Below are 53810 nucleotides of genomic sequence, written 5' to 3'. Positions count from 1 at the left end.
GGTGCAGCACGGTGTCGATCGTGCTGACCGTCTGCGGGCCGATGTCGAGGATCATCTGGTCGGGCGGACAATCGTGCGCCGCATGGATCTGCTCGGGCTCGCCAGGGCGCAGGGCGCGCGCGGTCACCACGTCGCGGGGCAGAACGATCTCGCATCCCGCCTCCTCGGCGCGGCGCAGGATGGCCCGCGCGGTGTCGGCGAGATCCGGCTCGTGGAGCGACCGGCCCACCTGCGCCCCCTGGGCGTGCAGGAACGTGTTGGCCATGCCGCCGCCGATGACGAGATGCTGGACCCGGCCCACCAGGTTCATGAGCAGGTCGATCTTGGTGGACACCTTAGAGCCGCCGACGATCGCGACCACGGGCCGCTCGGGGTTGCCCAGCGCGCGGTCGAGCGCGGAGAGCTCCTCGGCCATCAGCAGGCCCGCGCAGGCGGGCAGGCGGTGCGCCAGCCCCTCGGTCGAGGCATGGGCGCGGTGCGCGGCCGAGAAGGCGTCGTTGCAATAGACATCCCCCAGCCGTGCCAGAGCGTCCGCGAAGGCCGGGTCGTTCGCCTCCTCGCCGGCATGGAAGCGGGTGTTCTCGAGGAGCAGCACGTCACCGGGCTGCATGGCGGCGACCGCGGCTTCGGCTTCGGGGCCGACGCAGTCGGGGGCGAAGGCGACGGGCCGGCCCAGCGCCTCCTCCAGCGCCGGGACCACCTGGCGCAGCGACTGCGCCTCGTCCCGGCGGCCCTTGGGGCGGCCGAAATGCGCGAGCAGGACGGGCTTGCCCCCGGCCTCGAGGATGGCGCGGATGGTCGGCACGACGCGCTCGATCCGGGTGGTGTCGGTGACGCGACCCCCCTCCACCGGCACGTTGAGGTCCACCCGCGTGAGCACGCGGCGGCCGTCAAGGTCCATGTCGCTCAGCGTTCGCGGGGCCATCGGCGCCTCCCTGTCCATGCCGCGGCAAGAGGTGGCCTGTCCGGGCCGTCCGGTCAACGGCGGGATTGGCTTCGCCGTCACGCGTGCCTAGATCGGGGCGCACGCCTGATTGCGAGGGAAGGACAGCCGATGGCCGCGATGCGGGACCCCGAGAACACGATCCTCATGGAGCTCAAGGACGGCACCGTGACGATCGAGCTGCTGCCCGACGTGGCCCCCCGGCACGTCGCCCGGATGAAGGAGCTGGCGCGTGCCGGCGCCTACGACAACGTGGCCTTTCACCGGGTCATCGACGGCTTCATGGCCCAGACCGGCGACGTGGAGCACGCCAACCTCGAGAAGGGATGGAACCCGCGCCGGGCAGGCACGGGCGGCAGCCACCTGCCCGACCTGCCGGCCGAGTTCTCGGACGAGCCGCACGACCGCGGCACTCTGGGTGCGGCGCGGTCCCAGAACCCCGACAGCGCCAACAGCCAGTTCTTCATCAACTTCAAGGACAACCACTTCCTGAACCGGCAATACACGGTCTACGGCCGCGTCGTGTCGGGGATGGAGCATGTGGACCGCATCGCCCGCGGCGAGCCGCCCGCCCAGCCCGACCGGATGATCCGGGTGCGGGTTGCGGCCGACCTCGCCCACGGCGCCACCGACGGCAACGAAGGAGAGTGACACCATGAGAACGCTTGCGATCGTCGCGGCGCTGGCCGCGGCCGGACCGGCCCTGGCGACCGGCCTCGAGATCGACGTGACGGGCGAGGCGAACGGCACCATCGTGATCGACCTGTTCAAGGACGTGGCGCCGCAGCACGTGGCCCGCATCACCGAACTGGCGGCCGAGGGCGCCTATGACGGCGTGGCCTTCCACCGCGTGATCGACGGCTTCATGGCCCAGACGGGCGACGTCCAGTACGGCCGCATCGGCGGAGACCGCTCGCGCGTGGGGATGGGCGGCTCGGACCGGCCCGACCTGCCGGCCGAGTTCTCGGATCTGCCCTTCACCCGCGGCGTGGTGGGGATGGCGCGCAGCCAGTCCCCCGACAGCGCCAACAGCCAGTTCTTCATCATGTTCGCCGATGCTCCGCATCTGAACGGCCAGTACACGGTGGTGGGCGAGGTCGTCTCGGGCCTCGAGGTGCTGGACGCGATCAAGCGGGGCACCGGCAACAACGGCGAAGTCGCGGGCGAACCCGACCGCATGGCGGCCGTCCGCGTCACCGAATAGGGGCGCGCCGTCGCCTCCGTGCCGGGAGCGTCAGCGACGCTCCCGGCTGGCCAACCCCGTTTCGACCAGAAGGCCGCGGTTGCGGGCCTCGTAGTAGTAGCCGCGCCGGTACCAGCCGATGGCCCGGTCCATGTCTCCGTTCGCGACGATCCATGCGCCGCGCAGGTAGCGGCCCCCGTAGGTCAGGTTGGTCACCGGATCGAGAAGTTCCTCGGGCCGGCCGCGGAAGCCCATCGTCCGCGCGGTCTGCGGATGGATCTGCATCAGGCCCAGATAGGGACCGTTGCGCGCCGCCGGATTGTAGCTCGATTCGCTGCGCACCACCCGGTGCATGAGTTCGCGCGGGATTCCCAGCGCGGCGGCCTGCTGGTCCACCAGGGCATGGATGCCGGACCCGCCCGAGGGCGGCTGGCTGCGCGCGAGGACGGGCTCGGGCGCTCGGCCGGCGGCGGCACATCCTGCCAGGGCCCCGGCCATCATCAGGAGGGCGGCGCGCCGCCCCATCATCTTCGCCCCCATCCCGCGCTCCCGCCCTTTCACGTTTGCGTGGGAGTAAGCCCCAAGGCGGTCCCCGGCCGGAAGGGGGGTCGCGTGCCGGGGCAGACCGGATCGGCCAAACTCCGCCGGTCGGGCCCCGGCGCCGGGCCGGGAACCGGCCGCTTTCCTGCGGACAGGGAAGCGTCCGCAGAAATCGGATGCGCGCGGGCGCGGCGCCGGACGATCGAAGAGGAAAGTGAGGCCAGGGGGCGCGTCGCCGGGGAGGACGGGTCGGCGCCCGCCTGGCCTCCAGTCGGCCCGGGAAGGCCCGAGGGAGAACGGGCCGTGCTGGGGTCCGGGCCGTGTCCGGTTCAGATGCTCGCGCAGTCGCGGAACATCATGGCGGCGCCGGACCCGTCGCCGAAGGCCGGGATTCCCGGCGCCCGGGGCATGCGCTGGGTCTGCGCCTGCATCTGCTGGGGAGCGGCGACCGCAGAGGGTTCCTGCCGCTCATCGCGCCCGGCCATGGGGGCGGGCGCAGCGAAGTGCTGCTCCGACATCGCTCTGTCCCTTTGCTGATCCGGCCGGGCTTGCCTGATCCCCGGTCCGGCGTCGTGCTCGTGACTTGTCGCGGCCTCGGAGCGAGAATGCCATAGGGTCGGTCTTCGCGCAGGCCCACGTTCGCGTGAGGTGCGCCGGTGTGGCGTGCCGGGCACATCCGCGCCGGCCGTTGCGCCCCTCCCGAAAGGCTGCAACACAGTCGGCGGGGCTTGCGGCGGAGGGGGCATGACCGGGCGTCTGGCGGGAAAGCGCGTGTTCGTCACGGCGGCCGGGCAGGGGATCGGCCGGGCCTCGGTCCTGGCCATGCTGCGCGAGGGGGCGGCAGTGGTCGCCACCGACATCGATCCCGCCGCGCTGGACTCGCTGCGTGCGGAAGCCGGGTCGGGGGCGGCGCTGGAGACGGCGCGGCTCGATGTCACCGACGGGGCGGCGGTCGCTCGGGCCGCGGCGGGAGATGCGCCGGACGTTCTCGTGAGCTGCGCGGGCTGGGTGGCGCACGGCACGATCCTCGATTGCGACGAGGCGCAATGGGCGCGTTCGGTCGAGATCAACCTGACGGCGACCTTTCGGGTCTGCCGCGCCTTCCTGCCGGGGATGATCGCCCGCGGGGGCGGGTCGATCGTGACGATCGCCTCCGTCGCCTCCTCGGTCATCGCGGCGCCCAACCGCTTTGCCTACGGGGCGACCAAGGCGGGGGTCATCGGGCTCACGCGCTCGATCGCCTGCGACTTCGTGGGGCAGGGCATCCGGGCCAACGCGATCTGCCCCGGCACGGTGGACAGCCCCTCGCTTCAGGAGCGCCTCCGGGCCACGGGGGATTACGAGGCGGCGCGCGCGGCCTTTGTCGCGCGCCAGCCGATCGGGCGGATCGGCCGGGCCGAGGAGGTGGCCGCGCTGGTCGTGCACCTGGCCTCGGACGAATCGGCCTACACGACGGGGGCCGTCCACATCATCGACGGCGGCTGGACCAACATCTGAGGAGGGGCGGGATGAAGCTCGTGCGCTGGGGCGAGAGGGGGGCGGAGCGGCCGGGGCTGGTGGCGCCGGACGGCGGCTTGCGGGATCTGACGGGTCATGTGCCCGACATCGCGGGCGAGGTCCTGTCGGATGCGGGGCTGGAGCGGCTGCGGGCCATCGACCCTTCGACCCTGCCCCCGGTGCCCGAGGGGGCGCGGCTCGGTCCTTGCGTCGGCGGCATCGGCAAGTTCGTGTGCATCGGCCTCAACTATGCCGACCATGCCGCCGAATCGGGCCTGTCGGTCCCGCCCGAGCCGGTGATCTTCATGAAGGCGACCTCGGCCGTCTGCGGGCCGGACGATCCGATCATCATCCCGCGCGGGTCTGAGAAGACCGACTGGGAGGTGGAGCTGGCCGTGGTGATCGGGACGCGCGGCAAGTACATCCCCGAGGCCGAGGCCCTGGCCCATGTCGCAGGCTATGCCGTCTGCAACGATGTCTCCGAGCGCGCCTTCCAGGCCGAGCGGCAGGGCCAGTGGACCAAGGGCAAGAGCTGCGACAATTTCGGTCCCCTCGGGCCCTGGCTCGTCACGCGCGACGAGGTGCCGGACCCGCAGGACCTGGCCATGTGGTGCGAGGTGAACGGGCAGCGGATGCAGGACGGCTCGACCCGGACGATGGTCTACGGGGTGGCCTATCTGGTGAGCTATCTCAGCCAGTTCTTCACGCTCCATCCCGGCGATGTGATCTCGACCGGGACGCCGCCCGGCGTGGGGCTGGGGATGAAGCCGCCGCGGTTCCTCAGGCCCGGAGAGGTGGTCACGCTGGGGATCGAGGGGCTGGGCCGGCAGCGGCAGGTCTGCGTCGCGGACGGATAGGGCCATGCGGCTGATCGACACGCATCTGCACCTGATCGACCGCTCGGTGACGGGCCATGCCTGGACGCACCGGGTGCCCGCGCTGCAGCGGGACTTCCCGCTGGAGGAGGCGCTGGCGCTCTACGGGGGGCGCGTGGCGGGGGCGATCTTCATGGAGGTCGCCGCCACCGACTGGGTGGCCGAGTCGCGCTGGGTCGCCGGGCTGATCCGCGAGGGGCGGCTGCTCGGGCAGATCGCGAACTGCCGGCCCGAGACGGACGAGGGCTTCGCGGCCTGGCTGGAGGAGGGGCCGTCGCTGGGCGTCGTGGGCTACCGGCGCATCCTGCACGAGGACGTGGCCGAGGACGTGTCGCTGTCCGACACCTTCCGCGAGAATGTCCGCCGGATCGGGCGGGCCGGCTTTCCCTTCGACGTCAACGTGCTGGGGCGCACGCTGTGGCTCGCGCGCGATCTGGCGCGGGCCTGCCCGGACGTGCGCTTCGTGCTGGACCATTGCGGGACGCCCGACATTGCGGGGGGCGGCCGGGAGGAGTGGGAGCGGGGGCTGCGCGAGGTGGCGGCCTGTCCGAACGTCTGCGTCAAGATCTCGGGGATCTCGGCCTATGCGGGGCCCGAGGAGCGCACGGAGGCGGCGTTGCGGCCCTGGATCGAGACGGTGCTGGAGGCGTTCGGCGCCGACCGGGCAGTGTGGGGGTCGGACTGGCCTGTGGTCAACCTGGGCGCCGGGCTGCCCGGCTGGCTCGACATCACCGAGGCCGTGCTGGGGCGGCTGTCGCCGGACGAGGCGGCCGCGATCGGCTGGCGCAATGCCGAGCGCATCTACGGCGTGCGCCTGCCGGCGGAGTCCTAGCCGCCCCGCTGGCGCGGGGGCGGGCGCGTTGCGACGCGCGGCGGCCGGGGATCTCCGCCTCCGCGCCGTGGACGAGCACCTGCGCAGCCAAGCGGCCCGGTGGGATGCGGCGGAACCTCGGGCGCGTCCGTGGCGCCCCACCCCTGCAAAGAGCACGGGCGGCCGCCTGATCGTTGCAGGTCCCGCCCCGGTCGTCCGCGCCGCCCCCCGGTCCGCCGGGACGGAAGGATCGGGCGCGTGGGGGCACCCTGCCACGGAGAGGTTAACGAAGCGTTACACCACCGCGCGGTGGTGTTGCGCCGCGCTGCGGCGCGGGGGCGGCGGGGGGGCCGCCGCGGGAGCGTCAGGCGCCGCAGCGAGCAGGGGGGGCGCGTCCGGGAGGCCATGGGCAGGGCCGCGGGGCCCGCACCGGGGCTGCGCAGCCCCCGGCCGGAGGGGACGGGGCGCGTCAGGCGGCGCGGCCGAACAGGACCTCGTCGATCTCCTTGGCGGCGGACACCTCGTCGCGGCCCGCGACGGCGGCGATCTCGCGCGTCAGGCGTTCGCGCGCGGCCTCGTAGAGCTGGCGCTCGGAATAGGACTGTTCGCGCTGGTCGTCGGCGCGGTGGAGGTCGCGCACCACCTCGGCGATGGCGACGAGATCGCCCGAATTGATCTTCTGCTCGTATTCCTGGGCGCGACGGGACCACATGGCCTTCTTGATCTTGGCCTTGCCGCGCAGGGTCTTCATCGCCTGGGCGACGACGTCGGGGGTGGCGAGGGCGCGCAGGCCCGCCTCGGTCGCCTTGTTGGTGGGCACGCGCAGCGTCATCTTGTCCTTCTCGAACGAGATGACGAACAGTTCGAGCTTGAAGCCCGCAACCTCCTGCTCCTCGATGGAGACGATCCTGCCGACGCCATGGGCGGGATAGACGACGTAATCGTTGGGGCGGAAATCGCTCTTGCGGCTCTTGCTCATGGGGTTCCTTCCAGGGACGCGGCTGCGGGGCCGGGATCGGTGGAATGCCGACACGAAAGCGCCCGACGGATGCGCACAGCCTCCGTCAGGTGGGGATTCGGACCGGCGGGTTCAAGTCGGGCGAGGCGGCATTTGCGCACGATCCTACCACATCGGACCGGCCGAAGAAAGGGCGGCAAGGGGCCGCTGCGCCGTGGTCCGTCAGGTTCCGGGACCGGGATTTTCAGAGAACAGGGCCATCTTGCCCGGCTTGCCGTCCATCTCCTCGGCGCCGGGCAGGGGGTCCTTCTTGCGGGTGATGACGGGCCAGCGTTCGGCATACTTGCGGTTGAACTCGACCCATTTCTGCATGTCGGGCTCGGTGTCGGGGCGGATCGCGTCGGCGGGGCATTCGGGCTCGCAGACGCCGCAATCGATGCATTCGTCGGGATGGATGACGAGCATGTTCTCGCCCTCGTAGAAGCAGTCCACGGGGCAGACCTCGACACAGTCGGTGTACTTGCAGGCGATGCAGTTGTCGTTGACGATATAGGTCATGGCCGGTCCCGCTGAGGTCGCCCCGGACCTAAGCCGGTCGCCCGGATCATTCAAGCGGCCGGGGCTCGGAGCGGGGGGGCAGCTCCTCGTACAGGCTCTGCGCCTCGGGGGCGGGGCCGCGGCGCTCGCCGAGGGCGAGGACGCGAACGACGCGCACCTGTCCGGCAAGCGCGAAGGTCAGCACGTCGCCCGGTCCCACCGCGCGGGCAGGCTTGTCCACGGGCTGGCCGTTGACGCGCAGGCGGCCGGCCGCGACGAACTCGGTCGCGAGGCTGCGCGAGCGCAGGAAGCGCGCCTGCCAGAGCCACTTGTCCAGCCGGATGGTCGCGCGCGGACCGGGAGGGGACGGGGATGCCGCCGTCACTTGACCTTGAAGCCGGCGAGAGCCGCGGCGAAGGGGTTGTCGGGATCGACGCGGCCGCGCGCGGCCGGGACGGAGTCGCGCGCGGGACGCGGCTCGGGCTGGCGGGGGGGACGGGGGGTGCCCTGGCCCTGGCCGCTGCGCTCGGGCCGGGACGGGTGCCGGTCGCCTCGCTCGGCCGCGACCCGGTCGCGTCCGGCCCCGCCCCCCTGGCGGGGGGATCGGGCGGGCCGGCCCTCGCGCGGCCGGTCCTCGCGCGGGCGGGGGGCGGGCGCGGCGGCGCGGTCCCCGCTGCGGCGGGCGGGGCGTCCGCTCCAGGTGAAGGTGTAGAACACCTCCGTCTCGGCGGCCGGTCCGTCCGATCCGGGCGCGGCAGCCATGGTGGGCAGGTCGGACGGCCCCGGCGGCTCGGGCATCTCCGGGGCGGACGGCGGATCGGGCAGGTCGGCCGGCGCGTCGGGGGGCGTCTCCGAGGGGATGTCGCCGGGCAGCTCGGCCGGGGGGCGGTCCGGCGCCTCGCCCGGCGTCTCCGAGGGAAGTTCGGCGGGCGGCGTGTCGGGCCGGGCCGGCCCGTCCGGCGGCAGGTCGGGTTCGGGCAGATCGGGGCCCGGCGGCTCGACCGGGGGGGAATCCGGCGGGGCGTCGGGGGCGGGCGGCTCCTCGACCGGGGCGGGGGCGCCGGGGGCAGGCGGCTCGGCCGCGGCCGGGCCGGACGCGGACGGGTCGGGGGCGGGCGGCCGGGCGGCCCGCGCGGGCCTCTGGCGAGGCCGCTCGCCGCGCTCGGCCCGGTAGCCCAGGCCCTCCATCAGACGGGCGAAGGCGTCGAGCGACAGGCCGGTGATCGACAGCATCTCGGGCGCGGCCTCGAAGCCCTGGCGGCTGTCGCGGTCGCGCAGCAGGTCGGCGAGGCGTTCGAGCATGTCGATGCGGATCGCCCGCTCGCCCGCGGCGCGGAAGCCGGCCATGGGCCAGAAGCCCGGCGGATGCTCCCCGTCGGCCGGAACGGTGACATGGCCGGGCGGCGGCGCGGCGGGAAAGTCCTCGAGCCCCTTCCAGAGCGACCACAGGACCAGACGCAGGCGCGTCGGGGCGGGCTTGAGCAGGGCCGGCAGGAAGACGGTGAACTGCCCGATCCGCACGCCGTGACGGCGCAGGGCGGCGCGGGCCTCCGGGTCGAGCGCGCGCACCTCGGCCGCCACCTCGCCGCGCGGCAGGATGCCGAGATTCTCCCCCAGCCGGTAGGCGAAGCCGCGCGCGAGCGGGGGCAGCGCCTCGTCGCGGGAGAGCGCCAGAAGCGGCTCCATGGCGGCGGCGATGCGCCGGTCCATGAAGTGCTGAAGGCGGCGCTGCACCTTCTGGACCAGATCGGGCCCGGCCTCCTCGTCCACGAAGGGGACGATCTCGGGCCTGAGCGGTTCGGGCCCGCGCGCCAGCCGGCCCACGGCGTGCTCGCCCCACATCAGGCCGCCCTGTTCGGTGAAGTCGATCTCGGTGTCGGGGGCGTTGTAGAAGCGGTCGGCGCGCAGGTGGAACTGCGGCGCGAGCGCCTGGGCGGCGGCCTGGCGCAGCGTGCGCGCCTCCTCGGGGCTCGACGCGCGTTCGGCGCGGAAGCGGAACCCCTCGATGCGGCCGACGGGATGGCCCTCGACCGTCACCTCGCCCTTCTCGCTCACCTCGGCCACCAGGACCTCCTTCTGCCTCAGCCGGCGGGCGAGGGTGCTCGTCCGCTTGTCCACGAACCGCTCGGTCAGGGCGCGGTGGAGCGCGTCCGACAGGCGGTCTTCTACCGCGCGGGTTTCCTCGCGCCAATGGCCCTCGTCGGCAACCCAGCCCTTGCGCTGGGCGACGTAGGTCCAGGTGCGGATGAAGGCGAGCCGGCGCGAGAGCGCGTCGATGTCGCCGTCCGTCCGGTCGAGCCGGCGCACGGCCTCGGCCAGGAACGGCTCGGGCAGGCGGCCGCGCTGGTGGAGGTGGTTGAACACGGTGGCAAGCAGCGCCGCATGCTCCCCGCGCGAGATGCCGCGGAAGTCCGGGATGCGGCAGACGTCCCAGAGCAGGCGGACGGAGGGGCCGTCGCTGGCCCGCGCCGCGACCTCGGCATCGGCGGCGAGGGCGCGCAGCGCGGCGAGGTCGTCGGCCTCGCGCACGCGGCCGAGCCAAGGGTTGTCCGTGCGCTCCTCGAGCGAGGCGATCAGCCGGGAGACGGAGCCGAACTGAAGGCGGCTGTTGCGCCACTGGAGGCGGGTGACGGGGCGGAAGCTGTGGGTCTCGATCGCCTCGGCAAGGGCGGGATCGAGGTCGGGGGCCTCGCCGGTGGTGCCGAAGGTGCCGGGGGCCGTGTGCCGGCCCGCGCGGCCGGCGATCTGCGCAAGCTCGTCGGCCGTCAGCTCGCGCAGGCGGCGGCCGTCGAACTTGGTCGTGCCGGCAAAGGCCACATGGGCGATGTCGAGGTTGAGCCCCATGCCGATCGCATCCGTCGCCACGAGGAAGTCCACCTCGCCCGACTGGTAGAGGGCGACCTGGGCATTGCGGGTGCGCGGCGAGAGCGCCCCCATGACCACGGCCGCGCCCCCGCGCGTGCGGCGCAGGTATTCGGCGATGGCATAGACGCTCTCGACCGAGAAGGCGACGATGGCCGAACGCTCGGGCATGCGCGCGATCTTGCGCGGGCCCGTATGGGTGAGGGTCGAGAACCGCTCGCGCGACAGGAACGTGACGCCGGGGACGAGGGCGGCGATGGCGCCGCGCATGGTGGCCGAGCCGAGAAACAGCGTCTCGTGCAGGCCGCGGGCATGGAGCAGGCGGTCGGTGAAGACGTGCCCGCGCTCGGGGTCGGCGCAGAGCTGGATCTCGTCCACGGCGAGAAAGTCCGCGCCCATCCCCTGCGGCATCGCCTCGACGGTGCAGACCCAGTAGGCGGCGCGGTCGGGGACGATGCGCTCCTCGCCGGTGACGAGGGCGACGACCGAGGGGCCGCGCAGGCGCACGACGCGGTCATAGACCTCGCGCGCGAGAAGGCGCAGCGGCAGGCCGATGATGCCCGTGCGGTGGGCGAGCATCCGCTCGATGGCGTAGTGGGTCTTGCCGGTGTTGGTCGGGCCCAGCACGGCGGCGACGCGGGGGGTCATGGCGGGCGCCCCTCCGGGCGGACAGGGTCAGATGGCGCGCCCTTCGAGCGAGAGGGCGAGACGGTCGGCCGAGGAGCGGGCGATGGCGTCCTGCGGGTTGATCTCGGTCACGCGGCGCCAGACTTCAAGGGCGGCCTCGGGGCGGCCGATCTCCTCGAGCAGGAGCGCGAAGCCCTTCATCGCCTCCCAATGGTGGGGGTTGAGGACCAGCGCCTCGCGCAGGTCGTCGAGGGCGGGGCCGGGCTGGTTGAGCAGGTAGAAGCCCGCGGCGCGGGCCACATAGGCCTCGGCGAAGGTGGGGTCGTGGTCGATGGCGGCGGTCAGGTGCTCGACCGCGGCGGCGGCCTCGCCCGCCTTCAGCGCGTCCTGTCCGCGCCGCAGGAGCAGGTCGAGCGCGGGCGAGCCCGAGCGCGACCAGAGCGCGGCCAGTTCCGATTCGATGCGGCGCGCGGCGTCGGGGTCGGGGGCCGCGGCGAGGCGGGCCAGAAGCTCGGCCTCGCGGTCGGGTGCGGCGGCGCCGGCCGGGGCGGCAGGCAGGCCGGGCGGAGGCTCGGGCTCCTGCGCGTGGAGAAGGGCGGGCGGGAGGGCCGCCAGCAGCGATGCCGTGACGGCACATTTGAACGGACGGAGGCACGGACCCATAGTCGCCATGGTAGACTCTCCGCCCGACGATGCCAGAGGGCGGGCTTCACATGATGGAAAGGACCGGGGCATGAGCGCGGTGATCGACAAGGCTGTGGAGGAACTCAACGGCCGCCTGGCGGGCAAGGGGTTCGACGGAACGGCGCTGTTCGTCTTTTCGGGCGAAGGGTCCGTGGTCGTGGACGGGGCGGGGGCGCGCGCGGGCGAGGCGCCGGCGGACGTGACCCTGACCGCCTCGCCCGAGACCTTCGGCGACATCCTGTCGGGCGAGACCTCGGCCACGGCGGCCTTCATGACGGGCAAGCTGTCGGTGGACGGCGACATGGGCGCGGCGATGCGGCTCGCCTCGCTTCTGGGCTGACGGACCGTGGGGGGGCTGGCGGCGCCGGACGCGTCCCCGGCCGCCCCGTTCCGCGCGGACCTGGCCGAGGGGCCTCCCGGCGCCTGTCCGGCGCTGATCGCCGCCGACGACGGCGTGCGGCTGCGTGCCGTGCACTGGAGCCCGCCCGCGCCGCGCGGGACGGTGCTGCTGTTCTCGGGCCGGACGGAGTATTGCGAGAAGTACGGCCGGGTCGCCGCCGATCTGTGGCGCGCGGGCTGGGCCGTGCTGACGATCGACTGGCGGGGGCAGGGATTGTCGGCGCGGCTGCGGCCCGGCCGGGCGCTGGGCCATGTGGGGCGCTTTGCGGACTACCAGCGGGACGTGGCGGCGCTGACGGGCCATGCGCGGCGTCTCGGCCTGCCGGAGCCGTGGGTGCTGCTCGCCCATTCGATGGGGGGCGCGATCGGGCTGCGCGCGCTGATGGAGGGGCTGCCGGTGCGGGCCGCGGCCTTTTCCGCGCCGATGTGGGGCATCCGGATGCGGGGCGCGGTGCGGCCCTTCGCCTGGAGCCTGAGCGCGACCGCGCGCCGCGTGGGCCTGGGGCACGTCCTGGCACCCGGTCAGGCGGCGGCGAGCTATGTCCTCGTCGCGCCGTTCGAGGGCAACGCCCTGACGGGCGACCGCGACCACTGGGACTACATGCGCCGGCAGGTGGAGGCGGAGCCCGACCTGGCGCTGGGCGGGCCGTCGCTCCACTGGCTCAACGAGGCGCTGCTGGAGATGCGCGCGCTTGCGCGGTGTCCCTCGCCCGCGGTGCCGGCGCTGGGGCTGGTCGGGTCGGAGGAAGCCGTGGTCGAGCCCCGGCGCATCCGCGCGCGCTTTGCCCGCTGGGAGGGCGGGCGGCTGATCGAGATGGAGGGGGCGCGCCACGAGATCCTGATGGAGCGCCCGGCGATCCGCGAACCCGCCCTGGCGGCCATCCTGGGGCTGTTCGCCTCCGTGCGCTGACGGGCGCCGACGGCGCGCGAACGCCGTCGCGCCGGACCCGCCCGCGGCTGTAAGAAGACGGCGACCCAACCGAGGAGACCCTCATGGCCCGCCGTCGCGTCCTGTCCTTCGTCTCGTCGCTGGCGGCGCTGGCCGCCGCGCTGCCCGTGCTGGCGCAGGAGGCGCCCGTGCGGGAGGTGGTGCTCTTCGAGGCGGGTCTCGCCGAGATCGTGCGGGAGGGGGAGGGCGGGCGCGTCGTCCTCTCCGTGCCGCTGCGGGACGTGGACGACGTGCTCAAGTCGCTCCTCCTGCGGGGCGAGGGGATTACGGGCGCGCGGATGAGCCTGGATGGCGAATCGCCGGTGGAGGACGCCTTTGCCGCGCTGCCCTTCCCACCCGAGGCGGCGACCGATCTCGGCGCGCTGGTCCGCGCGGTGCCGGGGCTGCGGGTGCGCGTGACCGAGCCCGGCCATGCGGGCGGGCGCGAGGGCACGCTGATGGGGGCGGCCGAGGAATGCTCGGAGGCGCGCGGCTGCCAGACGGTGCTCACGGTGCTGGGCGACGGGGGCGGCGTCCGGCGCCACATCCTGCGCGAGGGGACGGAGCTCGTGATCCTGGACGAGGCGGTGCGGGAGGCGCTGGCGCGGGGCCTGGGCGCGCTGCGGGCGGCGGCCGGGGGGCAGCTGCGCGAGGTGGCGGTGGCGGTGGAGGGGGAGGGGCCCTTCGCGCTGTCCTACGTGATCGCGGCGCCGGCCTGGAAGACGGCCTATCGGGCGGTGCTGCGCGGCGAGGGCGCGGTGGACCTGCAGGCCTGGGCCGTGGTGGAGAACGCCACGGGCGAGGACTGGGAGGACGTGGCGCTGACGCTGAGTTCGGGCAGCCCGCGGACGATCGACGCGGAGCTGCACCGCCGCGACTGGCGCGGGCGCGAGCCGATGGAATGGGCCGCCCCAGCCATGGCGGCGGCGGCCGCGCCGATGGCCGCGCGCGGTGCGGACGCGATGGAGGCCGCGCCCATGCCCGCGCCGGTCGCGGCGGCGGCCGAGGCGGCGGAGGGGGTGATCGACTCGCGCTTTGCCCTCGGGGTGCCGGTGGACCTGCCCGCCGGGGCGATGCTGTCGCTGCCCTTTCTCTCCGAGCCGCTCGGGGCGCGCCACCTGGCGCTGTGGCGGGGCGAGGCGCGGACGCGCACCGGCAACCCCGAGCGCGTGCTGGAGGTGCGCAACACCCTCTCCGTCCGGCTGCCCGCGGGGGTGATGACCGTCTCGGACGAGGCGGGCGGCTATGTGGGGGACGCGGCCTTCCCGCTGCTGGCGCCCGGCGAGGAGCGGGCGGTGGCCTATGGAACCGACCGGCAGCTGCGCGTGGAGGAGACCGCCTCGGAGACGGTGCGGCAGGTCTCGGTCCGCGCGGCGGCGGGGGTCCTGCGCATCGGTCAGGAACGGGTGCGCGAGGTGGCCTATCGCATCCTCGCCCCCGCGGGCGGGGATGGCGAGGTGATCGTCGAGCATCCCCTGGCGCAGGGCTGGGAGGCGGAGGTGCTCGACGGGCCCGGCGGTGCGGTCCGGCAGGACGAGGGCGGCCTGCGCTGGCTGCGCGTGGCGGTGCCCGTGGCGGAGGGCGAGGGCGTGCTGCGCGTGCGCGACCGCTATCCCTTCGAGCAGACGGTCGAGATCGCGACCCTGGGCGAGGAGGCCCTGCTCGGCTGGCAGGGCCGGGCGGCCGACGAGGAGACGCGCCGCTACCTGGAGGAGGCCGCGGCGCTCGCCCGCGCGCTGCGGGAGGCGGAAACGGGGCTCGCCCGGGCGCAGGCCGAGCGGGACGACAGCCTCGCCCGGCACGAGCGCGCCCGTGCGATGCTGGCCGTCGTGCCGGAGGGGTCGGAGCTGCAGGCCCGTTTCCTGGAGGACCTTCTGGCGGCGGAGCAGGCGGTCACGGAGGCCGAGGCGGCGGTCCGGGCCGGACGCGAGCGCGTCGAGGCCGCGCGGGAGGCGCTCGAGGCGCATCTGTCGGGCTGAGCGCGGCCCTCAGCAGTTCGGCACGTTGACAGCGAGCCCGCCGAGCGAGGTTTCCTTGTACTTGCTGTGCATGTCCTCGCCGGTCTGGCGCATCGTCTCGATGGCCGCGTCGAGGGGGACGAGGTGGGTGCCGTCGCCCCGGAGCGCGAGCGAGGCGGCCGAGACCGCCTTGATCGCGCCGAGGCCGTTCCTCTCGATGCAGGGGACCTGGACGAGGCCCCGGACCGGGTCGCAGGTCATGCCGAGATGGTGCTCGAGCGCGATCTCGGCGGCGTTCTCCACCTGCATGGGCGTGCCACCCATCGCGGCGCAGAGCCCGGCGGCGGCCATGGCGGAGGCCGAGCCCACCTCGGCCTGGCAGCCGCATTCGGCGCCCGAGATGGAGGCGTTCCACTTGACGAGCCCGCCGATGGCGGCGGCGGTGAGCAGGAAGTCCCCGACGCGGGCGCGGCTCGCGCCGGGGACGTGGTCGAGCCAGTAGCGGATGACGGCCGGAACGACGCCCGCCGCGCCGTTGGTGGGCGCGGTGACGACCTGCCCGCCGGCGGCGTTCTCCTCGTTGACGGCCATGGCATAGGCCGACATCCAGTCGTTGATCGTGTGGGGCGGGGTGAGGTTGAGCCCGCGCTCGGCCATGAGCGCGCGGTAAATCCCGGCGGCGCGGCGGCGCACCTTGAGGCCGCCGGGCAGCACCCCCTCGGTCGAGAGGCCGCGGTCGATGCAGGCCTCCATCACCTCCCAGATGCGGGCGAGGCCGCGGTCGAGCGAGGCGGGATCGGTGCGGGTCAGCTCGTTGGCGCGCTTCATGGCGGCGATCGAGAGGCCCGAGTCGCGCGCCATGCGCAGCATCGCCTCGGCGGTGTCGAAGGGAAAGGGCACGGGGGGGCCCTCCTCGGCCTTGCGGCCCCGGGCGAGTTCGTCAGCGGTCAGCACGAAGCCGCCGCCGATGGAATAGTAGGTCTCCTCCACAAGAACGTCGCCCTGCGCGTCGGTGGCCCGCAGGATCAGGCCGTTGGCATGGCCGGGCAGCGGGGGGCCGTAGTCGAAGCGCAGGTCGGCCTCGGGGTCGAAGCGGAGCGGCGGCAGGCCGGGGGGTTCGACGAGCCGTTCGGCGCGGATGCGGGCGAGCGCGGCCTCGGCGCGGTCGGCGTCGTAGCTCTCGGGCAGGAAGCCCGCGAAGCCGAGGATCACCGCGCGGTCGGTGGCATGGCCCGCGCCGGTGAAGGCGAGCGAGCCGTGGAGCGAGGCGCGCAGCCCCGCGGGGCGGAAGGGCTGGGCGCGCAGGTGGTCGAGAAAGCGCGCGGCGGCGACCATGGGCCCCATCGTGTGCGAGGACGAGGGGCCGATCCCGACCTTGAACATGTCGAACACGGAGAGGAACATCAGGTGGCACTCCCTTCGGGAGGGTCGGGGAGGGCGGGGGCGGAGAAGGGCCGCGGCCCGAGGCCCTCGGCCCGCGCGGCGGCGGCCGTCTCGGGGCGGTCGTCCATCCGGCGCGCGACATCGAGAAGGCGGGGCCAGCGGGCGAGGTCGAACCAGCCGCGCGCGTCCACCGGGTAGAGCGCGAGCCATCGCAGCATCGGGCAGAGATAGCAGTCGAGGACGGAAGGCCCCTCCGGCGCGCCGAGCCAGGCGGTCAGGTCGGGCGCGCGGTCCTCGAGCGTGTGGAGCATCGCGCCCACCCTCTCGCGCGTGCGCAGGACGAGGCGGGCGGTGTCGCCCGCGACGTGACGATCGGGATAGAACAGGATGCGGAGCGCCGGATGCAGGCTGTTGGAGAGCCAGAACAGCCAGGACAGCACGAGGCCGCGGTCCGCCTCGCCGGGGGCCGGGGCGAGGCCCGCGCCGTGACGGTCGGCGATCCAGAGCAGGATGGCGCCGGTCTCGAACAGAGGGCCCTGGGGCGTTTCGAGCGCGGGGATGAGGCCGTGGGGGTTGATCGCGCGGAAGGCCGGGCTGTCCTGCCCGCGGGCTCGACGGTCCACGAGGACGGTGGCGAAGGGCACGCCCGCGCGCAGCAGCGCGAGGCGCACGCAGAGCGAAGCGTTGTCGGGCGCGTAGTGGAGGCGGAGGGGCGGCGGCATGGCGCGACGATGACCGCGAGGGCGGCAGGCGCGCGCGGAAAAGCGACGCTTGGGGGAGGAAACGGCCGGGGACTCGCCCCCGCCGGGACGCTGGCCTATAGCTTCGCCGTCCCGACCGGAGTGCCCGCCCATGTCCCCGACGCTTTCGCCCCTCGACCGCGCGAAGTTCGCTGCCGCCCGACGCGCGGCCGCCCTGGTGGAGGACGGCATGAAGCTCGGGCTGGGGACGGGCTCGACCGCGGCGTGGCTGGTGCGCTGCCTGGGCGAGCGCGTGCGGCAGGAGGGGCTGCGCCTGCGGGGCGTGCCGACCTCGGCGCGCACGGCGGAGCTGGCGCGGCGCGAGGGAATCCCGCTGGCCTCGCTCGAGGAGGTCCGGTGGCTGGACCTGACCATCGACGGGGCGGACGAGGTGGACGGGTCGCTCAACCTCATCAAGGGCGGCGGCGGCGCGCTCCTGCAGGAGAAGATCGTCGCCACCGCCTCGGACCGGATGGTGGTGATCGCCGATGCCGCCAAGCGGGTGGTCGCGCTGGGGGCCTTCCCGCTGCCGGTGGAGGTGATCCCCTTCGGCTGGCCGGCCACCCGTGCGCTCATCGAGGAGGTGCTGGTGGGCATGGACGTGCTGGGGCGCACGACCAGCCTGCGGATGAACGGCGACATGCCCTTTGTCACCGACGAGGGACATCACATCATCGACTGCCACCTCAACCGGATCGGCAATCCGCGCCAGCTCAGCCTGGTGCTCAACCAGATTCCCGGAGTGGTGGAGAACGGGCTCTTTCTCGACATCTGCGACATGCTGGTGATCGGCCATGGCGACGGACGGGTGGAGGTGCAGGAGGCGGGGGGCGAGCTGCGCGACGACGGGCGCATCGCCTTCGACGAGACCGACAACATCTTCACCGATGTGGCGGAGTGAGCGCCATGGCCTTTGACGTCGATCTGTTCGTGATCGGAGGCGGCTCGGGGGGTGTGCGCGCGGCGCGCATGGCCGCGGCCCGGGGCGCGCGCGTCGCGCTGGCCGAGCAGAGCCGGCTGGGCGGCACCTGCGTCATCCGGGGCTGCGTGCCCAAGAAGATCATGGTCTTTGCCTCCCAGTTCCGCGAGACGCTGGACCTGGCGCCGGGCTATGGCTGGACGCTTGGGGACGGCGCCTTCTCGTGGGAGACGTTCCGCGCGCGGCTCGATGCCGAGCTCGACCGGCTGGAGGGGGTCTACCGGCGCCTCCTCGAGGGGTCCGGGGTGACGATCCACCCCACCCGCGCCGTGCTGGAGGACCCCCATACCGTCCGGCTCGAGGACGGCGGCCGCGTCAGCGCGGCGCATGTCCTGGTGGCGACGGGGGGGCATCCGGTCCGGCCCGACATTCCGGGCGCGGCGCTGGGCCTCGTCTCGGACGACATGTTCACGCTCGACCGGCTGCCGCGATCGCTGCTCATCGTCGGCGGGGGCTACATCGCCTGCGAGATGGCGGGCATCTTTGCCGGTCTGGGCGTGCAGGTGACGCAGTTCTATCGCGGCGCGCAGATCCTGCGCGGCTTCGACGACGAGGCGCGCGGCCTGGTGGCCGAGGCGCTGCAGGAGCGCGGCGTGTCGCTCCATGTGGGCACGGACCTGCTGTGCCTGGGCGGACCGGACGCCGTGTTCGACCTGCCCGCGGGCGAGCGGCCGCCGGAGCCGGAGGGGCCCTCGGACGGTCCCGTGAAGGTCAAGCCCACGCATGGCGCTGAGCAGGTCTTCGACGCCGTGCTGTTCGCCACCGGCCGCGCGCCCAGCACGAAAGGGCTCGGTCTCGAGGAGATCGGGGTCCGGCTGGGGCGACGGGGCCATGTGGAGGTCGATCGCTATTCCCAGACGGCGGTGCCCTCGGTCTATGCCATCGGTGACGCGACCGACCGGCCGGCCCTGACGCCGGTGGCCATCCGCGACGCCATGGCCTTTGCCGAGACGGTGTTCGGCGGCAAGCCCACGCCGGTGGACCACGAGGCGCTCGCCTCGGCGGTGTTCACGCAGCCCGAACTGGGCACGGTGGGCCTGACGGAGGAGGAGGCGCGCGAGCGCGAGCCGGTGGAGATCTATGCCACCTCGTTCCGCCCGCTGCGCACCGCCTTTGCCGAGCGGCCCGACAGGGTGCTGATGAAGCTGGTCGTCAGCCGCGAGACGCGCCGCGTCCTGGGCGTGCACATCGTCGCACCCGACGCGGGCGAGATGATCCAGCTCGCGGCGATCGCGGTGCGGATGGGAGCCACCAAGGAGGATTTCGACCGGACGATCGCGGTCCATCCGACGATGGCGGAGGAGATGGTCACCCTGCGCGAGCCGGTGCGGCGCGCCTGAGGCGTCGGCATGACGCTGCCCCCTGCGCGAAAGGGGGCTGACGCGGCCGTGCGCGGCCCGCCCGCCCCGCGCGCAGGGCCGTGAAGCGGGGCGATCCGGGGTTGCCTTTTGCCCCGGGGATGACCAGCTAGGAGCAGGCAAGGAGGGGGAACGCATGGCCAATGGCGGACCTTGGGGCGGCGGTGGCGGCCGCGGGCCTTTCGGCGGGGGCGGAGGCGGAGGCGATGACGACCGCTTTCCGGAGGACCGGCGCCCGCCGCGCAGGCCGGGGGAACCGCCCGCGATCCCCGAAATCGACAAGCTGGTGAACCGCGGCCGCGAGCAGCTTCGCGTGCTGATGGGCGGCCGCGGAACCGGGGGTCCCGGCACCCCGCCGCCCCAGCAGGGCGGTCCGCTCGTGACGCGCGGGACGGTCCTTCTGGGCGTGCTCGGCCTCGTGGTGCTCTGGGCCTTCATGTCGTTCTACACGGTCCGTCCCGAGGAGCGCTCGGTCGAGCTGTTCCTGGGACAGGCCTACAATGTCGGCGAACCGGGGCTGAACTTCGCCCCCTGGCCGCTCGTCACCTACACCGTCATCAACGTCACGTCCGAACGCACGGAGGCGCTGGGGGCCAATGCCGCGCCCACGACCGCCGCGGCACGGGCCGAGGAATCGGGCCTGATGCTGACCACGGACGCCAACATCGTGGACATCGGCTTTCAGGTGGTCTGGAACGTCGCCGATCCCGAGCAGCTGCTGTTCAACATCCGCGACCCGGAACTGACCGTGCGCGCCGTGTCCGAGTCGGTCATGCGCGAGATCATGGCGGCGTCCAACCTCGCCCCCATCCTCAACCGCGACCGGGGCATCATCGCCGACACGGCGCGCGAGCGCATCCAGGCCACGCTGGACGCCTACCGGTCGGGCATCCGCATCCTGCGGGTCAACCTGGACCGCGCGGACCCGCCGGCCGAGGTGATCGACGCCTTCCGCGCCGTTCAGGCCGCCGAGCAGGAGCGCGACCGCCTCCAGCGGCAGGCCGACGCCTACGCCAACCGCGTGCTCGCCGAAAGCCGCGGTCAGGCCGCGCAGATCATCGAGGAGGCCGAGGCCTACCGCGCGCGCACGATCAACGACGCGCTGGGGCAGGCGAGCCGGTTCTCGGCCGTCCTGGCCGAATACCGCAATGCCCAGGAGGTCACGCGCGAGCGTCTCTACATCGAGACCATGGAGCGCGTGCTGGGCGACGTGGGCAAGATCATCCTCGATCCGGCGGTGGCCGGCGGCGGCAACGGGAACGGTGGAACCGGCGTCGTCCCCTTCCTGCCGCTGAACGACATGGTCCGCATGCCCTCGGGCGGAACGGCCGGGCAGGCGGGCGCCGCCGCCCAGCCCCAGCCCGCACCGCCCGCCGCGGCGCCGGGCCTCCAGCCCCAGCAGGGCACCGGCGCCTCGGCCGCTGCCGCCACGCCCGCCTCGACCGGAGGGAACTGAGATGCGCCGATCCCTCACCGCCCTCGTGGCCCTCGCCGTGGTGGCCTTCGTGATCCTGATGTCCTCCATCTTCGTGGTGGACGAGCGGCAGAAGGCCCTGGTCCTCCAGTTCGGCCAGATCCGGCAGGTCCGCGAGGATCCCGGCCTCTACTTCAAGCTGCCCCTCATCCAGGAGGTGGTCTATTACGACGGCCGCATCCTGGGGCTCGACACGGAGACGATCGAGGTCACGCCCGCCGACGACCGGCGCCTGATCGTGGACGCCTTCGCGCGCTACCGCATCGCGGACGTGGTGCGGTTCCGCCAGGCCGTCGGCGTGGGCGGCGTCGCCATCGCGCAGGACCGCCTGAGCGCCATCCTGAACGCCCAGATCCGCGAGGTCCTGGGGGCCGACCAGGTCACCTCGGACGTCATCCTGTCCGAGCAGCGCGCCGAGCTGAGCCGCCGCATCCGCGACGGTGCCCAGCGCGAGGCGGCGAACCTCGGCATCGCCATCGTGGACGTGCGCCTCAAGCAGACCAACCTGCCGGCGCAGAACCTGGAGGCGACGTTCGCCCGGATGCGGGCGGAGCGCGAGCGCGAGGCCGCCGACGAGATCGCGCGCGGCAACGAGGCCGCACAGCGGGTGCGCGCGCTGGCCGACCGGACGGTGATCGAGACCGTCTCGGAGGCCGAGCGCGAGGCCAACATCACCCGAGGCGAGGCCGATGCCGAGGCCAACCGCATCTTCGCCGAGGCCTATGGAGCCGATCCCGCCTTCTTCCAGTTCTACCGGTCCCTTCAGGCCTACGAGCAGGCGCTGCGCGGCACCAACTCCACCATGGTGATGACGCCCGACAACGCCTTCTTCGAATATCTCTACGGCGGTGCGACGGGCTTTGCCGCCGCGGCGCCGGGGGCGATCGCGCCGGCCGCGCCGCCGGCGGGTCCGGCGGCTGAGCCCGCCCTCGAACCCGCACCGGCCGCCGCGCCCGCTGCGGGTCCGGCTGCGGGGGACAACGTGGTGACCGACGCCTTCGAGCCTGCCCCCGCCGAGGTCGCGCCCTCCGCGCCTGCGGACGAACAGGCCGGCGTGGCGGCGGAACCGGCGGCGGTGGCGGTGGCGCCCTGACGGTCGGGCGCCGCGGTCGTGGCCTGGGCGCTTCTGGCGATCGGCCTCGTTCTCCTGGTCGAGGGCCTGCTCTGGGCCCTCGCTCCGCGTCTGGTGGAGGAGATGCTGGCCGCGCTGCGGACCCTCCCGCCCGAGACGCGGCGTCTCGTGGGCCTCGGGGCCGCCGCGCTGGGGCTGGCGCTGGTCTGGGCGGCCTGGGGGCTCGGTGCTCTCACGCTGTCTTGACGCTGCGCGACTGGGCTTTGCGTTGCGAGTGCGGGCCGTTCTGCCGATCTTCGCCCGCGACGGGAACGATCCGTTCCCGCGATCCCCGTGGCGGTCAGACCGCCGATGAAGGAGCTGTCCGTGAACCTTGATTCTCTCCGTTCCCGCCCTGCCGGCCGTGCCGCGGGCCTGCTGCTCGGCACCGCGCTGGCCGTGGGTCTGGCCCTGCCGCTCGTGGCGCAGGATGCCGAGCTGGGCGCGCCCTCCGAGACGGCCGTGACCCCGGCCGAACCCCTCGCGGTGCCGGACGCGACCCGTCCGCCGAGCTTTGCCGAGCTGGCCCGCCAGGTCAGCCCGGCCGTGGTGAACATCACGACGACCACGCTGGTGGCCGGCCGCACCGGTCCCATGCCCCGCCTGCCGGAAGGTTTCGAGGAGTTCTTCCGCGACTTCGGCCTGCCCGAGGGGGACGGCGCCCCCAACCGCACGCCGCGGCGGTCCTCGGCGCTCGGGTCGGGCTTTGTCATCTCGCCCGACGGCTACATCGTGACCAACAACCACGTCATCGAGGGCGCCGACGAGATCCAGATCGAGTTCTACTCGGGCGAGCGGATGGATGCGGAGATCGTGGGCACCGACCCCAACACCGACATCGCGCTCCTCAAGGTCGAGGGCACCGACCTGCCGCATGTGGAGTTCGGCGACAGCAACGGGCCGGGTGCCGAGGTCGGCGACTGGGTGATCGCGATGGGCAACCCGCTGGGACAGGGCTTCTCCGTGTCGGCCGGGATCATCTCGGCGCGCGGGCGGGCGCTGGCGGGCACCTATGACGACTACATCCAGACCGACGCGGCCATCAACCGCGGCAATTCGGGCGGGCCGCTGTTCAACATGAACGGCGAGGTGATCGGCGTGAACACCGCCATCCTGTCGCCCACCGGCGGCTCCATCGGCATCGGCTTCGCCATGTCCTCGGCCGTGGTCGAGAACGTGGTGGCGCAGCTCAAGGAGTTCGGCGAGACGCGGCGCGGCTGGCTGGGCGTGCGCATCCAGGACGTCACGCCCGACATGGTCGATGCCATCGAGGGACTCGTCTCGGCCGATGGCGCGCTGGTCACCGACGTTCCCGAAGGGCCGGCGGCCGAGGCGGGGATCGAGTCCGGCGACGTCATCCTGACCTTCGAGGGCGAGGCGGTGTCCGACACCCGCGAGCTGGTCCGCCTGGTCGCCTCCGCGCCCGTCGGCGGGACCGTCACGCTCGAGGTGCTGCGGGGCGGGGAGATCCTGCCCATCGAGGTGACGCTGGGCCGCCGCGAGGAGGCCGAGGCCGCATCGCTGCCCGCCTCGATGCAGAACCCCGAGGAGGCCGGCAGCGCCGACCTTCTGGGCATGTCGCTCTCGGAGCTGACGCCCGAGCTGATGGCGGAACACGGCCTGCCGGACGACGCCCAGGGCCTGCTCGTCACCGCGGTCGATCCGATCTCGGATGCGGCCGACAAGGGGCTCCAGCCCGGCGACCTCATCACCGAGGCGGGGCAGCAGCCGGTCGCCTCCATCGCCGAGTTCGAGGCGGCGGTCGAGGCCGCGCGCGAGGCGGGGCGTCGGTCGCTCCTCGTGCTGATCCGCCGGGCCGGCGAGCCGCGCTTCGTCGCGCTGAGCCTGACGGAGTAGCCCATCGCGCGGGGCGCCTTCGGGCGCCCCGCGGCGGCACGGGCGCTCAGAGCCGCTCGATCTCCTCGCGCGAGAGGGCGACAAGGCCGAGCCGCCGGGCCGAGTCGAGCGACAGGAGCGGACTGTCCGGCCCGTCCCGCCGCTGGAAGTCCTGCACCGCGCGTCGGAGCGCCGCGCTCATCCTTCCGTCCACCTCGCCGCGGTAGTAGCCGCGCGCAGCCAGCGCACGCTGGAGCGATTCGACGAACTCGGTCGTGTAGCTGGGCGGGCACAGCGTCTCGAAGGCGACTTCCCGGCGCTCCCGCGCGATCTGCTGGCGGATGACGCTGCGATAGGTGGCGGGGGCGATCACCGTCCCGTCGGGCCCGAACACGGGCGGACTGGCCTGTTCCTGGACGGTGACGGTCTCGATGACGGCGGGGGCAACGTCCCGTCCCCAGCACCGGCCCTCCGGATCGGGCCGGATCTCGGCCTCCGCGAAGGCCGGGACGGGCGGCCCCCCGGCCGGCGTGGTGGCGCAGCCGGCGGTCGCGCAGAGCAGCGAAAGGACGACCGCGCCCCTCATGTGCCGGACGCTAGCGGGAGGGACAGCCCGCCCGCAACGGGCGGCGCGGACGGACGGGCGCCGCTGTCGCCTCTGTCCCACACCCCGTCGCCGCGGCTCTGGAACCCTTCGGATCGGCGGGCTAGAGAGAGCGCCGAGGCGCAGCACGGAAGGCAGAGGCATGGCCCGCATCACCTATGTCGAGCATGGCGGCCGCGAACATGTTGTGGACGTGCCCAACGGGCTGACCGTCATGGAAGGCGCCCGGGACAACGGCATCCCCGGCATCGAGGCCGATTGCGGGGGCGCCTGTGCCTGTTCGACCTGCCATGTCTATGTGGACCCCGAATGGGTGGACCGGCTGCCGCCCAAGGAGGCGATGGAGCAGGACATGCTGGACTTCGCCTGGGAGCCCGACCCGGTGCGGTCGCGCCTGACCTGCCAGATCCGCGTGACGGATGCGCTCGACGGGCTGCGGGTCCAGATGCCCGAGCGGCAGATCTGAAGGCGCGCCCCTAGACCCGCGCGGCCAGTACGAGAAGAACGGCGATCTCGGCGCCCTGCTGGGCGGCGCCGCAGGCGTCCCCGGTCTGTCCCCCAAGGCGCACGCGCACGCGCCAGGTCCAGATCAGGGCCCACAGCCCGGCCGCGAGCATCGCCGCCGCCGCCGCCGGACCGGCCGCCAGAAGGCCGAGCCCCAGGGCGAGCGCCCCTCCGAGCACGAGCGTCGGCGTCCCCGGCCGGCCGATCCCGCGCGCAAGGCCCCCGTCGCGGGCGGGCGGCAGCGCCCAGAGCAGCAGGGCCATGGGCCAGCGGCTGATCGCGCCGGCGGCGACCAGGGCCCCCCAGCCCGCGCCCCCGGCCAGAAGCGACGCGACGAGGCTCCAGCGCAGCAGCAGGGTCAGGCCGAGCGCCACGGCGCCGAAGCTGCCGATCCGGCTGTCGGCCATGATGGAGAGGGCGTGGGTCCGGTCGCGGCCGCCGCCCAGCCCGTCGGCGCAATCGGCCAGGCCGTCCTCGTGCAGGGCGCCGGTGAGCAGTGCCCCGACCCCCAGCGCCAGCGCCGCCGCCGCCCCCGGCGGCAGGCCCAACGCCAGCGCCGCCCAGCCCGACGCGCCCGCCAGACCGCCGACGATCGCGCCGGCGAGCGGCCATGCCCAGGCGGCGGCGGCCCCCCGCGGGGCACGGTGCCAGCGTCCGACCGGCAGCCGCGTGAGCAGCGCCAGCGCCTCGACCGGATCGCCGGGCCGAGGGGGCCAGTCCTGACGGGCGGGCGGGTCGGGATGTCTCATCCGGAATGGTCCGTCTTCTGCGGGCCGGTTATGCCCGGCCCGACTCGACGCCAGCAAGGGACGATCATGCCCCCGTTCTCGACGCTTCAGGACTTCCGCGCCCTCCTGCAGGGCGCACCCGCCCCCGACCCGCGCGCGCGGGAGGCGGCCCTGGCCCGCAACGCCCAGCTTACCAAGCCGCCCGGCGCGCTCGGGCGGCTCGAGGCGCTGGCGATCTGGCTGGCAGGGTGGCAGGGCACGGACCGGCCCGCGATCCGCTCGCCGCAGGTGGCGCTGTTTGCCGGCAATCACGGCGTCGTGGCGCAGGGCGTGTCCGCCTTTCCGGCGGCCGTGACGGCGCTGATGGTGGAGAACTTCGCGCGCGGCGGCGCGGCCATCAACCGGATCGCGGACACGGTGGGGGCGGAACTGACGGTGGTGGCGCTGGACCTCGACCGCCCCACGGCCGACTTCACCACCGGGCCCGCCATGACCGAGACCGAGTGCGTCGCGGCCCTGCGCACGGGCTGGGAGGCGCTGCGGCCCGGCACCGACATTCTCGTGACCGGCGAGATGGGCATCGGCAACACCACCTCGGCGGCCGCGCTCTGCGCCGCGCTGCTCGACGGCCGCGCGGAGGAGTGGGTGGGCCGGGGCTCGGGCGTGGACAAGGAAGGCCTCGCGCGGAAGGCCCGCGCCGTGCAGGCGGGCCTCGACGCCAACCCCTCGGCGCGCGGCGACGCGCTGGAGGCGCTGCGCTGCCTCGGCGGCCGCGAGGTGGCAGCCATGGCCGGGGCAATGGCAGCGGCGCGGCTGCGAGGCGTGCCGGTGGTCCTCGACGGGTTCATCTGCTCGGCCGCAGCCCTGGTCCTGGCCCGGTCCGCGCCGGGCGCCCTCGATCACGCGGTGGCCGGGCATCGCAGCGCCGAGGCGGCCCATGGCCGGCTTCTGGCGGCGCTGGGCCTAGAGCCGATCCTGTCGCTGGAGATGCGGCTGGGCGAGGGGACGGGCGGGGCGCTTGCCCTCGGGGTCCTGCGCGCTGCCTGCGCCTGTCAGAGCGGCATGGCGACCTTTGCCGAGGCGGGAATCGGCCCCTGAGCGCCGCCCCCTGGCGCGGGCTCCTAGCGCCCCGGGATCACGAGGGCATAGGTCCGCCCGCGCACGACATAGTTCAGGGCGTTGTCGCCGATGGCGGTAATCTGTCCGCCCTCGAACCGGTCGCCCACGCCCACGCGCACATAGCGTCCGTTGCCCATGCGGATCAGCGCCCGGCGCGCGTTGGGCTGACCATAGACGCCGATCAGGTTGATCTCGCGCAGGCGGATGGCGTCCTGGAAGGTGGCGGCGCGCGCCACGGTGGTCGTTGTCGGGCCGGTGGGGATGGCCGCCGCCGCGCTGACGGCCTCGGGCTCGCTCTCGGCCAGTTCGTGCGGCTCGAGCCCGCGGGTTCCGACGCTGCCGGCTGCGGGTGCCTGCTGGCTCGCGCGCGGCTGCGCGGCGGCCTGCTGACGGGCGGCGGCCTGCTGGGCGGCCTGCTGGGCGCTGGCGATCCGGGCCAGCTGGTCCGCCACCACGCGGTCGAAGTTGCGGGGCCGCGTGTCCGGTCGCCGGGCCCGCGGCACGGCCTGCCGCGTGGCGCCCACCAGCGGATCGGGCGCGCCCTGCACGATGGCGGCGAGCGTGCTCTGGAGATCGGGTGCCGGGGCGGCGGCGGGAGCGGGCTGCGGCGGCGGCTCCGGGGCGGTGGGCGGCGTCGGGGGCGCGGAGGCGAGCGCGGCGGCCACGGCGGCGGCAGCGATGTCCACCGGCGGTTCGGCCGCCGCAGGCTGGGCCGGCGCCTCGGCCGTTGCGGAGGGTGCAAGGCCCTCGGGGCGGAGGGGGGGACGGGGTCCCGCAAAGGCGGTCGCCACCGGCACCGCCGCGTCCGGGGCCAGTCCGTCGGGACGCTCGGGCGGCCGCAGCCCGTCGAGCGAGACCCCGCCCGGTCCCGGCTGAGCGGCAAAGGCCAGAAGGCCGGGCGCCGGAGTCTCGTCCCCGGCAGGCTCCTCGACCAGGGCGGCCAGCGCGTCCCCGGGAGCAAGCGAGTCCCCGGACAACGCCTCGGCGGGGGGGGCAGCCGGGCCGGCATCCGCCTCGGCGAGGGCCGTTCCCTCCGGTGCGGGCGAGGGACGATCGGCCGGCCGCGGTGCAGGCCGCCGCCCCGGCGGCGCGGCCATGGCGTTGAGCCAGGGCGCTTCGGCCTCTGCACCGGGCGCAGCCTCGGACTCCGGCGGCGCGGCCGTCCCCGGCCGGGTGGGCGGGACGGCACCGGGGCGGCCCGCGAAGACCAGCGCGCCCGAGGGCGCAAGGGCGCCCTCGGGCAGGGCGCGGACGAAGCCCCGCTCGTCCAGGTCCCACATCGTTCCGGGGGGCGGCGGGTCGGGCTGGGGGGCGATCGCCGCATCGGGGGCCGGCCGGGCGGGGACCTGCGGCAGCGCCGGCAGCGTCATCAGCCCCTTGTCGGCGGCCAGGGCGGCGGCCAGGCGCGGGCCTGCATCGCCTTCGGGCCTGAGCGGCAGGCGCGGCGGGCGCAGCCAGACGCCGGTGGCGGCATAGACGCGCTCGGCCTCCTCCGGGGTGACCAGCGCGCCGCCGGACAGGCTTTCGGCCGGAGCGGGCTCGTCGAGCGACAGGACGGCGGTCGCGGCAGCCGGTGTGGCCGTCTCGGCGACGGCAGGGGCCGAAGGCGCGGCATCCGGCGGGGGCAGGGCCGCGAGCGCCCCCCCGTCCTCGGCCGCGGCGGGGGGCGGAGCGGGGGAGTCCTGCGGCGCGATTGCGGCGACGGCCGGCGGCGCGTCGCGGCGCAGGAGCGCGGTGAGCCCGCCCTCGCCCACGGCCGCCAGGACCCCGACCGCCAGCATCACGAGAAGGAGCACCGCCGTGAGCACGAGCCCGAGCGAGCGGCTGCGTCGCGGCGGGGGCGGGGCCTTCTTGCGCGCCCCGAAGATCGTCAGCCGTTCCGTCTCGGCCAAGGGGACCCCCTCGGGCGGTCGCTGCGGGGTCGCGCGGCGGCCGGGCTGGACGGGCGAGCGCGCCGCCGGTCGCGGCGGGGGCGGCGGGGAAAGCGGCGCGGCGGAGGGCGACTCGGCCGGAGCGGCGGCCGCCCGGATGGCCCACGAACCCGCGCCCGACGCCGCGGGTCCGCGGATCGGGGGCGCATGCGAGGCGAAGATCGGTTCGGGTTCCGGCGCTGCCGTGTCGGCCGCCTCGTCCGGCACCGGAGGCGGGCTGCCGGTCCCGTCCGCTGCCGCCTCGGGCCGGGGCCCCCCGGCCGGGGGCTCGTCCGAGGGGGGCTCGCCGGAAGGGGGTTTCTCGGCCGGGGGTTCGTCTGCCTCCGCCTCTCCGGCCCTCGCCCCGGCCGCGTCCGGCGCCTCGCCGTCCCCGGCATCCGGGGCCCCGCCCGGCTCGGGCAGGCTCGCCCCGGGGGCAGCGGCCGGAGGCTCGCCGCCCGCTGCATCCGCTCCGGGCGGCGGGACCGCCCCGGGCGCCCCGGCCTCTGCCGCCGCGAGGGGGCCCAGAACGGGCAGGCGCGTCTCCCGCGCGACCCCGGTGGTTCCTGCCGCGGGGCCGAAGAACGCCTCGCCGGGAAAGACCGACGGATCGGGCCAGGCCACGAAGCAGGCGGGCGCGAGGCCGTTGTCGCGGGCAAAGGCCTCGGCTTCGTCCAGGGTCTCGCGGGCGATGGCGGCGACATGGGTCACGCCGGCGCCGGGCAGATGGTCCACCACCAGATCGGACACGGGGTAGGGGGTCAGCCCCTCCAGCGCCTGCCGCGCCTCTGCCTCGCCGGCCTCGGGCGTCCCGAGGGCGAGATAGCGGATCTGCTCGTCCGGCAGCACGACGCGGGTGGCGAATCCCTCCGGCGCGCGGGTCTGCGCCAGCGTGCGCAGCGCTGCGAGCCGCCGGCCCAGATCCGGCGCGTCGAGCGGCACGTGGTCCAGTTCGCGCCACCCTTCGGGCGTGCGACCGTAGAGGCGGATGCCCTCGAACGAGAGCGACAGGGCGAAATCGGGACTCATCGTCAAGCGGCTTAGCACCCAAGGGGCGGGGGCGGAACAGGCAAGCGGAGCCTTTCCACCGCGGGGCGAGTTCCCGCCCATGCGCAGGGCGGCCGCTCTGCGTCTTGCCGTCGGCGCGTTTCCCGCCGAAGGTCGGGTGCCACCGTCCAGGAGACCCTGCCATGGCCCCCATGCTTCGCCCGGCCCTTGCGGCCCTCTGCCTTGCCCTTCCGCTCCCGGCCGGAGCGCAGGAGACCGTCCCGCCCCCCGCCTCCGAGATCGGCCGCGTCATCTCGGTCATGGGCGAGGGGCAATCCTCGCAGAAGCCGGATCTGGCGCGGATCATGCTGGGCGTGGCCCAGCAGGGCACCACGGCCAACGAGGCCATGGCCGCGATGTCCCGCAGCATGGAGGGCATCCTCGCCCGTCTGCGGCAGGAGGGGATCGCGCCGGCGGACATCCAGACGGGCTTTCTGTATCTGGAGCCGCAATGGGACTACAACGCGCCGGACGGCAGGCCCCGGATGACGGGATTCAGCGCCACCCAGATCGTCAATGTCACGCTGCGCGACATCGCACGGCTGGGGACGGTCCTGGATGCTGCCGTGACGGACGGGGCCAACCGTGTGGACGGTGTGACCTTCGAGGTCTCCGATCCGGCAGCCGCCATGGACGAGGCGCGCCGCCGCGCCGTCGAGGATGCGCGCCGCCGCGCGACCCTCTATGCCGAGGCGGCGGGACTGACGCTGGGCGCGCTGCTGTCGATCAGCGAGGTCGGACCCTATGCGACGCCGATGCCCATGGCCGATGCCCGCGACGCGGCCGAGGCCATGGCCGTTCCCGTGGCGCCGGGCGAGGTGACGATGGGCACCACCGTCACCGTCACCTTTGCCGCCTCCGACTGACCGCGGAAGACCGGAAGGGCCGGACGGGCCGGTTCGCGCCGGCCCGCCCGTGCCTCAGGCGGACAGGGCGCGGTCCAGATCGGCGATCAGGTCGCGCGAATCCTCGATCCCGATCGACAGGCGCACCACGTCGGGCGCCACCCCGGCCGCGCGCTGCTGCTCCTCCGAGAGCTGGCGGTGCGTGGTCGAGGCCGAATGGATCACGAGGCTGCGCGTGTCGCCCAGATTGGCCACATGGCTGAAGAGCCGCAGCGCGTTGACGAAGCGCACGCAGGCCTCGTAGCCGCCCTTGAGCCGCACGGTGAACAGCGCCCCCGCGCCGCGCGGGCAGATCCGCGCCGCCCGCGCGTAATAGGGCGAGGATTCGAGGCCCGCATAGGTCACCTCGGCCACGCGCTCGTCCGCCTCGAGCCAGCGGGCGACGGCGACGGCATTGCGGACGTGCCGCTCCATGCGCAGGCTCAGCGTCTCGATCCCCAGAAGGGTGTAATGCGCCCCCTGCGGGTTCATGGTCATGCCGAGGTCGCGCAGCCCCACCGCGATGCCGTGGAAGGTGAAGGCCATCGGCCCGAACGTCTCGTGGAACTTCAGGCCGTGATAGGCGGGCTCGGGCTCGCTCAGCGAGGGGAAGCGGTCCGAGGCGGACCAGTCGAACGTGCCCGAATCCACGATCACGCCCCCCGTGACGGTGCCGTTGCCCGTCAGGTACTTGGTGGCCGAGTGGACGACGATCGTGGCGCCGTGCTCGATGGGCCGGCACAGGTACGGGCTGGCCGAGGTGTTGTCCACGATCAGCGGCACGCCCCCCGCCTGGGCCGCGCGCGCGACCATCGGCAGGTCGGTGACGTGCCCACCGGGATTCGAGATCGACTCGCAGAACACGGCGCGGGTGTTCTCGTCGATGGCGCCGCGGATCGCCTCTTCGTCGTCGATGTCCACGAACTTGGCGCTCCAGCCGAAGCGGCGGATCGTCTGGGTGAACTGGGTCACCGTGCCGCCGTAGAGGCGGGTGGAGGCCACGACGTTGCAGCCCGGCTGCATCAGCGGAAACAGCGCCATGATCTGCGCCGCGTGCCCCGAGGAGCAGCAGACCGCCCCCGCCCCCCCCTCGAGCGCCGCGACCCGGTTGGCCAGGGCCATCACCGTGGGGTTGGTCAGGCGGGAATAGATGTAGCCCACCTCCTGCAGGTTGAAGAGGCGCGCGGCATGCTCGGCGTCCCTGAAGACGAAGGCGGTGGACTGGTAGATCGGCACCTGCCGCGCGCCCGTGGCGGGGTCGGGCGCCGTTCCCGCATGGACCTGCAGCGTGTCGAAGTGAAGCGGCGCGTCGGGCTGCGCGGTGTCGGGCATGGCATGGCCTCCTTTGCTGTGCGCCCGTTCTAGCCGATTTCCCCGGAGGCAGACAGGCCGGCCGCTCAGCGCGTCCACAGGCCCTCGGCCCTGAGTTTCTGGCGGATCTCGCGCTCGCGCCGGGGCAGCGCCGCGCGGTCGAACAGCGCCCGCGCGCGCGCTCCCTCGCCGTCCAGCGCGCGGCGGATCGGCTCGTGCCGGCGCAGGAGGGGCCCGAGCGGCCCCCGCGCGATCCGCTCGAACAGGGCCACGGCCGCGTCGCCCTCGCGCGCAAAGAGCAGGGGAAAGGCCCGGTAGTGGCAGGTCGTCGCGCCGTCGAGGCCCGCCAGTTCGGGCCCCGGCCGTCCGCCGCCCAGGGCGTGGATCACCAGCGGCAGCGCCACCTGATCCAGCCACGGGTCGAGCGGCTGGGCCGCCAGCGCCTCGCCGGGGTCGTCGCGGATGGCCAGCGCATAGCGCAGGAACAGCGCCCCGAACGCCGCCGGGTCCGCGCCGAAGAACCAGCCCGCGTTGAAGTAGAGGTAGCGCCGCCAGTGCTCCTCGGGCCAGGCCGGGTCGAGCGAGCTTTCGAGATCGAGGCCGAAGCGCGCATAAAGGCTGCCCCAGATCCCGCGATAGCCCGGCCAGTAGGGCTCCTCGACGGGCCAGGTCCCCTCGCGCCGCATCGAGGCCGAGGGGCGGTCCCACGGAAAGGGCACTGCGGCCAGATCGCCGGTGACCAGCGTGTCGGTGTCGAGGAACAGGAACGGCTCGCCCGGCGGCAGGACCGCCAGCCCCTCGATCTTGTTGCCATGGGGATAGGCCGCGCCGAAATGGCGGCTCTCCAGGGGGCGGATCTCGGCGCCCAGAGCCCCCAGCGCCGCGCGTCCCTCGGGCGACAGGCGGGGATCGCCCGGCCAGAGGGGGCCCGGCTGCGGCTCGGCCAGGATCAGGCGGAGGGCGGGGGCGTTCTCGCGCAGCGAGGCCGCGAGCAGCAGCGCCTCGGCCTCGAGCCGCCCCCCCTGGGCGATCGCCAGGACGGTAAAGGGCACCCGTCAGCTCTTGGAGACGGGCATGGAGCGGAAGCGCGCCACCGTCTCGCGCTCGGCCCGCCGGCAGGCGACGGGGGGCAGGCCGCGCGCGATCAGGTCCAGATCCTCAAGCATCCGCGTGCCGATCTCGCGCAGCGCGAGCGTCAGCGCGCCCGCGCGGTGGGGCGAGAACAGGATGCCGGGGACGCGGCGCAGTGGATCGTCGGGGGGCAGCGGCTCGACCGGAAAGACGTCCGTGGCGACGCGGACGCGTCCCGAGGCGGCGGCCTCGGCCAACGCGTCGAAATCGGCCGCCGCCGCGCGCGACATCAGCAGCAGGTTCGCCCCCCGCTGCATCCGCGCCAGCGCCTCGGCCCCGATCATGCGGGCGTTCTCCGTGGTGATCGCGGCCATGACGAAGACGAAGCGGTTCTCGGCCATCAGCCGCTCGAGCGGCACGGGCTCCACCCCCAGCCGGCGCAGGTATCCGTCGGGCAGCCAGGGGTCGTGCACCTGCACCCGCACCCGGAACGGCCCCAGAAGCCCGTGCAGCGCCCGGCCCAGGTCGCCATAGCCGATGATCCCCACGGTCGAGCCCGACAGCAGTTCCGATTCCCTGTTGCCGTCGAACAGCCAGCGCTCCTCCCCGCGCAGGAAGGCCGCATGCTCGCCGTGGATGTTGCGTGCGAGCGAGAGCGCCATGCCCAGCGCCATCTCGGCCACGGGCAGGGCAAAGACGCCGCCCGGCGCGATCACGTGGATGCCGCGGCGAAAGCATTCCTCGTAGTCGATGTTGGGCAGGAAGTTCGTCTCGACATTGACGATCACCCGCAGCTTCGGCGCCAGGTCCAGCCGGTCGCGGCCCATCGGCTGCTGGCCCACCACGGCCTCGGCCCCGGGCAGGTGGGCGGCGTAGAAGGCGTCGCGGTCCTCGCCCCGCCACTCGATCACGTCGTGGCGGGTGCGGAACAGCCGGTCCTCCTCGGGGGACAGGATCTCGGCCGCCTGTCGCGGCTCGGGGTCGAAGATGACGCGCATGGCCCTCCTCCCAGGGGCGGCGGCCGCACAAGCCGCTTGCGGCCATGAAACGTTTTTCGCTAGCCTGACGCAAGGGGAGGATCGCACCATGCCGGGGGCCGGACCGAATGCGGGGCTGCGCGGCCGCCCGTCGCTGCGCGACGTGGCGCGGCGGGCGGGGGTCTCGGCGGGCTGCGCCTCCAACGTGCTCAACCGCCGCCGCGCGCGCGACGACGCGATCGGCCTGCGGGTCGTCGAGGCGGCCGAGGCGCTGGGCTACCGCGCCGACGCGGTCGCGGCCACGCTGCGCCGGGCGACCTCGCGCCTCGTCGGCGTGGTGCTGCCCGACTTCGAGAACCCGTTCTTCGGCGCCCTCCTGTCGGCGCTCGAGCGCGAGGCCGCGGCCACGGGGCACCGCATCACCGCCGCCTCCACCCGCGACGACCCCGCGGCGGAGGCGCGCGAGATCGAGGCGCTGCTCGACTGGCGCCCTGCCGGGCTGATCGTGGTCCCCTCGGGCTCCTCGCGCCCCGCCGCGTTCGCCCGCGCGGGGCTGCCCGTGGTCGTGGCCGACCGCGTGGGCGGCGCGCACGGCACCGACGAGGTGGGCGCCGACGGAGAGGGGGCCGCGCGCGAGGTCGTCGCGCGGCTGGCCGCGCTGGGGCACGGGCACGTCCTGATCGCCGTCTCCGACCCCTCGGCCCCCAACATCGCCGAGCGTCTGGCCGGTGCCGGGGCGGCCGCTCGGGCGGGCAGTGTCGCGCTCGAGACGCTCTGCTGCGGGCTGAGCGTGGAGAGCGCCGACCGCGCCTTCGCCCGCCGCCTCGCAGCTGCGCCGGCGCCGCGCGCGGTGTTCGCGCTGACCAACCTCGCCGCGCTCGCGGCCTGGTCGGCGCTCGCGCGCCGCGGTCTCCTGCCGGGGCGGGACCTTGCGATGGTGGGGTTCGACGACGCGGCCTGGATGGCGCACATGCACCCGCCCGTGGCCGCCGTCGCCCAGCCGGTCGAGGCGATCGCCCGCCGCGCCTGGGCGCGGCTCACGGGGCGCATCGCGGGCGAGGCGGGCCCCCCCGCCTCCGAGCGCGTGCCCTGCCGCCTTCTTGCCCGCGGCACGCTGGTGCCGCCCTGACGGACCTCCGGCGCGCGCGGGGCCCGGCCTCCCCCGCGCGGCGCCGGCCGGGGGCGCCCGCCCCCGCCACCGAGGCCGGAGAGACGGGAGGAACCATGCGCAAGATCCTGATGGGCGCCGCCGCCCTCGGCCTCGTGGCCGGCGCGGCCTGGGCCGAAACCAACACCTTCGGCGTGCTGATGAAGACGCTCGCCAACCCCTTCTGGGGCGCCATGGAGCAGGGCATCCGCGACGGCGCCGCCGAGGCCGGCATCGAGGTCTTCGTCCAGGCCGTCGAAAGCGACCAGGCCGCCGAGCCGCAGCTCAACGCCTGCAACGCCATGCTCGAGACGCCGATGGACGCCTTCATCACCGCGGCCATCAACTCGACCATCCTTCTGCCCTGCCTCGCCCGCGCCAACGAGATGGGCATCCCGGTCGTGGACCTCGACGGCAACCTCGATCCCGCCGTCACCGCCGAGGCGGGGGTGGAGATCGCCTTCTCCATCGGCTCGGACAACGTCGCGGCCGGGGCTCAGGCGGCCGAATGGCTGGTCGGCCAGCTGGGCGAGGACGCCACCGGCCCCGTCCTCGTCATCGAGGGGCTTGCCGGCAACATCACCGGCCAGCGCCGCGCCCAGGGCTTCGCCGACCGTCTGGCCGAGCTCGCCCCGGGGCTCGAGATCGTGGCGCGCCTGCCGGGCGACTGGGACCGCGGCCGCGCCGCCAACATCACCAACGACACGCTGACTGCCCATCCCGATCTGGTCGCGATCTTCGCCGCCAATGACGGCATGGCGCTGGGCGCGGTCGAGACGGTGTTCGCGGCCGGCAAGCAGGACCAGGTGACGGTGATCGGCGTGGACGGCAACTCGGACGCCGTGCGCTCGATCCGGGACGGCCGGCTCGACGCCTCGGTGGCGCAGCTGCCCTATCTCGTGGGCAAGCAGGCGGTCGAGAACGCCGCCCGCGTCGTCGCCGGCGAGGAGGTCGAGGACTTCATCTACGTCCCCACCCTCGTGCTGACCCGCGAGGTCCTCGAGGCGGGGACCGAGCCCCTGCTCGAATTCGTGCGCTGAGCCCCCGCCGGGCCGGGCACCCCCCGGCCCGGCCCCCGCTGCCGGAGTGTCCCCCATGGCCGCCGCCCTCCGCTCTCCCCTCGGCGCGCTCAACCGCGCGCTCGGCCGCGCCCATGTGCGGGTCGAATCGCTCCTCGTGCTCGTGGCGCTGGTGGTCGCGCTGTCGATCCTGTCGCCCGTGTTCCTGTCCGTCTCCAACCTGTTCAACATCCTTCTCGCCACGACGACGGTGGGCATCCTCGCCATCGGCGCGACCTTCGTGATCTGCGCGGCCGGCATCGACCTGTCGCTGGGATCGGTGCTGGGGCTCGCCTCCGTGTCGGGGGCGGCGATGTTCGCCTATCTCGGGCTGCCCTGGCCCTTCGTGATCCTGGGCTGCCTCGCGGCCGGGGCGGCGGCGGGCCTCGTCAACGGGCTCACGGTGGCGATCGCGCGCGTGCCCGCCTTCATCGTCACGCTGGGGATGATGGGGATCGCGCGCGGCCTCGCGCTCATCATCTCGGGCGGGCAGGGGATCTACGGCATGCCGCCCGAGATCCTGTTTCTCGGCCAGGCGCGCCCCTTCGGCGTGCCCACGCCCATCTTCATCCTCGTGGGCACGGCGATCCTCGCGCATTGGGTGCTGGCCCATACCCGCTTCGGCCACCACACGCTCGCGCTCGGCGACAACGAGGCGGCGGCGCGTGCCACGGGCATCGACGTGCGCCGCCTGCGCATCCTGCTCTACACGCTCTCGGGGCTGATGGCGGGGCTGGCGGGGCTCGTGTTCACCGCGCGCGTCAACACGGGCGATCCCACCGCGGGCCTCACCTACGAGCTGCTCGCCATCACGGCCGCGATCATCGGGGGCACCAACCTCTTCGGCGGACGGGGCTCGATCCTGGGGACCATGGTCGGCGCGCTCATCATGGGGGTGGTCCAGAACGGGCTGAACCTGCTCGCCGTGCAGGCCTACTGGCAGCAGATGGCGATCGGCACCGTCCTGGTCGCGGCCGTATGGCTCGACCAGATCCGGCAGAGGGGGAGGGTGCTGTGAGCCTTCTGGAACTCGACGGCCTCGAGAAGTCCTTCGGTCCCGTCCAGGTGCTGCGCGGCGTCACGCTGCGGCTCGAGGCCGGAGAGGTGCTGGGCCTTCTGGGCGACAACGGCGCGGGCAAGTCCACGCTGATGAAATGCGTCACGGGCGTCCATGCGGCCGACCGCGGCACGGTCCGCTTCGCGGGCGAGGACGTGACCCACCTGCCGCCCGGAGAGCGCCGCCGCCGCGGCATCGAGATGATCTACCAGGACCTCGCGCTCGCCCCGCAGCAGGACGTGGCCAACAACATCTTCCTCGGGCGCGAGCCCACGCGCCGCCTCTGGGGCCTTCTGCCCGGCCACGTGGATAAGGCCCGCATCGACCGCGAGGCGCAGGCCATGGTGGACCGCCTCGGCGTGCGCGTGCCCTCCATCCACATCCCCGTCGGCATGCTCTCGGGCGGCCAGCAGCAGACGGTGGCCATCGCCCGCGCTCTGACCTTCCAGCCCAAGCTCGTCATCATGGACGAGCCGACCGCCGCGCTGGCGGTGCGAGAGGTCAACTCCGTCCTCGACCTGATCGCACGCATGGCCGCCGACGGGATCGGCGTCATCCTGATCTCGCACCGGCTCAACGACGTGTTTCAGGCCTGCTCGCGCATGGTCGTCCTCCAGCGCGGCGCCGTCGCGGCCGATCTCGCCCGCGCCGACACCACCATGGCCGAGATCGTCTCGTACATCGTCGGCGCCCACGCCTAGGGCGCCCCATCAGGGAGAACAGGGCAGATGCAGGGCTTCGGCGTCCACACCAGCATGTGGACCATGCGCTGGGACCGCGAGGGGGCCGAGCGCACGGTCGCCGCCGCGCGCGAATACGGCATGGACTTCATCGAGATCGCGCTGCTCGACACCGCCATCGTGGACGCCGCGCATACGCGCGCGCTCCTTGAACGGGCCGGGATGCGCGCCGTCTGCTCGCTGGGCCTGCCCCAGCCCGTCTGGGCCTCGGTCAATCCCGAGGGCGCGATCGAGCACCTCCGCGTCGCGCTCGCCAAGACCGCCGAGATGGGGGCCGAGGCGCTCTCGGGCGTGACCTATGGCGGCATCGGCGAGCGCACGGGCGTGCCCCCGACCGAGGCCGAATACGACAACATCGCCCGCGCGCTCGAGGCCGCCGCGCGCGAGGCGCGCCGCCTCGGCCTCGCCTTCGGGATCGAGCCGGTGAACCGCTACGAGAACCACCTCGTCAACACCGGCTGGCAGGCCGTGCAGCTGATCGAGAAGGTGGGGGCGGACAACATCTTCATCCATCTCGACACCTACCACATGAACATCGAGGAGAAGGGCGCCGCCAACGGCATCCTCGATGCGCGCGAATACCTGCGCTACATCCACCTCTCCGAGAGCGACCGCGGCACCCCCGGTGAGGGGACCTGCGACTGGGACGAGATCTTTGCCGCGCTCGCCGCGATCGGCTTCCGCGGCGGGCTCGCGATGGAGAGCTTCATCAACATGCCGCCCGAGGTGGCCTATGGCCTCGCCGTCTGGCGCCCCGTCGCGAACAGCTTCGAGGAGGTGATGGACCGCGGCCTGCCCTTCCTGCGCAACAAGGCGCGCCAGTACCGCCTCCTCGCATGACCGAGCCCGTCGACGAGGCGGAACTGGCCCGCCGCCTGGCCGAACGGGCCGCAACCGGGGGGCGGATGATCTGCGCGATCGCGGGCCCGCCCGGATCGGGCAAGTCCACCCTGGCCGAGGCGCTGGTCGCACGCCTGAACGCGCAGGCGCCGGGCACGGCCGCGCTCCTGCCCATGGACGGGTTCCACTACGACGACACCTGGCTGATCCCCGCCGGCCTGCGCCCGCGCAAGGGCGCGCCCGAGACGTTCGACGTGGCCGGCCTGCGCCACGTGCTCGGCCGTCTCCGCGCCGGCGAGGACGGCGTCTTCGTCCCCGTCTTCGACCGCACGCTCGAGATCGCGCGCGCCGGCGCCCGCCCCATCCCCGCCGCGGCCCGCGTGATCGTGTGCGAGGGCAACTGGCTTCTCCTCGACCGCGAGCCGTGGTCCGGCTTGCGCCCCTTCTTCGACCTCACGGCGATGATCGAGGTGCCCGAAGCCACCTTGCGCGACCGCCTGCGCCGCCGGTGGGAGGGCTACGGCCTCTCGGAGGACGAGATCGCCTGGAAGCTCGACGGCAACGACCTGCCCAACGGCCGGCTGGTGGCCCGGGCCAGCGTGCCCGCGGACGTGGTGCTGCGCCAGGACGGCTGAAGGGGGGATGGTGGGCGACCCTGGAATCGAACCAGGCATGGGTCTCCCCGGCGGAGTTACAGTCCGCTGCCGCACCTTGCAGCACGTCGCCCGTGGCGCGCGGCATAGCCTCGGCTCCCGAAGGGGTCAACCGGAAAAGCGGGCCTTGCGCCGGTCGCCCGGCCCGGCCATGGGAAACCGCCCGAACCGGAGGCCGCCGCCATGAAGAAACCCGCCTGGGTCGTCGAGAAGGAACGGGCGCGCCGCGCCGCCGGGCGCGAGACGGTGTGGCTGTTCGGCCTGCACGCCGTGCGGGATGCGCTGCTCAACCCCCGGCGCGAGCGGCTGCGCCTGATCCTCACGCCGAACGCGGCCGAGCGGCTCGGGCCCGAGGCGATCGCGGCTGGCGGCCTCGTCCCCGAGATGGCCGATCCGCGCCGCTTCTCCGCGCCGCTCGATCCCGGCTCGGTCCATCAGGGCGCCGCGCTCGAGGTGCGCCCCCTGGCCTGGGGTCCGCTCGACGAGGTGGTGCTCGGCACCCGCCCCGGCGACGCGCGGCGCCCCGTCGTCGTCTGTCTCGACCGGGTCACGGACCCGCACAATGCCGGCGCCATCCTCCGCTCGGCCGAGGTGTTCGGCGCCCGCGCCGTGATCGGCACCGAACGCCATGGCGCCCCCGAGACCGGCGCGCTCGCCAAGGCTGCGTCCGGCGCGCTCGAGCGCCAGCCTTACCTGCGCGTCCGCAACCTGGCCGACGCGCTCGAGCGGCTGCGCGGCATGGGGTTCGGCCTGATCGGGCTGGACGGGCAGGGCCCTGTCGATCTGCCCGACGCGCTGGCGGGGCAGGGCCGCCGTCCGCTCGCCCTGATTCTCGGGGCCGAGGGGCCCGGTCTGCGCGCCCGCACCCTCGGCCTCTGCGATGCGGTCGCCCGGATCGGGGCGGCGGGCGGATTCGGCTCCCTCAACGTCTCCAACGCCGCCGCCGTGGCGCTCTATGCGACCCGCGCCGACGAAATCGGGCGAGATGATGGCAGAATCACGGCGACGTGATGCGCCCAGCCCTGCAAAAGTGGGAACCGCCGCCCCATTTGCGCGTATACTGGACACGCGCATCTGGAACCTGCGCGTTTCGCTTCACTGTCCCTCGTTCCACACCTCAGAGCCCGGGCCTTCGTGCCCGGGTCTTTTTTGCCGGGACGTTGCCCGGAATGTGCTGCCGGGTCCGTGGCCCGGCTGTCCCTCGCGGAGGACTTCGTGGACCCTGACACCGACCGCCTCATCCGGGACGTGCTGACCCGGACGCGCACGATCGCCCTCGTGGGCTTCTCCTCCAGGCCCGACCGGCCGAGTCACGGCGTTGCGAGCTTTCTGCGATCAAGGGGCTTTCGCGTGATCCCCGTCAACCCCGGCCTCGCGGGGCAGGAGCATCTCGGCGAAAAGGTGCGCGCTTCCTTGGGGGAAATCCCCGATCCCGTGGACCTCGTGGACGTGTTCCGCCGCAGCGAGGAGCTGGGCCGGGTCGTGGACGAGGCGCTCGCGCTCGATCCCCTCCCCATCGCGATCTGGGCGCAGCTGGGCGTGCGCGACGATGCGGCCGCCGCCCGCGCCCGCGCCCGCGGGGTCGCCGTGATCCAGGACCGCTGCCCCGCGATCGAGATCCCGCGCCTCGGCCTGCCCCCCATCGCCCGGCCGCCCGTCGCCTGAGCCGTCAGCGCGACGCCTTCTCCTCGAGGCCCGAGCGCCCCTCGCGCCGCGCCAGTTCCGCCTCGATGTCGCCCAGCGTCACGCCCCGCGCGGCGCACATGACCAGAAGGTGGAACAGCGCGTCCGCGGCTTCGGCCACCAGCCGCTCGCGGTCGGCGCGCACGGCCTCCACGACCGCCTCCACCGCCTCCTCGCCGAACTTGCGCGCCGCGCGTTCGGGGTCCGAGAGCAGCCGCGCGGTCCAGGACGCCCCGGGGTCCGCGCCCGCCCGCGCGGCGATCGTCTCGGCCAGGCGGTGCAGGCTCATGCCGGGCGCACCGGGATGCCCGCCGCGGCCAGATGCGCCTTGGCCTGCGGGATGGTGAAGGTCCCGAAATGGAAGATCGAGGCCGCGAGCACCGCGCTCGCCCCCCCTTCGCGCAGCCCCTCGACCAGGTGATCGAGCGTGCCCACCCCGCCCGAGGCGATCACCGGCACCTCCACCGCGTCCGCCACCGCCCGCGTGAGGGGCAGGTCGAAGCCCGCCCGCGTTCCGTCGCGGTCCATCGAGGTGAGCAGGATCTCGCCCGCGCCGCGCTCGGCCACCCGCCGGGCAAAGTCCACCGCGTCGAGCCCCGTAGGCCGCCGGCCGCCATGGGTGAACACCTCCCAGCGCCCCTCGCCGGTCCGCTTGGCGTCGATCGCCACGACGATGCACTGGCTGCCGAAGCGGTCCGCGCAGCGCGCCACCACGTCCGGGTCCGCCACGGCGGCCGAGTTGAGGCTGACCTTGTCCGCCCCCGCGAGCAGCAGCGCCCCCACATCGGCGGGGCCGCGCACGCCGCCCCCCACCGTCAGCGGCATGAAGCAGCTCTCGGCCGTGCGCGTGACCAGGTCCATCAGCGTGCCCCGGTTCTCGTGCGTGGCATGGATGTCGAGAAAGCACAGCTCGTCCGCCCCGGCCGCGTCATAGGCGCGCGCGGCCTCCACCGGGTCGCCCGCGTCGCGCAGATCGACGAAGTTGACGCCCTTGACCACGCGGCCCTCGGCCACGTCCAGGCAGGGGATGATGCGCGCCTTCAGCATGGACCCGGCCATACCCCGCCCGCGCGCCCGCCGCCAGATCCCGCCGCCCTCACTCCTCGGCCACGGGGGCCCAGTCGCGCAGCTCGCGCAGCCGGCCGTCCTTGACGTGGATCGCGTCCAGCATGGCGAAGACCCGCTGCCCGGCGGCCGTGCCCACCAGGTCCGCGCGCCGCAGGAACCGCGGCCGCCAGGGGGCCAGCGCGCGCAGCAGGGGCCCCGGATCGTCCACGAGGTAGAAGCCGTGCGCCGCGCCCCCCCAGTAATCGGCCGCGGCGACGCGCGGCGGATCGTCCCCCCGCCGCGCCCCCCATTCGCCCAGATAGAGCACGTGGCGCGCGGGATGCTCCGGCACGCCGGGCCGCCAGCGGACGGTGAAGCGGCCCACGGGGACCTCGCGGTGGACCAGGCGCCCCTCCACCCGCCAGGCCTCCTCCCCGCAGCACTCGCAGGCGACGGGCTCCTCGTGCTCGGGGATCACCACGATCTCCTGCCAGCGCAGGCTCACGCCCCCAGCGCCTCCAGCGCACGGCCCAGGTCCACGGCCCCGTCATAGAGCGCGCGGCCCACGATCGCCCCCGCGATCCCCCCCGCCCCCTGCAGCGCGAGCAGATCCTCCAGCGACGACACCCCGCCCGAGGCGATCACGGGCACCGAGACCGCGCGGGCCAGCGCGGCGGTGGCCTCCACGTTCGGCCCCTCCATCGCGCCGTCGCGCGCGATGTCGGTGTAGACGATGGCCGCGATCCCCGCATCCTCGAAGGCGCGGGCGAGGTCGGCGACCGTGGCCCCCGTCTCCTCCACCCAGCCGCGGGTGGCCACGCGCCCCTCCCTCGCGTCGATCCCCACGGCCACCCGCCCCGGATGCGCGCGGGCGAGGGTGCGCACCAGGTCCGGGTCCTCCACCGCGGCCGTGCCGAGGATCACCCGCGCCACCCCGGCCTCCAGCCACGCCTCGGCCGTCGCCCGGTCGCGGATGCCGCCGCCCAGCTGCACGGGGATCGCAACCGCTCGCAGGATCGCCTCGACCGCCGGGGCGTTGCGCGGCCGCCCGGCGAATGCCCCGTCCAGGTCCACGAGGTGCAGCCACCGCGCCCCGGCCGCGGCAAAGGCCGCCGCGCGCGCGGCCGGGTCGTCGTCGAACACGGTCGCCGCCGCCATGTCCCCGCGCAACAGGCGCACGGCGCGCCCCTCCTTCAGGTCGATGGCGGGATAAAGGATCATGGCCGTCTCCGACTCGGGCAACGACCGGGGCTTGGCACGCCCCGCGCCCGCGATCAACACGCCCGCCCCGCGCCCGTGCGCCGCCACGTCACGCTTGCCCGCCGCCGCCGCGCGGCCGCACTCTCGCGCGCAAAACCGCAGGGAGGAGACCACCATGACCCGACTCGCCGCGCTCGCCGCCGCGCTGGCCCTCGGCGCCACCGCCGCCGCGGCCGAGCCGCTGCTCGGCACCTGGCGCACGGCCCCCGACGACAACGGCAATACGGGCCTGATCCAGGTCGCGCCCTGCGGGGACGCGATCTGCGGCGCGCTCGTCCGGGCCTTCGGGCCGGACGGCTCCGACATCCCCTCGCCCAACATGGGCCGCCTCATCATCTGGGACACCCGGCCCACCGGCGGGGGCGAGTATCGCGGCCGGATCTTCGCCCCCGATCGCGGTCAGGAATACGCCTCGCGCCTGCGGCTGGACGGCGACCGGCTCTCCGTTTCGGGCTGCGTCATCGGCATCTGCCGCGAGGGCGGGGTCTGGACCCGCGTCAACTGACGGCTGGACGCCCGCGCCCGCGCGCCTAACCTTCCCGGGGCGCACACCACCCCCGGGAGGACCGCCATGCCCCGCATCAACGCCGCCGACGGCACCTCGCTCCACCTGCAGGACTGGGGCTCGGGGCGGCCCGTGGTGCTGATCCACGGCTGGCCGCTCAATGCCGATTCGTGGGACCACCAGGCACGCCACCTCGCCGCCGCCGGATACCGGGTCGTGGCCTGCGACCGGCGCGGCTTCGGCCGCTCGGACAGGCCGTGGGGCGGCTACGACTACGACACGCTGGCCGACGACCTCGCCGCCGTCATCGACGGGCTCGGCCTCACGGACGCCACCCTTGTGGGCTTCTCCATGGGCGGCGGGGAGGTCGCGCGCTACATGCGCCGCCATGGGGGCCGCGGCGTGGCGCGCGTGGCGTTCGTGGGCTCCATCGTCCCCTGCCTCGTGCGGCGCGACGACAACCCCGATGGCGTGCCCGCCGACGCGCTCGACTCCATGCAGGAGGCGATCGACAAGGACCGCCCCGAATTCCTGCGCGGCTTCTTCAAGACCTTCTACGGCCAGGGCCTCGTCTCCGGCGTCTCGCAGGGGGTGCTCGACTGGTCTCTGCACATGGCGCTTCTGGCCAGCGGCCGCGCCACGCTCGCCTGCATCGACGCCTGGCGCGAGGATTTCCGCCCCGACATCGTCGCGATCGACCGGCCCGCCCTCGTGATCCACGGCACCGGCGACGCGATCGTGCCGATCGAGCCCACGGCCCGCGCCGCCGCCCGCGCCATCCCCGGCGCCACCTTGCGCGAATATGACGGCGCGCCCCACGGCCTGCTCGCCACCCATGCCGCGCGGGTGACGCAGGACCTGCTCGACTTTCTTGCCTAGGGCCTCCAGGCGAGAAAGTTCGCCAGCAGCCGCAAGCCCGTCGCCTGGCTCTTCTCGGGGTGGAACTGGGTGGCGAACACCGCCTCGCGCGCCACGATGGCCGTGACCGCGCCCCCGTATTCGGCATGGGCGAGGCGATGGGCCGGGTCGGCCACGCGCATCTGCCAGGAATGGACGAAATAGGCGTGATCGCCCGTCCGCACGCCCTCCAGCACCGGATGGTCCCCCGTCACCACCAGGTCGTTCCAGCCCATATGCGGCACCTTCAGCCGCGGGTCGGCGGGGGCGATCCGCACCACCTCGCCGGGGATCAGGCCCAGGCCCTCCACCGTCTCGAACTCGTGGCCCCGATCGGCCAGAAGCTGCATCCCCACGCAGATGCCGAACAGCGGTACCCCCCGCGCCACCGCGCCCCGCAGCGCCTCCTCGAGCCCGGGCAGGCCGGCCAGCGCGCGCCGGCAGGCGGGAAAGGCCCCGTCGCCCGGCAGCACGATCCGGTCCGCGCGCGCCACCGCCTCCGGGTCCGCGGTCACCAGCACGCGCTGCCGCCCCCCGGCCACCCGCACCAGCGCCTTTTCCGCCGAATGAAGGTTGCCGATCCCCAGATCGACGACCGCGACCGTCTCCCCGCTCACAGCGTCCCCTTGGTCGAGGGCACCTCGTCGGGCGCGCGCGGGTCCGGCTCGACCGCCTGCCGCAGCGCCCGCGCCACGGCCTTGAAGGCGGCCTCGGCGATGTGGTGGCTGTTCACCCCCGTCCGCGCGCAGACATGCAGCGTGATCCCCCCGTGCACCGCCAGCGCCTGAAAGAACTCGCGCACGAGCTCGGTGTCGAAGGTGCCGATCCGCTCCGCCGGAAAGGCCACGTCCCAGACCAGGAAGGGCCGCCCCGACAGGTCCATCGCCGCCTCCACGCGCGCGTCGTCCATGACCAGCACGAAGGCGCCATAGCGGCGGATGCCCCGCTTGTCGCCCAGAGCCCGCGCCAGCGCCTGGCCCAGCGCGATGCCCGTGTCCTCGACCGTGTGGTGGTCGTCGATGTGCCGGTCGCCCTCGGCCCGCACCTCCAGGTCGATCAGCGCATGCCGCGCGAGCTGGTCGAGCATGTGGTCGAAGAAGCCCACGCCCGTGGCGACCTCCGCCCGCCCGGTCCCGTCCAGCGCGACGCGCACCGCGATCGCGGTCTCGCGCGTCGTGCGGCTGATCGCGCCCTCGCGCATCCTGCCGTCCCCCATGCCTGCCGCGGCCGGGCATGGCGCGCGCGGCCGCCGGGGTCAAGGGCACCGGAGCGGGGGCGTTGAGGGAATCTTAACCCCTCGCTGCTAGACCGGAGACGTCAGACCCGGAGGGGGGATTCGCATGGCGCAAAACGCGCTTCTCATCATCGACGATCTCGGGGTCCGGCAAGACCTCGCCGGCGCCCTGCGGGAGGCGGGCTTGGCCGTGGAGGCTGCGTCCGACCGCCCGGAGGCGGAGGGACTGGCGCGGCGGGGCGGCCTCTCGCTGCTGCTCGCATCCGAATGCTTCGGGGGGCGGTCGGTGCAGACGCTGGTCCTTCTGGCCGAATGGTGCAGCCCGCTCGTGGCCACGGTCCTGCTGTGCGACCGGCCCGACCGGATGCAGCCCGAGCTGTTCGACCTCCTTCCCTCGCTCCAGGCCGTCCTGCCCCGCTCCCTCCCCGCGGCCGAGGTGGCGCGCCTCGCCCGCCTCGCCGCCGCCCCGTCGGAGAGCGAGCCGGCGCGCCTGCTGCGCCGCTGGCGCGAGGCCGGCGGCCCCGCCGCGGCGGAGGAGACTCCGCCGCCCCTGCTGCTGCGCCAGCCGGTGGCCCTCCGCCCGTCGCCCGACCCCGACCTGCCTCTGCCCCTGCGCGTCCGGGCCGCCGGGTCGCGCCGGGCGGGCCCTTCCGACGACCCGGTGCGCCTGCCCTCGTTCCTGACGCGCCGCGCCGGTCCCGCGGGGAGCGGGGGAAATGCCGCGCCGTCCGGCCCTTGCCCGCCCGCCGCCTCGCCGCCGCCCGTCCCCTCCCCGGCCGAGGACGGGCCCGCCGGACGCGCCCGCCGGCTCCGGCTGGGCCTCTCCGGCGCAGCGGCGGCCGTGCCGGGCCCCCGGCCCGCCGTCCCGCGCCGTCTGCATCTGGGCTGAGGGCGCGGCGCCTCTGGCCTCTGCCCGACGCCCGTGGCAGGCTCCGCCCATCCCTGCCGGAGCGTCGCATGAGCACCTGCGTCTTTGTCCAGATCCGTTGCCGACCCGGCACCACCTACCGCGTGGCCGAAGCCGTGGCCCTCAAGGAACTCCATTCGGAACTCTACTCGACCTCCGGCGAATGGGACCTGCTGATGAAGCTCTATGTCCCCGAGGGCGAGGATGTCGGCCGCTTCGTCAACGAACGCCTCCTCGACGTGCCCGACATCGAGCGGTCGCTCACCACGCTGACCTTCAAGGCGTTCTGAGCGCGCTCACTTGACCGCACCGGCGGCCATCCCGCGGATGATGAACCGCTCGAGCAGGATGCCCACGACGATCAGCGGCAGGATCGCCGCCGTGGACAGGGCCGCCATCGCCCACCAGTTGATCCCCTGCGACCCGGTCTGCGAGGCGACCATCACGGGCAGCGTGTTGGCATGGGTGGAGGTGAGCAGCGCGGCAAAGAAGTACTCGTTCCAGGTCAGCACCAGCGACAGGATGAAGGCCGCCACCATGCCCGGCACCGCGAGCGGCAGGATGATCGTCAGGAACGCCCCCCAGGTGCCCAGGCCGTCCACCAGCGCCGCCTCCTCCAGTTCGTGGGGGATGCCCGCGAACTGGTCGCGCATGATCCAGATGACGATGGGCAGCACGGTGAGCGTATAGAGCAGGATCAGCCCCACTCGCGTGTCGAGCAGCGCCAGCGCCTTGTAGAGCACCAGGAACGGCAGCGCGAGGACCACGGGCGGCAGGATCAGCTGACTCAGGAAGAAGAACGAGATGTCCCCGTTGCGCAGCGGCCCGAAGCGGTAGGCGAAGCGCGACAGCCCATAGGCCGCGAGGCTGCCCAGCACCACCGCCAGCCCCGAGGCCGCAAGCGACACGATCGCGCTGTTGGCGAAGCGCTTGAGGAATTCCGCCCGCGGGGTGGAGGGCTGGCCGATCGTGTCCGGCGACAGGCCCAGCGACCGCCAGCCCAGCCAGGCGGGCTCGAAATCCACCCAGGGCACCAGGTTGCCCTGCATCACGTCCGGCGCCTGCTTGAACGAGGTGGTGACGGTCCAGTAGATCGGAAACAGCGCCACCACCGTCCAGATCAGCAGCGCTCCGTAGATCGCCACGCGCGAGGTCCACCAGCGCGCGCGGTAGCGCAGGTCCGCCTCCGCGTCGCGGAAGATGGCCGCCTCGGCGGGGCGGGTCTCGGCGGGGGGCGCGGCGGTGTCGGCGCTCATCCGGTCTCCCTCACGTCCTCGGCCGCGTCGCCCGCTCCGCGAGCTTCATCAGCACCGTCATGACGATCACGATCAGCACGAGATACACCATGGCCAGCAGCGTTCCGTAGCCCACGTTGGACCGGTCGCGGTATTCGCGGAAGATGAAGCTCGTCACCGTGTCCGTGGCCCCTCCCGGCCCCCCGGCGGTCACGTTGATGACGATGTCGGCGAGCTTCAGCTTGAAGATCAGCCGGATCAGGATCGCCGTGACCGAGACGGGCAGCATCAGCGGAAAGGTCACCTCCCAGAACCCCCTCCAGCCCGAGGCGCCGTCCACCCGTGCGGCCTCCTGCACCTCGCGGGGGATGGCCTGCAGGCCGGCCAGCAGCATGATCATCATGAAGGGGATGAAGGTCCAGGCATCCATCGCCATGATGGTCAGCCGCGCGATCAGCGGGTCGCCGAAGAAGGACGGCTGCTCCCAGCCCAGCGCGCGCCCCAGCCGCGCCAGGGGGCCGAAGCGGGGCTCCAGCATGGACTTGCCGATCATCCACGACACCGCCACCGGCGACAGCATCAGCGGCAGCAGGAACGCCACGCGAAAGAACCGCCGCGCCCGGATCTCGGCATGCAGCAGCAGCGCCAGGCCGAAGGCGATCGCGTATTCCACCACGATGGCCAGGCTGTACCAGACCATGTTGCGCAGCGCGTTCCAGTAGAAGGGGTCCGTCCACATCCGCCGGATGTTGTCCAGCCCGTTGAACCGCCGCCCCGTGGGCGAGGACAGGTTCCAGTCCGACAGCGCGATCAGCACCCCGAACAGCAGCGGAAACACCGTCAGCGAGACGACGAACAGCACCGCCGGCAGCACGAACAGCGCCCGCCGCCCGGCCTCGCCCCGGATCAGCACCTGCCCCCAGCAGAGCGCGACCGCCCAGGTCAGATAGGCATAGAGCGTCGGCCGCCAGGTGGTCAGGCCGAGGTCCCACCACCCCCAGTGCTGCCCCGCCTGCGCCAGCGCGACCGCCGCCAGCAGCGCCGCCGACCCCCAGATCAGCGCGCGGCCCAGCGCCGCCCGGCCCCGCGCCGGCTCGTCGCTCGTCACCACATGAAGAAGGTCGCCCCCCGCGTTCATGCTGGCATGCTAGTGGCCCGCGCGGCCGGGGGGAAGCGTCTTTGCTGCCACTGTGGCCTGCCCCCTTCCGTTCGTGCGCCCGGCAGGCTAGGCCGGCTCGCAGGGAGAAGGACCGATGCGCCGGGACGGATACCGCCACGCCTATGCCACGCGGCTCAACGCCTTCCGCGCCGATGCCGCGCGCGCCTTTCCCGGCCGCAACCGGATCGGCACGGCCGAGCTTCTGGCCCGCGCCGCGACCGTGCCGGGCCTCTCGGCCGTGGACCTCAACTTCCCCGACCATCTCGACGGACTCGCGCCGGGCGACGTCGCCGCGCAGCTCGCCGGTCACGGCCTCGGGCTCAACGGCTTCGCCATGCGCTACGGGGCCGATCCCGCCTTCCGCGGCGGCGCGCTCGCCCATCCCGACCCTGCCTTGCGCGCCCGCGCGGTGGACCTCACCCGCCGCGGCCTCGATGCGCTCCTGGCCGCGGGGGGCAGCCTCCTGACGATCTGGCCCGGCCAGGACGGGTTCGAATACCCGCTTGCCACCGATTATGGCCGCGCCTGGGACGCCTTGGCCGACTCGCTCGCCCGGATCGCCGCCCACGCCCCCGAGGCCGCCATCGCCCTCGAGCCCAAGCCCGACGAGCCGCGCGCCCGCGCGCTGCTGCGCGATTCGGCCACCGCGCTCCTGCTCGTCGCCGAGGTGGGCGCGCCCAATCTCGGCGTCACGCTCGACGTCGCCCACGCGCTCTATGCCGGCGAGACCCCGGCCGAGGCCGCCACCCTGATCGCGCGCCGCTCGCGGCTTCTGGGCGTGCATCTCAACGACGGCTACGGGCGGCGCGACGACGGGCTCGTCACGGGCAGCGTTCACCCGCTCCAGATCCTCGACCTGCTCCTCGCGCTCGACCGGATCGGCTACCGGGGCCCGCTCTACTTCGACACCTTCCCCGACGCCGCGGGCCTCGACCCGGTGCGGGAGACCGCGCTCAACATCGCCGCGGCCGAGGCGCTGACCCGGGCGCTCGACCGCCTCAAGGCCGACCCCCTCCATGCCGAGGCCGTCGCCCGGGGCGACGCGCTGGCCGCCCTCGGCCGCGCCCAGGCCGCGCTCTTCGGGGCCGGCTGATGCGCCCGGACGTGGCGGTGGTGGGCTCGCTCCACCTCGACATCGTCGTGACCGCCCCGCGCCTGCCCCATCTGGACGAGACGCTGCCGGGCGGGACCTGGGACCAGCGCCCCGGCGGCAAGGGCCTGAACCAGGCCGCCGCGGCGGCGCGGGCAGGCGCGCGCGTCGCCATGGGCGGCCGGATCGGCGCCGACGCCTTCGGCGAGCGCCTGCGCGCCCATCTCGCCGCCCACGCGGTGGACCTCTCCTGCCTCGAGACCGACCCCGAGACGGCCAGCGGCATGAGCGTCGCGATCCTCGTCGCGGGGGGCGAATACGGCGCCGTGGTCGTCTCGGGAGCCAATGCCCGCATCCCCGCGGACGGCCTTGCCCGGCGCTGGGCCTCGCTCTGGCGGGCTCCGGTCCTCCTTCTCCAGAACGAGGTGCCGGAGGGCGTGAACCGCGCTGCCGCCCGCGCCGCCCGCGCAGCGGGCGCCCGCGTGCTCCTCAACGCCGCCCCCGCGCGCACCCTGCCGCCCGACCTGCTCGCCGACACGGACGTGCTGATCCTCAACCGGCTCGAGGCCGCGCAGATCGCCCCGCAAGGGGCCGCCGCCCTGCGCACGCCGACGCGTGCCGTGATCGTCACGCGGGGGGCCGAGGGGCTCGTGCTCCATGACACGGACGGGCGGGACCACGCGATTCCCGCCCGGCCGGTGACGGTGCACAGCGCGCACGGGGCAGGCGACGCCTTCTGCGGCACGCTGGCTGCGTGCCTCGCGGCGGGGCAGGGGCTGGCCCCGGCCTGCGCCGCCGCCGCGGACGCCGCAGGCCGCTTCGTCGCCGGAGAGGGCTAGGCTCTCCTCAGCTCATCCCCAGCGAGGCGCGATAGAGCGCGATCTGGCTTTCGCGCCCGATCTGGTCGGTGATCGCCTCCCAGGCGGCGGCGATCGCCTCGGCCGTCTCCTGCGCGCTCGCGTATTGCCCGGCATAGCCCTTGGCCAGCTCGTCCTCGGCGACCGAGTAGTACTGGAAGATGCCGGGGATGCGCGGCTCGATGGCGGCGTTGGGATGGTTGTAGCTGTCGAGGTTGGACCCGAGGTAGTCCTCGACGAAGGCGCGGTCGTAGCCCGCCGCCTCCCATTCCTCGTAGTTGAAGTGGCTGTTGCGATAGGGCTGGAAGCCCGAGGGATAGGCCGCCATCCACAGGCTGATGTCGCGCCCGCCCAGATGGGCCGCGGCCGACCAGGCGGCCTTGCGCTTGCGCTCGTCCTGGGCCGCCCGCGTGGTGACGTAGATGCCCCAGCCGATATAGGCCATGTTCGGCGCCTCGTTGCCGCCCTCGGGCGTCTCCCACTCGCCGGTCTGGCGGTTCCAGACGCGGTCCGAGGCCGGGTTGATCCCGAAGCCCACCACGTCGCCCACCACCGACGTGTCCGAGGTCCGCGCCGAGGAGCCCACATCCCCCCACCAGGTCAGCATCGAGCCCGTTCCGGCCAGGAACTGCTGGAAGGCGGTGGTGCCGGGGTCGGCGTTGATCTGGTCGGCCGGATAGACCCCCGCCGCGATCAGGTCCATCACGTCCTGGATCGCCTGCACCCAGCCCGGCTCGGTGATCAGCGGGCGCATGTCCTCGGGGTCGAACAGCCAGACCGGATCGCCGGGACGCTTGACATAGGGCGCCGCGCGATCCTCGAGGAAGTAGAACCCGAAGCCGCCCCAGCCCTTCAGCGGGTCGAGGAAGCCGTGCGCGGCCAGCCCGGTCAGCGGGTCGCGCTGGCCCACGACGCGGCGGGTGAACTCGTTGATCTCCTGCCAGGTGCGCGGCGGGGCGGAAAAGCCCGTGGCCTCCACGATGGCCGGATCGGTGAAGTAGTCCGTCCGGAAGGCCAGCGTGTGGCAGTCGCCGTCGATCGAGACGCGGTAGGTCTTGCCGTCCCAGGTGCCCACCGGCGCCTTGAGGTAGTCCACGTAATCGTCCATGTCGATCAGGCTGCGCACCCAGTCGGGCATCTCGTCCAGAAGGCCGCGCCCGGCCGTGTCGCCCTCGAAGGGCGCGCCCATCTCCAGGATGTCGAAATCGACGGTGCCCGTGGCGATCGACTGCTGCAGCCGCGCGTTGTAATCGGCCTGCGCCAGGTCGATCCAGCTGATCCGGGCGCCCGTGTAGCGCTCCCACGGCGCCAGGAAGCCGCGGAACAGGAAGTTGTGCAGGTTCTGGTTGTTGAGCCCCATGAAGGTCAGCTCGACGCCCGCGAACTCGCCCTCCTCGACGGTCTCGCGCGTGCCGCCCAGGCACAGCTCGCCCACCTGCTGCCAGTGCTGGTCGGTGGGGCTGCCCATGCCCACGCCGGGAATGCGCAGGATCTGGGCGCGCAGGTCCTCCTGCGCCCTGGCGGGAGAGCCGAGGCCCCCCATGGCAGCCAGCGCCCCGAGGCCCGCAGCCCCGCCGAGCAGCTTGCGCCGGCTGATGGCCGCGCGAACGGCCAGATCGAACAGATGCGGCTTCATCCTTGTCCTCCCCCTGACGGGGCCCGTCGCCTGCTGGCCCCCGCCGGCCCCGTTCCGGGGTCTCGGGCGGAGGGCCGACGCGCCCGCTGCATCCTTCGTCCCGTGGGGCGTCCCCAAAGTCAAGCGATCTGACATGCCAGATGGCCGGGCCGTGGACAGACCCGCCCCGAGCCGCTACCAGATCGGGCAGGGGAGGGGGGACAGGCATGGCCGACGTGGCGATCCGCGACCTGCGCAAGGCCTATGGCGGGCTCGAGGTCATCCATGGCGTCTCGCTCGACATCCCCGACGGCCAGTTCGTCGTCCTTGTCGGCCCCTCGGGCTGCGGCAAGTCCACGCTCCTGCGGATGATCGCGGGGCTGGAGGGGGTGACGGCCGGCACGATCCGCATCGGGGGGCGCGTGGTCAACAACCTGCCGCCGTCGGAGCGCGACATCGCCATGGTGTTCCAGAACTACGCGCTCTACCCGCACAAGACGGTCGCGGCCAACATGGGCTTCGCGCTCCGCATGCGCGGCATGCCCAAGGCCGAGATCGCCGAGCGTGTGGCCCGCGCGGCCGACATCCTCGGGCTCAGACCCTATCTCGACCGCTATCCCCGCGCGCTCTCGGGCGGCCAGCGCCAGCGCGTCGCCATGGGCCGCGCCATCGTCCGCGACCCGGCGGTGTTCCTGTTCGACGAGCCGCTGTCGAACCTCGACGCCAAGCTGCGTGTCCAGATGCGCACCGAGATCCGCGCGCTGCACCAGCGCCTGCGCACCACCACGGTCTATGTCACCCACGACCAGATCGAGGCGATGACCATGGCCGACACGATCGTGGTCATGCGCGACGGCCGCATCGTCCAGGCGGGCGCGCCCCTCGACCTCTACGACCGCCCCGCCAACACCTTTGTCGCGGGCTTCATCGGCAGCCCGTCCATGAACCTCCTCCAGGGCACCGGCGCGGGCGGCGCGGTTGCGGCCGG

The 53810-nt window shown here is 73.9% G+C and carries 57 protein-coding genes and 1 tRNA gene (2 of these 58 running past the window's edge); 32 read left to right on the top strand and 26 right to left on the bottom strand.

From position 1 onward, the window contains the following. On the bottom strand, window positions 1–925 hold the 5' portion of the coding sequence (gene pgk, locus GT358_RS01585) for a phosphoglycerate kinase (RefSeq protein ID WP_166580808.1). The gene continues 263 nt to the left of window position 1, outside the view; 925 of the gene's 1188 nt are visible here — the first part of the coding sequence; it begins with the start codon at window positions 923–925; the stop codon falls past the left edge of the window. A gap of 129 nt (window positions 926–1054) precedes the next feature. Here pgk and GT358_RS01580 point away from each other — a divergent pair, with 129 nt between their 5' ends. Together GT358_RS01580 and GT358_RS01575 are read left to right on the top strand one after the other, a co-directional pair. Then, window positions 1055–1594, top strand: coding sequence for a peptidylprolyl isomerase (locus GT358_RS01580; RefSeq protein WP_166580807.1), 540 nt, complete (start codon window positions 1055–1057; stop codon window positions 1592–1594). 4 nt (window positions 1595–1598) lie between these two features. Continuing rightward, window positions 1599–2147, top strand: coding sequence for a peptidylprolyl isomerase (locus GT358_RS01575; RefSeq protein WP_166580806.1), 549 nt, complete (start codon window positions 1599–1601; stop codon window positions 2145–2147). Window positions 2148–2177: 30 nt separating this feature from the next. Here the strand turns inward: GT358_RS01575 and GT358_RS01570 are convergent, their stop codons facing one another. Together GT358_RS01570 and GT358_RS01565 are read right to left on the bottom strand one after the other, a co-directional pair. Continuing rightward, on the bottom strand, window positions 2178–2666 hold the full coding sequence (locus GT358_RS01570) for a transglycosylase SLT domain-containing protein (RefSeq protein WP_371416190.1): 489 nt from the start codon (window positions 2664–2666) through the stop codon (window positions 2178–2180). 329 nt (window positions 2667–2995) lie between these two features. After that, window positions 2996–3184 (bottom strand): hypothetical protein, encoded by a 189-nt coding sequence (locus tag GT358_RS01565; RefSeq protein ID WP_166580805.1) that lies wholly within the window; start codon window positions 3182–3184, stop codon window positions 2996–2998. A gap of 226 nt (window positions 3185–3410) precedes the next feature. Between GT358_RS01565 and GT358_RS01560 the strand changes: the two genes are divergently transcribed. From GT358_RS01560 to GT358_RS01550, 3 genes are read left to right on the top strand one after another with little or no spacing between them, the layout of a single operon-like run. Beyond that, on the top strand, window positions 3411–4163 hold the full coding sequence (locus tag GT358_RS01560) for an SDR family oxidoreductase (protein WP_166580804.1): 753 nt from the start codon (window positions 3411–3413) through the stop codon (window positions 4161–4163). 11 nt (window positions 4164–4174) lie between these two features. Next, window positions 4175–5020, top strand: coding sequence for a fumarylacetoacetate hydrolase family protein (locus GT358_RS01555; protein WP_166580803.1), 846 nt, complete (start codon window positions 4175–4177; stop codon window positions 5018–5020). A 4-nt stretch (window positions 5021–5024) separates the two neighbouring features. Then, on the top strand, window positions 5025–5870 hold the full coding sequence (locus GT358_RS01550) for an amidohydrolase (RefSeq protein ID WP_166580802.1): 846 nt from the start codon (window positions 5025–5027) through the stop codon (window positions 5868–5870). Window positions 5871–6318: 448 nt separating this feature from the next. Here GT358_RS01550 and GT358_RS01545 read toward each other — a convergent pair whose 3' ends face one another. From GT358_RS01545 to GT358_RS01525, 5 genes are all read right to left on the bottom strand, one after another. After that, window positions 6319–6828: a CarD family transcriptional regulator gene (locus tag GT358_RS01545; protein ID WP_166580801.1), complete on the bottom strand. Its 510-nt coding sequence runs from the start codon at window positions 6826–6828 to the stop codon at window positions 6319–6321. A gap of 201 nt (window positions 6829–7029) precedes the next feature. Then, a complete protein-coding gene (gene fdxA / locus GT358_RS01540) occupies window positions 7030–7365 on the bottom strand; it encodes a ferredoxin FdxA (RefSeq protein ID WP_166580800.1) in 336 nt (111 codons plus the stop codon). A gap of 46 nt (window positions 7366–7411) precedes the next feature. Further along, entirely contained in the window at window positions 7412–7729 is a 318-nt protein-coding gene (locus GT358_RS01535) for an RNA-binding S4 domain-containing protein (protein WP_166580799.1), read from the bottom strand. Next, on the bottom strand, window positions 7726–10854 hold the full coding sequence (locus tag GT358_RS01530) for a helicase-related protein (RefSeq protein ID WP_166580798.1): 3129 nt from the start codon (window positions 10852–10854) through the stop codon (window positions 7726–7728). The genes GT358_RS01535 and GT358_RS01530 overlap by 4 nt, the downstream gene beginning before the upstream one ends. A 27-nt stretch (window positions 10855–10881) precedes the next feature. Then, window positions 10882–11505 carry a hypothetical protein gene (locus GT358_RS01525; protein ID WP_243730640.1) on the bottom strand — a complete coding sequence of 208 codons (624 nt, stop codon included), beginning with the start codon at window positions 11503–11505 and terminating at the stop codon, window positions 10882–10884. 61 nt (window positions 11506–11566) lie between these two features. On the opposite strand from GT358_RS01525, the gene GT358_RS01520 reads away from it, so the two are divergent. From GT358_RS01520 to GT358_RS01510, 3 genes are all read left to right on the top strand, one after another. Next, window positions 11567–11857 carry an SCP2 sterol-binding domain-containing protein gene (locus GT358_RS01520; protein ID WP_166580797.1) on the top strand — a complete coding sequence of 97 codons (291 nt, stop codon included), beginning with the start codon at window positions 11567–11569 and terminating at the stop codon, window positions 11855–11857. A gap of 6 nt (window positions 11858–11863) precedes the next feature. After that, window positions 11864–12826 (top strand): alpha/beta fold hydrolase, encoded by a 963-nt coding sequence (locus GT358_RS01515; RefSeq protein WP_371416189.1) that lies wholly within the window; start codon window positions 11864–11866, stop codon window positions 12824–12826. Window positions 12827–12909: 83 nt separating this feature from the next. Continuing rightward, window positions 12910–14823, top strand: a complete 1914-nt coding sequence (locus GT358_RS01510; protein ID WP_166580796.1) for a DUF4139 domain-containing protein — start codon at window positions 12910–12912, stop codon at window positions 14821–14823. Between the two features lie 9 nt (window positions 14824–14832). On the opposite strand, the gene GT358_RS01505 is transcribed toward GT358_RS01510, so the two are convergent. Both GT358_RS01505 and GT358_RS01500 read right to left on the bottom strand, forming a co-directional pair. After that, window positions 14833–16206, bottom strand: coding sequence for an L-serine ammonia-lyase (locus GT358_RS01505; RefSeq protein WP_166580795.1), 1374 nt, complete (start codon window positions 16204–16206; stop codon window positions 14833–14835). After that, window positions 16206–16907 (bottom strand): glutathione S-transferase family protein, encoded by a 702-nt coding sequence (locus GT358_RS01500; RefSeq protein ID WP_166580794.1) that lies wholly within the window; start codon window positions 16905–16907, stop codon window positions 16206–16208. The genes GT358_RS01505 and GT358_RS01500 overlap by 1 nt, the downstream gene beginning before the upstream one ends. Window positions 16908–17037: 130 nt before the next feature. Here GT358_RS01500 and rpiA point away from each other — a divergent pair, with 130 nt between their 5' ends. From rpiA to GT358_RS01470, 6 genes are all read left to right on the top strand, one after another. Further along, on the top strand, window positions 17038–17826 hold the full coding sequence (gene rpiA, locus GT358_RS01495; RefSeq protein ID WP_166580793.1) for a ribose-5-phosphate isomerase RpiA: 789 nt from the start codon (window positions 17038–17040) through the stop codon (window positions 17824–17826). Window positions 17827–17831: 5 nt separating this feature from the next. Further along, window positions 17832–19244, top strand: coding sequence for an FAD-dependent oxidoreductase (locus GT358_RS01490; RefSeq protein WP_166580792.1), 1413 nt, complete (start codon window positions 17832–17834; stop codon window positions 19242–19244). Window positions 19245–19398: 154 nt separating this feature from the next. Beyond that, window positions 19399–20718, top strand: coding sequence for an FtsH protease activity modulator HflK (gene hflK, locus GT358_RS01485; RefSeq protein WP_166580791.1), 1320 nt, complete (start codon window positions 19399–19401; stop codon window positions 20716–20718). Between the two features lies 1 nt (window position 20719). Further along, window positions 20720–21829 carry a protease modulator HflC gene (gene hflC, locus GT358_RS01480; protein ID WP_166580790.1) on the top strand — a complete coding sequence of 370 codons (1110 nt, stop codon included), beginning with the start codon at window positions 20720–20722 and terminating at the stop codon, window positions 21827–21829. A gap of 18 nt (window positions 21830–21847) precedes the next feature. Next, window positions 21848–22054 carry a DUF2065 family protein gene (locus tag GT358_RS01475; RefSeq protein ID WP_166580789.1) on the top strand — a complete coding sequence of 69 codons (207 nt, stop codon included), beginning with the start codon at window positions 21848–21850 and terminating at the stop codon, window positions 22052–22054. Window positions 22055–22159: 105 nt separating this feature from the next. Next, window positions 22160–23704: a Do family serine endopeptidase gene (locus GT358_RS01470; protein ID WP_166580788.1), complete on the top strand. Its 1545-nt coding sequence runs from the start codon at window positions 22160–22162 to the stop codon at window positions 23702–23704. A gap of 46 nt (window positions 23705–23750) precedes the next feature. Here GT358_RS01470 and GT358_RS01465 read toward each other — a convergent pair whose 3' ends face one another. Beyond that, window positions 23751–24269 (bottom strand): peptidoglycan-binding domain-containing protein, encoded by a 519-nt coding sequence (locus GT358_RS01465; RefSeq protein WP_166580787.1) that lies wholly within the window; start codon window positions 24267–24269, stop codon window positions 23751–23753. Between the two features lie 160 nt (window positions 24270–24429). On the opposite strand from GT358_RS01465, the gene GT358_RS01460 reads away from it, so the two are divergent. Then, window positions 24430–24753 carry a 2Fe-2S iron-sulfur cluster-binding protein gene (locus GT358_RS01460; protein ID WP_166580786.1) on the top strand — a complete coding sequence of 108 codons (324 nt, stop codon included), beginning with the start codon at window positions 24430–24432 and terminating at the stop codon, window positions 24751–24753. Between the two features lie 10 nt (window positions 24754–24763). Here GT358_RS01460 and GT358_RS01455 read toward each other — a convergent pair whose 3' ends face one another. After that, on the bottom strand, window positions 24764–25540 hold the full coding sequence (locus GT358_RS01455; RefSeq protein ID WP_166580785.1) for an adenosylcobinamide-GDP ribazoletransferase: 777 nt from the start codon (window positions 25538–25540) through the stop codon (window positions 24764–24766). 63 nt (window positions 25541–25603) lie between these two features. Here GT358_RS01455 and cobT point away from each other — a divergent pair, with 63 nt between their 5' ends. Beyond that, complete coding sequence (gene cobT, locus GT358_RS01450; RefSeq protein ID WP_166581063.1) at window positions 25604–26617, top strand: nicotinate-nucleotide--dimethylbenzimidazole phosphoribosyltransferase; 1014 nt, start codon at window positions 25604–25606, stop codon at window positions 26615–26617. 23 nt (window positions 26618–26640) lie between these two features. Here the strand turns inward: cobT and GT358_RS01445 are convergent, their stop codons facing one another. After that, the gene (locus GT358_RS01445; RefSeq protein ID WP_371416203.1) at window positions 26641–29577 is read right to left on the bottom strand and encodes a hypothetical protein; all 2937 of its coding nucleotides are present in this window, start codon (window positions 29575–29577) and stop codon (window positions 26641–26643) included. Window positions 29578–29738: 161 nt separating this feature from the next. Here GT358_RS01445 and GT358_RS01440 point away from each other — a divergent pair, with 161 nt between their 5' ends. Beyond that, window positions 29739–30461: an SIMPL domain-containing protein gene (locus GT358_RS01440; RefSeq protein WP_166580783.1), complete on the top strand. Its 723-nt coding sequence runs from the start codon at window positions 29739–29741 to the stop codon at window positions 30459–30461. Between the two features lie 54 nt (window positions 30462–30515). Here GT358_RS01440 and GT358_RS01435 read toward each other — a convergent pair whose 3' ends face one another. From GT358_RS01435 to GT358_RS01425, 3 genes are all read right to left on the bottom strand, one after another. Then, on the bottom strand, window positions 30516–31811 hold the full coding sequence (locus GT358_RS01435; RefSeq protein ID WP_166580782.1) for an O-acetylhomoserine aminocarboxypropyltransferase/cysteine synthase family protein: 1296 nt from the start codon (window positions 31809–31811) through the stop codon (window positions 30516–30518). A gap of 65 nt (window positions 31812–31876) precedes the next feature. Continuing rightward, window positions 31877–32842, bottom strand: a complete 966-nt coding sequence (locus GT358_RS01430) for a hypothetical protein (protein WP_166580781.1) — start codon at window positions 32840–32842, stop codon at window positions 31877–31879. A gap of 3 nt (window positions 32843–32845) precedes the next feature. Further along, window positions 32846–33859 carry an NAD(P)-dependent oxidoreductase gene (locus tag GT358_RS01425; RefSeq protein ID WP_166580780.1) on the bottom strand — a complete coding sequence of 338 codons (1014 nt, stop codon included), beginning with the start codon at window positions 33857–33859 and terminating at the stop codon, window positions 32846–32848. Between the two features lie 88 nt (window positions 33860–33947). Here GT358_RS01425 and GT358_RS01420 point away from each other — a divergent pair, with 88 nt between their 5' ends. The 6 genes from GT358_RS01420 (at window position 33948) to GT358_RS01395 (ending at window position 39315) form a co-directional block, all read left to right on the top strand. Further along, entirely contained in the window at window positions 33948–34967 is a 1020-nt protein-coding gene (locus GT358_RS01420) for a LacI family DNA-binding transcriptional regulator (protein WP_166580779.1), read from the top strand. 95 nt (window positions 34968–35062) lie between these two features. Continuing rightward, entirely contained in the window at window positions 35063–36025 is a 963-nt protein-coding gene (locus tag GT358_RS01415; RefSeq protein ID WP_208103256.1) for a substrate-binding domain-containing protein, read from the top strand. Between the two features lie 55 nt (window positions 36026–36080). Next, window positions 36081–37061 (top strand): ABC transporter permease, encoded by a 981-nt coding sequence (locus GT358_RS01410; protein WP_166580778.1) that lies wholly within the window; start codon window positions 36081–36083, stop codon window positions 37059–37061. After that, on the top strand, window positions 37058–37801 hold the full coding sequence (locus GT358_RS01405; protein ID WP_166580777.1) for an ATP-binding cassette domain-containing protein: 744 nt from the start codon (window positions 37058–37060) through the stop codon (window positions 37799–37801). The genes GT358_RS01410 and GT358_RS01405 overlap by 4 nt, the downstream gene beginning before the upstream one ends. A gap of 27 nt (window positions 37802–37828) precedes the next feature. Further along, on the top strand, window positions 37829–38680 hold the full coding sequence (locus GT358_RS01400) for a sugar phosphate isomerase/epimerase (protein WP_166580776.1): 852 nt from the start codon (window positions 37829–37831) through the stop codon (window positions 38678–38680). Next, a complete protein-coding gene (locus GT358_RS01395) occupies window positions 38677–39315 on the top strand; it encodes a nucleoside triphosphate hydrolase (protein WP_166580775.1) in 639 nt (212 codons plus the stop codon). Before GT358_RS01400 ends, GT358_RS01395 begins: the two co-directional genes overlap by 4 nt. A gap of 8 nt (window positions 39316–39323) precedes the next feature. Here GT358_RS01395 and GT358_RS01390 read toward each other — a convergent pair. Beyond that, a tRNA-Tyr gene (locus tag GT358_RS01390) sits at window positions 39324–39407 on the bottom strand. Window positions 39408–39516: 109 nt separating this feature from the next. On the opposite strand from GT358_RS01390, the gene GT358_RS01385 reads away from it, so the two are divergent. Further along, window positions 39517–40344, top strand: a complete 828-nt coding sequence (locus GT358_RS01385; protein WP_166580774.1) for an RNA methyltransferase — start codon at window positions 39517–39519, stop codon at window positions 40342–40344. A 204-nt stretch (window positions 40345–40548) separates the two neighbouring features. Beyond that, window positions 40549–40998, top strand: a complete 450-nt coding sequence (locus GT358_RS01380; RefSeq protein WP_166580773.1) for a CoA-binding protein — start codon at window positions 40549–40551, stop codon at window positions 40996–40998. A gap of 4 nt (window positions 40999–41002) precedes the next feature. Here GT358_RS01380 and GT358_RS01375 read toward each other — a convergent pair whose 3' ends face one another. The 4 genes from GT358_RS01375 to hisA are packed head-to-tail and all read right to left on the bottom strand — an operon-like array spanning window position 41003 to window position 43284. Then, window positions 41003–41305, bottom strand: a complete 303-nt coding sequence (locus GT358_RS01375; RefSeq protein WP_166580772.1) for a phosphoribosyl-ATP diphosphatase — start codon at window positions 41303–41305, stop codon at window positions 41003–41005. Continuing rightward, window positions 41302–42063 carry an imidazole glycerol phosphate synthase subunit HisF gene (hisF, locus tag GT358_RS01370; protein WP_166580771.1) on the bottom strand — a complete coding sequence of 254 codons (762 nt, stop codon included), beginning with the start codon at window positions 42061–42063 and terminating at the stop codon, window positions 41302–41304. The genes GT358_RS01375 and hisF overlap by 4 nt, the downstream gene beginning before the upstream one ends. Before the next feature lie 49 nt (window positions 42064–42112). After that, window positions 42113–42568: a hypothetical protein gene (locus GT358_RS01365; protein WP_166580770.1), complete on the bottom strand. Its 456-nt coding sequence runs from the start codon at window positions 42566–42568 to the stop codon at window positions 42113–42115. Continuing rightward, window positions 42565–43284, bottom strand: coding sequence for a 1-(5-phosphoribosyl)-5-[(5-phosphoribosylamino)methylideneamino]imidazole-4-carboxamide isomerase (gene hisA, locus GT358_RS01360; protein WP_166580769.1), 720 nt, complete (start codon window positions 43282–43284; stop codon window positions 42565–42567). The genes GT358_RS01365 and hisA overlap by 4 nt, the downstream gene beginning before the upstream one ends. 154 nt (window positions 43285–43438) lie before the next feature. On the opposite strand from hisA, the gene GT358_RS01355 reads away from it, so the two are divergent. Further along, entirely contained in the window at window positions 43439–43828 is a 390-nt protein-coding gene (locus GT358_RS01355; RefSeq protein WP_166580768.1) for a DUF2147 domain-containing protein, read from the top strand. Window positions 43829–43894: 66 nt separating this feature from the next. Next, window positions 43895–44707: an alpha/beta fold hydrolase gene (locus GT358_RS01350; protein WP_166580767.1), complete on the top strand. Its 813-nt coding sequence runs from the start codon at window positions 43895–43897 to the stop codon at window positions 44705–44707. Here the strand turns inward: GT358_RS01350 and hisH are convergent. Together hisH and hisB are read right to left on the bottom strand one after the other, a co-directional pair. Beyond that, a complete protein-coding gene (hisH, locus tag GT358_RS01345) occupies window positions 44704–45342 on the bottom strand; it encodes an imidazole glycerol phosphate synthase subunit HisH (protein ID WP_166580766.1) in 639 nt (212 codons plus the stop codon). The genes GT358_RS01350 and hisH overlap by 4 nt on opposite strands. Next, window positions 45339–45926, bottom strand: coding sequence for an imidazoleglycerol-phosphate dehydratase HisB (gene hisB, locus GT358_RS01340; RefSeq protein ID WP_166580765.1), 588 nt, complete (start codon window positions 45924–45926; stop codon window positions 45339–45341). Before hisB ends, hisH begins: the two co-directional genes overlap by 4 nt. A 139-nt stretch (window positions 45927–46065) precedes the next feature. Between hisB and GT358_RS01335 the strand changes: the two genes are divergently transcribed. Both GT358_RS01335 and GT358_RS01330 read left to right on the top strand, forming a co-directional pair. Continuing rightward, window positions 46066–46848, top strand: a complete 783-nt coding sequence (locus tag GT358_RS01335; RefSeq protein WP_166580526.1) for a hypothetical protein — start codon at window positions 46066–46068, stop codon at window positions 46846–46848. 68 nt (window positions 46849–46916) lie between these two features. After that, a complete protein-coding gene (locus GT358_RS01330; RefSeq protein WP_166580764.1) occupies window positions 46917–47156 on the top strand; it encodes an Lrp/AsnC ligand binding domain-containing protein in 240 nt (79 codons plus the stop codon). A gap of 6 nt (window positions 47157–47162) precedes the next feature. Here GT358_RS01330 and GT358_RS01325 read toward each other — a convergent pair whose 3' ends face one another. Next, complete coding sequence (locus tag GT358_RS01325) at window positions 47163–48122, bottom strand: carbohydrate ABC transporter permease (protein ID WP_166580763.1); 960 nt, start codon at window positions 48120–48122, stop codon at window positions 47163–47165. A gap of 10 nt (window positions 48123–48132) precedes the next feature. After that, complete coding sequence (locus GT358_RS01320; RefSeq protein WP_166580762.1) at window positions 48133–49239, bottom strand: carbohydrate ABC transporter permease; 1107 nt, start codon at window positions 49237–49239, stop codon at window positions 48133–48135. Between the two features lie 115 nt (window positions 49240–49354). Between GT358_RS01320 and GT358_RS01315 the strand changes: the two genes are divergently transcribed. Both GT358_RS01315 and GT358_RS01310 read left to right on the top strand, forming a co-directional pair. Beyond that, window positions 49355–50353 (top strand): sugar phosphate isomerase/epimerase, encoded by a 999-nt coding sequence (locus GT358_RS01315; protein ID WP_166580761.1) that lies wholly within the window; start codon window positions 49355–49357, stop codon window positions 50351–50353. Next, window positions 50353–51189, top strand: a complete 837-nt coding sequence (locus GT358_RS01310; RefSeq protein WP_166580760.1) for a PfkB family carbohydrate kinase — start codon at window positions 50353–50355, stop codon at window positions 51187–51189. The genes GT358_RS01315 and GT358_RS01310 overlap by 1 nt, the downstream gene beginning before the upstream one ends. Before the next feature lie 7 nt (window positions 51190–51196). Here GT358_RS01310 and GT358_RS01305 read toward each other — a convergent pair whose 3' ends face one another. Next, window positions 51197–52843, bottom strand: coding sequence for an extracellular solute-binding protein (locus tag GT358_RS01305; protein WP_166580759.1), 1647 nt, complete (start codon window positions 52841–52843; stop codon window positions 51197–51199). 206 nt (window positions 52844–53049) lie between these two features. Between GT358_RS01305 and GT358_RS01300 the strand changes: the two genes are divergently transcribed. Continuing rightward, window positions 53050–53810 carry the 5' portion of an ABC transporter ATP-binding protein gene (locus GT358_RS01300; RefSeq protein WP_166580758.1) on the top strand. It continues 298 nt past the right edge of the window, so only the first 761 of its 1059 coding nucleotides appear in the window; the start codon lies at window positions 53050–53052; its stop codon lies off the right edge, out of view.

This window comes from Rubellimicrobium sp. CFH 75288 (genome assembly GCF_009904055.1).
Taxonomy (GTDB): domain Bacteria; phylum Pseudomonadota; class Alphaproteobacteria; order Rhodobacterales; family Rhodobacteraceae; genus Rubellimicrobium.
The sequence above is the reverse complement of the archived record's forward strand: the minus strand, read 5'-3'. Positions and strand labels throughout refer to the sequence as shown.

Bases quoted from the DNA above. Each gene is read 5' to 3' on its own strand.
- GT358_RS01395 (WP_166580775.1), top strand. From the start codon at position 38,677: ATGACCGAGCCCGTCGACGAGGCGGAACTGGCCCGCCGCCTGGCCGAA.
- GT358_RS01530 (WP_166580798.1), bottom strand. From the start codon at position 10,854: ATGACCCCCCGCGTCGCCGCCGTGCTGGGCCCGACCAACACCGGCAAG.
- GT358_RS01415 (WP_208103256.1), top strand. From the start codon at position 35,063: ATGCGCAAGATCCTGATGGGCGCCGCCGCCCTCGGCCTCGTGGCCGGC.
- hflC (WP_166580790.1), top strand. From the start codon at position 20,720: ATGCGCCGATCCCTCACCGCCCTCGTGGCCCTCGCCGTGGTGGCCTTC.
- GT358_RS01385 (WP_166580774.1), top strand. From the start codon at position 39,517: ATGAAGAAACCCGCCTGGGTCGTCGAGAAGGAACGGGCGCGCCGCGCC.
- GT358_RS01490 (WP_166580792.1), top strand. From the start codon at position 17,832: ATGGCCTTTGACGTCGATCTGTTCGTGATCGGAGGCGGCTCGGGGGGT.
- hisF (WP_166580771.1), bottom strand. From the start codon at position 42,063: ATGCTGAAGGCGCGCATCATCCCCTGCCTGGACGTGGCCGAGGGCCGC.
- GT358_RS01575 (WP_166580806.1), top strand. From the start codon at position 1,599: ATGAGAACGCTTGCGATCGTCGCGGCGCTGGCCGCGGCCGGACCGGCC.
- GT358_RS01420 (WP_166580779.1), top strand. From the start codon at position 33,948: ATGCCGGGGGCCGGACCGAATGCGGGGCTGCGCGGCCGCCCGTCGCTG.
- GT358_RS01520 (WP_166580797.1), top strand. From the start codon at position 11,567: ATGAGCGCGGTGATCGACAAGGCTGTGGAGGAACTCAACGGCCGCCTG.
- GT358_RS01565 (WP_166580805.1), bottom strand. From the start codon at position 3,184: ATGTCGGAGCAGCACTTCGCTGCGCCCGCCCCCATGGCCGGGCGCGAT.
- GT358_RS01555 (WP_166580803.1), top strand. From the start codon at position 4,175: ATGAAGCTCGTGCGCTGGGGCGAGAGGGGGGCGGAGCGGCCGGGGCTG.
- GT358_RS01310 (WP_166580760.1), top strand. From the start codon at position 50,353: ATGCGCCCGGACGTGGCGGTGGTGGGCTCGCTCCACCTCGACATCGTC.
- GT358_RS01375 (WP_166580772.1), bottom strand. From the start codon at position 41,305: ATGAGCCTGCACCGCCTGGCCGAGACGATCGCCGCGCGGGCGGGCGCG.
- GT358_RS01320 (WP_166580762.1), bottom strand. From the start codon at position 49,239: ATGAACGCGGGGGGCGACCTTCTTCATGTGGTGACGAGCGACGAGCCG.
- rpiA (WP_166580793.1), top strand. From the start codon at position 17,038: ATGTCCCCGACGCTTTCGCCCCTCGACCGCGCGAAGTTCGCTGCCGCC.
- GT358_RS01460 (WP_166580786.1), top strand. From the start codon at position 24,430: ATGGCCCGCATCACCTATGTCGAGCATGGCGGCCGCGAACATGTTGTG.
- GT358_RS01440 (WP_166580783.1), top strand. From the start codon at position 29,739: ATGGCCCCCATGCTTCGCCCGGCCCTTGCGGCCCTCTGCCTTGCCCTT.
- GT358_RS01510 (WP_166580796.1), top strand. From the start codon at position 12,910: ATGGCCCGCCGTCGCGTCCTGTCCTTCGTCTCGTCGCTGGCGGCGCTG.
- GT358_RS01545 (WP_166580801.1), bottom strand. From the start codon at position 6,828: ATGAGCAAGAGCCGCAAGAGCGATTTCCGCCCCAACGATTACGTCGTC.
- GT358_RS01500 (WP_166580794.1), bottom strand. From the start codon at position 16,907: ATGCCGCCGCCCCTCCGCCTCCACTACGCGCCCGACAACGCTTCGCTC.
- GT358_RS01425 (WP_166580780.1), bottom strand. From the start codon at position 33,859: ATGCGCGTCATCTTCGACCCCGAGCCGCGACAGGCGGCCGAGATCCTG.
- GT358_RS01580 (WP_166580807.1), top strand. From the start codon at position 1,055: ATGGCCGCGATGCGGGACCCCGAGAACACGATCCTCATGGAGCTCAAG.
- GT358_RS01570 (WP_371416190.1), bottom strand. From the start codon at position 2,666: ATGGGGGCGAAGATGATGGGGCGGCGCGCCGCCCTCCTGATGATGGCC.
- hisA (WP_166580769.1), bottom strand. From the start codon at position 43,284: ATGATCCTTTATCCCGCCATCGACCTGAAGGAGGGGCGCGCCGTGCGC.
- GT358_RS01410 (WP_166580778.1), top strand. From the start codon at position 36,081: ATGGCCGCCGCCCTCCGCTCTCCCCTCGGCGCGCTCAACCGCGCGCTC.
- fdxA (WP_166580800.1), bottom strand. From the start codon at position 7,365: ATGACCTATATCGTCAACGACAACTGCATCGCCTGCAAGTACACCGAC.
- GT358_RS01330 (WP_166580764.1), top strand. From the start codon at position 46,917: ATGAGCACCTGCGTCTTTGTCCAGATCCGTTGCCGACCCGGCACCACC.
- GT358_RS01335 (WP_166580526.1), top strand. From the start codon at position 46,066: ATGGCGCAAAACGCGCTTCTCATCATCGACGATCTCGGGGTCCGGCAA.
- GT358_RS01505 (WP_166580795.1), bottom strand. From the start codon at position 16,206: ATGTTCCTCTCCGTGTTCGACATGTTCAAGGTCGGGATCGGCCCCTCG.
- GT358_RS01455 (WP_166580785.1), bottom strand. From the start codon at position 25,540: ATGAGACATCCCGACCCGCCCGCCCGTCAGGACTGGCCCCCTCGGCCC.
- GT358_RS01355 (WP_166580768.1), top strand. From the start codon at position 43,439: ATGACCCGACTCGCCGCGCTCGCCGCCGCGCTGGCCCTCGGCGCCACC.
- GT358_RS01350 (WP_166580767.1), top strand. From the start codon at position 43,895: ATGCCCCGCATCAACGCCGCCGACGGCACCTCGCTCCACCTGCAGGAC.
- GT358_RS01550 (WP_166580802.1), top strand. From the start codon at position 5,025: ATGCGGCTGATCGACACGCATCTGCACCTGATCGACCGCTCGGTGACG.
- GT358_RS01470 (WP_166580788.1), top strand. From the start codon at position 22,160: ATGAAGGAGCTGTCCGTGAACCTTGATTCTCTCCGTTCCCGCCCTGCC.
- GT358_RS01315 (WP_166580761.1), top strand. From the start codon at position 49,355: ATGCGCCGGGACGGATACCGCCACGCCTATGCCACGCGGCTCAACGCC.
- GT358_RS01445 (WP_371416203.1), bottom strand. From the start codon at position 29,577: ATGAGTCCCGATTTCGCCCTGTCGCTCTCGTTCGAGGGCATCCGCCTC.
- hisB (WP_166580765.1), bottom strand. From the start codon at position 45,926: ATGCGCGAGGGCGCGATCAGCCGCACGACGCGCGAGACCGCGATCGCG.
- GT358_RS01400 (WP_166580776.1), top strand. From the start codon at position 37,829: ATGCAGGGCTTCGGCGTCCACACCAGCATGTGGACCATGCGCTGGGAC.
- GT358_RS01325 (WP_166580763.1), bottom strand. From the start codon at position 48,122: ATGAGCGCCGACACCGCCGCGCCCCCCGCCGAGACCCGCCCCGCCGAG.
- GT358_RS01465 (WP_166580787.1), bottom strand. From the start codon at position 24,269: ATGAGGGGCGCGGTCGTCCTTTCGCTGCTCTGCGCGACCGCCGGCTGC.
- hflK (WP_166580791.1), top strand. From the start codon at position 19,399: ATGGCCAATGGCGGACCTTGGGGCGGCGGTGGCGGCCGCGGGCCTTTC.
- GT358_RS01305 (WP_166580759.1), bottom strand. From the start codon at position 52,843: ATGAAGCCGCATCTGTTCGATCTGGCCGTTCGCGCGGCCATCAGCCGG.
- GT358_RS01560 (WP_166580804.1), top strand. From the start codon at position 3,411: ATGACCGGGCGTCTGGCGGGAAAGCGCGTGTTCGTCACGGCGGCCGGG.
- GT358_RS01525 (WP_243730640.1), bottom strand. From the start codon at position 11,505: ATGGCGACTATGGGTCCGTGCCTCCGTCCGTTCAAATGTGCCGTCACG.
- GT358_RS01435 (WP_166580782.1), bottom strand. From the start codon at position 31,811: ATGCCCGACACCGCGCAGCCCGACGCGCCGCTTCACTTCGACACGCTG.